54 protein-coding genes and 2 riboswitches (2 of these 56 running past the window's edge) are annotated in these 56,426 nt (G+C 67.5%); of the genes, 23 read left to right on the top strand and 31 right to left on the bottom strand.

Annotated features, from left to right (window positions below; genetic code table 11):
• Both H3H55_RS23715 and H3H55_RS23720 read right to left on the bottom strand, forming a co-directional pair.
• Positions 1–526 carry the beginning of a TonB-dependent receptor domain-containing protein gene (locus H3H55_RS23715; protein ID WP_193100443.1) on the bottom strand. 1,403 nt of this gene lie to the left of the window's left edge, so only the first 526 of its 1,929 coding nucleotides appear in the window; it begins with the start codon at positions 524–526; its stop codon lies off the left edge, out of view.
• Between the two features lie 345 nt (positions 527–871).
• A riboswitch (cobalamin riboswitch) is annotated at positions 872–1,065 on the bottom strand.
• 89 nt (positions 1,066–1,154) lie between these two features.
• The gene (locus tag H3H55_RS23720; protein WP_193100444.1) at positions 1,155–2,213 is read right to left on the bottom strand and encodes a helix-turn-helix domain-containing protein; all 1,059 of its coding nucleotides are present in this window, start codon (positions 2,211–2,213) and stop codon (positions 1,155–1,157) included.
• Positions 2,214–2,379: 166 nt separating this feature from the next.
• On the opposite strand from H3H55_RS23720, the gene H3H55_RS23725 reads away from it, so the two are divergent.
• The 5 genes from H3H55_RS23725 to H3H55_RS23745 are packed head-to-tail and all read left to right on the top strand — an operon-like array spanning position 2,380 to position 6,121.
• Entirely contained in the window at positions 2,380–2,724 is a 345-nt protein-coding gene (locus tag H3H55_RS23725; protein ID WP_193100445.1) for a hypothetical protein, read from the top strand.
• Positions 2,714–3,346 (top strand): Dabb family protein, encoded by a 633-nt coding sequence (locus tag H3H55_RS23730; protein ID WP_193100446.1) that lies wholly within the window; start codon positions 2,714–2,716, stop codon positions 3,344–3,346. The genes H3H55_RS23725 and H3H55_RS23730 overlap by 11 nt, the downstream gene beginning before the upstream one ends.
• A gap of 50 nt (positions 3,347–3,396) precedes the next feature.
• Positions 3,397–4,389 (top strand): NADP-dependent oxidoreductase, encoded by a 993-nt coding sequence (locus H3H55_RS23735; RefSeq protein ID WP_193100447.1) that lies wholly within the window; start codon positions 3,397–3,399, stop codon positions 4,387–4,389.
• Positions 4,390–4,419: 30 nt separating this feature from the next.
• Positions 4,420–5,295 carry an SDR family NAD(P)-dependent oxidoreductase gene (locus H3H55_RS23740; protein WP_193100448.1) on the top strand — a complete coding sequence of 292 codons (876 nt, stop codon included), beginning with the start codon at positions 4,420–4,422 and terminating at the stop codon, positions 5,293–5,295.
• 1 nt (position 5,296) lies between these two features.
• Entirely contained in the window at positions 5,297–6,121 is an 825-nt protein-coding gene (locus tag H3H55_RS23745) for an SDR family NAD(P)-dependent oxidoreductase (protein WP_193100449.1), read from the top strand.
• Positions 6,122–6,157: 36 nt separating this feature from the next.
• Here H3H55_RS23745 and H3H55_RS23750 read toward each other — a convergent pair whose 3' ends face one another.
• The 4 genes from H3H55_RS23750 to H3H55_RS23765 form a co-directional block, all read right to left on the bottom strand.
• Entirely contained in the window at positions 6,158–6,406 is a 249-nt protein-coding gene (locus tag H3H55_RS23750; protein WP_048251579.1) for a hypothetical protein, read from the bottom strand.
• Between the two features lie 117 nt (positions 6,407–6,523).
• Positions 6,524–7,498, bottom strand: a complete 975-nt coding sequence (locus tag H3H55_RS23755) for a threo-3-hydroxy-L-aspartate ammonia-lyase (RefSeq protein WP_193100450.1) — start codon at positions 7,496–7,498, stop codon at positions 6,524–6,526.
• Between the two features lie 60 nt (positions 7,499–7,558).
• A complete protein-coding gene (locus H3H55_RS23760) occupies positions 7,559–8,197 on the bottom strand; it encodes a transcriptional regulator (protein ID WP_129514974.1) in 639 nt (212 codons plus the stop codon).
• 61 nt (positions 8,198–8,258) lie between these two features.
• Positions 8,259–8,774 (bottom strand): YbaK/prolyl-tRNA synthetase associated domain-containing protein, encoded by a 516-nt coding sequence (locus H3H55_RS23765; RefSeq protein WP_193100451.1) that lies wholly within the window; start codon positions 8,772–8,774, stop codon positions 8,259–8,261.
• Between the two features lie 299 nt (positions 8,775–9,073).
• On the opposite strand from H3H55_RS23765, the gene H3H55_RS23770 reads away from it, so the two are divergent.
• The 4 genes from H3H55_RS23770 to H3H55_RS23785 all read left to right on the top strand — a co-directional run bounded on the left by H3H55_RS23770 (position 9,074) and on the right by H3H55_RS23785 (position 12,102).
• Positions 9,074–9,673, top strand: a complete 600-nt coding sequence (locus tag H3H55_RS23770; protein ID WP_193100452.1) for a DJ-1/PfpI family protein — start codon at positions 9,074–9,076, stop codon at positions 9,671–9,673.
• A gap of 135 nt (positions 9,674–9,808) precedes the next feature.
• On the top strand, positions 9,809–10,108 hold the full coding sequence (locus H3H55_RS23775; RefSeq protein WP_193100453.1) for a DUF6881 domain-containing protein: 300 nt from the start codon (positions 9,809–9,811) through the stop codon (positions 10,106–10,108).
• A gap of 113 nt (positions 10,109–10,221) precedes the next feature.
• On the top strand, positions 10,222–10,911 hold the full coding sequence (locus H3H55_RS23780) for an alpha/beta fold hydrolase (protein WP_193100454.1): 690 nt from the start codon (positions 10,222–10,224) through the stop codon (positions 10,909–10,911).
• 123 nt (positions 10,912–11,034) lie between these two features.
• Positions 11,035–12,102, top strand: coding sequence for a hypothetical protein (locus H3H55_RS23785; protein ID WP_413463989.1), 1,068 nt, complete (start codon positions 11,035–11,037; stop codon positions 12,100–12,102).
• Positions 12,103–12,296: 194 nt separating this feature from the next.
• On the opposite strand, the gene H3H55_RS23790 is transcribed toward H3H55_RS23785, so the two are convergent.
• Positions 12,297–13,013 (bottom strand): EthD domain-containing protein, encoded by a 717-nt coding sequence (locus H3H55_RS23790; RefSeq protein WP_193100455.1) that lies wholly within the window; start codon positions 13,011–13,013, stop codon positions 12,297–12,299.
• A 51-nt stretch (positions 13,014–13,064) separates the two neighbouring features.
• Positions 13,065–13,577, bottom strand: coding sequence for a nuclear transport factor 2 family protein (locus H3H55_RS23795; protein ID WP_193100456.1), 513 nt, complete (start codon positions 13,575–13,577; stop codon positions 13,065–13,067).
• Between the two features lie 212 nt (positions 13,578–13,789).
• Here H3H55_RS23795 and H3H55_RS23800 point away from each other — a divergent pair, with 212 nt between their 5' ends.
• From H3H55_RS23800 to H3H55_RS23820, 5 genes are all read left to right on the top strand, one after another.
• Entirely contained in the window at positions 13,790–14,290 is a 501-nt protein-coding gene (locus H3H55_RS23800; protein WP_193100457.1) for a nuclear transport factor 2 family protein, read from the top strand.
• Between the two features lie 50 nt (positions 14,291–14,340).
• Entirely contained in the window at positions 14,341–15,207 is an 867-nt protein-coding gene (locus H3H55_RS23805; protein ID WP_048251568.1) for an SDR family NAD(P)-dependent oxidoreductase, read from the top strand.
• Positions 15,208–15,216: 9 nt separating this feature from the next.
• Entirely contained in the window at positions 15,217–15,972 is a 756-nt protein-coding gene (locus H3H55_RS23810) for an SDR family NAD(P)-dependent oxidoreductase (RefSeq protein WP_193100458.1), read from the top strand.
• Between the two features lie 109 nt (positions 15,973–16,081).
• Complete coding sequence (locus H3H55_RS23815; protein WP_193100459.1) at positions 16,082–16,858, top strand: glucose 1-dehydrogenase; 777 nt, start codon at positions 16,082–16,084, stop codon at positions 16,856–16,858.
• A 527-nt stretch (positions 16,859–17,385) separates the two neighbouring features.
• Positions 17,386–19,254 carry a phosphoenolpyruvate carboxykinase (GTP) gene (locus tag H3H55_RS23820; protein ID WP_193100460.1) on the top strand — a complete coding sequence of 623 codons (1,869 nt, stop codon included), beginning with the start codon at positions 17,386–17,388 and terminating at the stop codon, positions 19,252–19,254.
• Between the two features lie 104 nt (positions 19,255–19,358).
• Here H3H55_RS23820 and H3H55_RS23825 read toward each other — a convergent pair whose 3' ends face one another.
• From H3H55_RS23825 to H3H55_RS23845, 5 genes are all read right to left on the bottom strand, one after another.
• Positions 19,359–20,267: an NAD-dependent epimerase/dehydratase family protein gene (locus H3H55_RS23825; RefSeq protein ID WP_193100461.1), complete on the bottom strand. Its 909-nt coding sequence runs from the start codon at positions 20,265–20,267 to the stop codon at positions 19,359–19,361.
• 73 nt (positions 20,268–20,340) lie between these two features.
• On the bottom strand, positions 20,341–21,177 hold the full coding sequence (locus tag H3H55_RS23830; protein WP_193100462.1) for an SDR family NAD(P)-dependent oxidoreductase: 837 nt from the start codon (positions 21,175–21,177) through the stop codon (positions 20,341–20,343).
• A gap of 37 nt (positions 21,178–21,214) precedes the next feature.
• Positions 21,215–21,973 carry an SDR family oxidoreductase gene (locus H3H55_RS23835; RefSeq protein ID WP_193100463.1) on the bottom strand — a complete coding sequence of 253 codons (759 nt, stop codon included), beginning with the start codon at positions 21,971–21,973 and terminating at the stop codon, positions 21,215–21,217.
• Positions 21,974–22,013: 40 nt separating this feature from the next.
• Positions 22,014–22,871, bottom strand: a complete 858-nt coding sequence (locus tag H3H55_RS23840) for an SDR family NAD(P)-dependent oxidoreductase (RefSeq protein ID WP_193100464.1) — start codon at positions 22,869–22,871, stop codon at positions 22,014–22,016.
• A 3-nt stretch (positions 22,872–22,874) separates the two neighbouring features.
• Positions 22,875–23,291, bottom strand: a complete 417-nt coding sequence (locus tag H3H55_RS23845) for a nuclear transport factor 2 family protein (RefSeq protein ID WP_193100465.1) — start codon at positions 23,289–23,291, stop codon at positions 22,875–22,877.
• 449 nt (positions 23,292–23,740) lie between these two features.
• On the opposite strand from H3H55_RS23845, the gene H3H55_RS23850 reads away from it, so the two are divergent.
• Together H3H55_RS23850 and H3H55_RS23855 are read left to right on the top strand one after the other, a co-directional pair.
• Positions 23,741–23,950 (top strand): hypothetical protein, encoded by a 210-nt coding sequence (locus H3H55_RS23850; protein WP_193100466.1) that lies wholly within the window; start codon positions 23,741–23,743, stop codon positions 23,948–23,950.
• Between the two features lie 293 nt (positions 23,951–24,243).
• Positions 24,244–25,740, top strand: coding sequence for an FAD-dependent oxidoreductase (locus H3H55_RS23855; protein ID WP_193100467.1), 1,497 nt, complete (start codon positions 24,244–24,246; stop codon positions 25,738–25,740).
• 102 nt (positions 25,741–25,842) lie between these two features.
• Here the strand turns inward: H3H55_RS23855 and H3H55_RS23860 are convergent, their stop codons facing one another.
• A complete protein-coding gene (locus H3H55_RS23860; RefSeq protein WP_193100468.1) occupies positions 25,843–27,507 on the bottom strand; it encodes an acid phosphatase in 1,665 nt (554 codons plus the stop codon).
• 472 nt (positions 27,508–27,979) lie between these two features.
• Here H3H55_RS23860 and ftsH point away from each other — a divergent pair, with 472 nt between their 5' ends.
• A complete protein-coding gene (gene ftsH / locus H3H55_RS23865; protein WP_193100469.1) occupies positions 27,980–29,956 on the top strand; it encodes an ATP-dependent zinc metalloprotease FtsH in 1,977 nt (658 codons plus the stop codon).
• A gap of 83 nt (positions 29,957–30,039) precedes the next feature.
• The gene (locus H3H55_RS23870) at positions 30,040–30,507 is read left to right on the top strand and encodes an OsmC family protein (RefSeq protein WP_129514951.1); all 468 of its coding nucleotides are present in this window, start codon (positions 30,040–30,042) and stop codon (positions 30,505–30,507) included.
• Positions 30,508–30,513: 6 nt separating this feature from the next.
• On the opposite strand, the gene otsA is transcribed toward H3H55_RS23870, so the two are convergent.
• On the bottom strand, positions 30,514–31,920 hold the full coding sequence (gene otsA, locus H3H55_RS23875; protein ID WP_193100470.1) for an alpha,alpha-trehalose-phosphate synthase (UDP-forming): 1,407 nt from the start codon (positions 31,918–31,920) through the stop codon (positions 30,514–30,516).
• Between the two features lie 435 nt (positions 31,921–32,355).
• Between otsA and H3H55_RS23880 the strand changes: the two genes are divergently transcribed.
• Positions 32,356–32,583: a hypothetical protein gene (locus H3H55_RS23880; protein WP_193100471.1), complete on the top strand. Its 228-nt coding sequence runs from the start codon at positions 32,356–32,358 to the stop codon at positions 32,581–32,583.
• Between the two features lie 3 nt (positions 32,584–32,586).
• Here the strand turns inward: H3H55_RS23880 and H3H55_RS23885 are convergent, their stop codons facing one another.
• The gene (locus H3H55_RS23885; protein WP_193100472.1) at positions 32,587–34,206 is read right to left on the bottom strand and encodes a methyl-accepting chemotaxis protein; all 1,620 of its coding nucleotides are present in this window, start codon (positions 34,204–34,206) and stop codon (positions 32,587–32,589) included.
• Positions 34,207–34,674: 468 nt separating this feature from the next.
• Complete coding sequence (locus tag H3H55_RS23890; protein ID WP_226800352.1) at positions 34,675–36,753, bottom strand: TonB-dependent receptor; 2,079 nt, start codon at positions 36,751–36,753, stop codon at positions 34,675–34,677.
• Between the two features lie 377 nt (positions 36,754–37,130).
• Positions 37,131–37,287: riboswitch (FMN riboswitch) on the top strand.
• A 66-nt stretch (positions 37,288–37,353) separates the two neighbouring features.
• On the opposite strand from H3H55_RS23890, the gene H3H55_RS23895 reads away from it, so the two are divergent.
• On the top strand, positions 37,354–37,863 hold the full coding sequence (locus tag H3H55_RS23895) for a 6,7-dimethyl-8-ribityllumazine synthase (protein WP_193100473.1): 510 nt from the start codon (positions 37,354–37,356) through the stop codon (positions 37,861–37,863).
• Positions 37,864–37,961: 98 nt separating this feature from the next.
• On the opposite strand, the gene H3H55_RS23900 is transcribed toward H3H55_RS23895, so the two are convergent.
• From H3H55_RS23900 to H3H55_RS23910, 3 genes are all read right to left on the bottom strand, one after another.
• The gene (locus H3H55_RS23900) at positions 37,962–39,404 is read right to left on the bottom strand and encodes a sialidase family protein (RefSeq protein ID WP_193100474.1); all 1,443 of its coding nucleotides are present in this window, start codon (positions 39,402–39,404) and stop codon (positions 37,962–37,964) included.
• A 463-nt stretch (positions 39,405–39,867) separates the two neighbouring features.
• On the bottom strand, positions 39,868–40,299 hold the full coding sequence (locus H3H55_RS23905) for a MarR family winged helix-turn-helix transcriptional regulator (RefSeq protein WP_193100475.1): 432 nt from the start codon (positions 40,297–40,299) through the stop codon (positions 39,868–39,870).
• Complete coding sequence (locus tag H3H55_RS23910; protein WP_193100476.1) at positions 40,296–41,213, bottom strand: serine aminopeptidase domain-containing protein; 918 nt, start codon at positions 41,211–41,213, stop codon at positions 40,296–40,298. Before H3H55_RS23910 ends, H3H55_RS23905 begins: the two co-directional genes overlap by 4 nt.
• A 301-nt stretch (positions 41,214–41,514) precedes the next feature.
• Here H3H55_RS23910 and H3H55_RS23915 point away from each other — a divergent pair, with 301 nt between their 5' ends.
• Positions 41,515–42,480, top strand: a complete 966-nt coding sequence (locus H3H55_RS23915) for an ABC transporter substrate-binding protein (protein WP_193100477.1) — start codon at positions 41,515–41,517, stop codon at positions 42,478–42,480.
• 52 nt (positions 42,481–42,532) lie between these two features.
• On the top strand, positions 42,533–43,627 hold the full coding sequence (locus tag H3H55_RS23920) for an LLM class flavin-dependent oxidoreductase (protein ID WP_193100478.1): 1,095 nt from the start codon (positions 42,533–42,535) through the stop codon (positions 43,625–43,627).
• 103 nt (positions 43,628–43,730) lie between these two features.
• Here H3H55_RS23920 and H3H55_RS23925 read toward each other — a convergent pair whose 3' ends face one another.
• The 11 genes from H3H55_RS23925 to H3H55_RS23975 form a co-directional block, all read right to left on the bottom strand.
• Positions 43,731–44,663 carry an ABC transporter substrate-binding protein gene (locus H3H55_RS23925; RefSeq protein WP_193100479.1) on the bottom strand — a complete coding sequence of 311 codons (933 nt, stop codon included), beginning with the start codon at positions 44,661–44,663 and terminating at the stop codon, positions 43,731–43,733.
• A 43-nt stretch (positions 44,664–44,706) separates the two neighbouring features.
• A complete protein-coding gene (locus H3H55_RS23930) occupies positions 44,707–46,488 on the bottom strand; it encodes an amino acid ABC transporter permease/ATP-binding protein (protein ID WP_193100480.1) in 1,782 nt (593 codons plus the stop codon).
• 56 nt (positions 46,489–46,544) lie between these two features.
• The gene (locus H3H55_RS23935) at positions 46,545–47,897 is read right to left on the bottom strand and encodes an LLM class flavin-dependent oxidoreductase (protein WP_193100481.1); all 1,353 of its coding nucleotides are present in this window, start codon (positions 47,895–47,897) and stop codon (positions 46,545–46,547) included.
• 7 nt (positions 47,898–47,904) lie between these two features.
• Positions 47,905–48,954: an LLM class flavin-dependent oxidoreductase gene (locus H3H55_RS23940; protein WP_193100482.1), complete on the bottom strand. Its 1,050-nt coding sequence runs from the start codon at positions 48,952–48,954 to the stop codon at positions 47,905–47,907.
• A 53-nt stretch (positions 48,955–49,007) separates the two neighbouring features.
• Positions 49,008–49,949, bottom strand: a complete 942-nt coding sequence (locus tag H3H55_RS23945) for an ABC transporter substrate-binding protein (RefSeq protein ID WP_048247689.1) — start codon at positions 49,947–49,949, stop codon at positions 49,008–49,010.
• 71 nt (positions 49,950–50,020) lie between these two features.
• Complete coding sequence (locus tag H3H55_RS23950) at positions 50,021–50,581, bottom strand: GNAT family N-acetyltransferase (RefSeq protein WP_193100483.1); 561 nt, start codon at positions 50,579–50,581, stop codon at positions 50,021–50,023.
• 315 nt (positions 50,582–50,896) lie between these two features.
• On the bottom strand, positions 50,897–51,298 hold the full coding sequence (locus H3H55_RS23955; RefSeq protein WP_193102115.1) for a type II toxin-antitoxin system MqsA family antitoxin: 402 nt from the start codon (positions 51,296–51,298) through the stop codon (positions 50,897–50,899).
• A gap of 2 nt (positions 51,299–51,300) precedes the next feature.
• Positions 51,301–51,597: a type II toxin-antitoxin system MqsR family toxin gene (locus H3H55_RS23960; RefSeq protein WP_048247685.1), complete on the bottom strand. Its 297-nt coding sequence runs from the start codon at positions 51,595–51,597 to the stop codon at positions 51,301–51,303.
• A 103-nt stretch (positions 51,598–51,700) separates the two neighbouring features.
• Positions 51,701–52,741 carry a succinylglutamate desuccinylase/aspartoacylase family protein gene (locus H3H55_RS23965; RefSeq protein ID WP_193100484.1) on the bottom strand — a complete coding sequence of 347 codons (1,041 nt, stop codon included), beginning with the start codon at positions 52,739–52,741 and terminating at the stop codon, positions 51,701–51,703.
• Between the two features lie 255 nt (positions 52,742–52,996).
• A complete protein-coding gene (locus H3H55_RS23970; RefSeq protein WP_193100485.1) occupies positions 52,997–53,272 on the bottom strand; it encodes a hypothetical protein in 276 nt (91 codons plus the stop codon).
• Positions 53,273–53,530: 258 nt separating this feature from the next.
• Positions 53,531–55,081 (bottom strand): sensor domain-containing diguanylate cyclase, encoded by a 1,551-nt coding sequence (locus H3H55_RS23975; RefSeq protein ID WP_193100486.1) that lies wholly within the window; start codon positions 55,079–55,081, stop codon positions 53,531–53,533.
• A gap of 490 nt (positions 55,082–55,571) precedes the next feature.
• On the opposite strand from H3H55_RS23975, the gene H3H55_RS23980 reads away from it, so the two are divergent.
• Positions 55,572–56,426, top strand: partial view of a xanthine dehydrogenase family protein molybdopterin-binding subunit gene (locus H3H55_RS23980; RefSeq protein ID WP_193100487.1) — the 5' end (the start) only. Its footprint extends 2,025 nt past the window's final position; the window shows 855 of its 2,880 coding nt (coding positions 1–855); the start codon lies at positions 55,572–55,574; its stop codon lies off the right edge, out of view.

Raw genomic sequence — 56,426 nt, forward strand, 5'->3', positions numbered from 1 at the left:
TCGGCTGGTTGGACGCACGGCGCGTGAAGAGCTGTACGACGCCGCCCATCGCATTGGCGCCGAACGACGCGGCGGCCGGGCCCGAAATCACTTCGACGCGTTCGAACGCTTCGGTCGGCAGGTCGGCCCACGGCGCGATGCCGGTGGTCGGCGAGCCGATCCGGATGCCGTCGATGAACACGGCGACCTGGCTGGCCGACGAGCCGCGAATGCTGACCGACGAGGACGAGCCGGGGCCGCCGCTCTGCGAAACGGTGACGCCGGGCAGCGTCGCGAGTGCCTGCGTGATGCTCGGGTCGCTCGGCGACAGCCGGTCGAGATCCTCGCGCGTGAGCACCTGCGTCGACGCATAACGCCGGTCGAACGATTCGGGCAGGTGCCGCGTGTCGGTCACGCTGATCGTCGGCAGGTCAGCGCCTTCCGCGGGCTGGGACGGCTGCGGGAGCGTTGCGTCGCCGGCGGCATGGGCGATCGGGGAGAGCAGCGCGGTGGCGGCGGACGTGGCAAGGAGGTAACGAATGTTCATGAGGCAGCGAGAGTGAGCGTGTTGCGCGTACGGCGATCGTGTGCGGGGGGCGGGCAGGGCCGGCCGGTTTTGTCCTGGGTCATGGCGTGGCCGGGCGGTGCGGCGGGCCGGCGCGGGTGCAGGCGCGGCACATGCCGGACGACGCGATCGATGGCGCAAGCCGCACGCGCGCAGGCAGGCCGCGCAGGGCACGCCTGCCGACGGCGTGCCGGTGCGACGCTTCCGGCGAGGAAGCGGATTCGGGAACGAAGGACATCTGAGGATCCTGAGGTCGGGCCGTCCATGCAACGGGCGACCGCCAATGGCGGTGCTTGGCGCATCGGGACACCCCGCCCGGTGCGGCTGCTTGGACCTCGGGTCGATGGCAGGTCTCCTGGCTCGCGGGTCGTCATCCGTGCCGGCCTTCCCGGTTTCCCAGTGGCACGCAGTGGCACGAATTCGCCGCTCACAGTTGCGGGGGCAGCCGCAGATTCGAGGCGCTGCCTCTCCTGCGTTCCCTTTTGATCCTGTCTCCAGGAACCATCAGCGCGCAAGCGTAATGGCGCGCACTCCGGCGCGTCAATTCTTCGGTCGCGCGGGGATGCGAAAAAACGTCATTGCCTAGCAAAAACTTTCGAAATCCTTTCTTTTATGCGCTGACGCCGCGTTTCATGTCTGACGAAACGAGTGGGTTCGAGGCTGCACGCTCGCGCCTGAACCGGCTCGGCGCGACGCCGGTCCAGCGCACGAACGCACGCCGGAACGCCTCTTCGCCGCCGAAGCCGAGAAACGCGGCCACGCGTGTCACCGGCCAGTCCGTCTCGTGCAGGCATCGTCGTGCCGCGTCGGCCAGGCATTGCTCGCGCAGCACGTGATATCCGCTGCCTTCGGTTGCGAGCCGGCGCCGCAGTGTCGCCTCGCTGACGCCGAGCCATGCGGCCAGTTCCGCGAGCGTCGGCAGCGCCTGTTCGCGCGCGAGCGCCGCATCGAGAAAACCGTGTACCTGCTGCGCCCAGGACACGACGGCCGGTGCCGCATCGATCAGACGAAACGGGAAATCGACGAGAAACGCGTCGAGCTCGCCCGGCTGCCGGATCACGCGGTGATCGAGCCGCGCCGCATCGAACGAGAAGCCGTAGGTTTTCCGGCCGACGTCGACCGGTGCGTTGAACAAGCCGAGCAGCGGCATCGCGTCGTCGCGGCGCGAATGGCCGAGCCAGACTTCGTCCGGCCGCAGCGGCTGCCCGGTCAGCCAGCCGAACAGTTGCAGATAGCAGAACAGCCCCGTCAGGTCGACGAGGCACGCGGCCGGGCTGCGCGTGCGCCGCAGCGAGTCCATCCGGAACGTCGCACGGGCGTCGCGCACCGAGAGCGACAGCGCACCGGCGCGCGGCGTCAGCATCTCGCAGAAGTCTTGCGCGCAGCGGATCGCGTCGGCGAGCGTCGCGCAGCTCAGCAGGCAGCGGCACATCAGGTCGACTTCCTGCTTGCGCATCGGCGGATGGCCGTTGCCGCGCGCGACCTGTGCCTCGAGCCGCTCGATCGCGTCGCGGTAGAGCGCGACGAAGCCGCGCGTCGTCGCCGCATCTTGCCGCGGCTGCGCATCGCGGTCGGCCGGCGGCGCGCCGCTGCGCGTGAGTTCGCTCAGCAGGCGCGCGTCGAGGCCCGGCAGGACTCGGCCACTGGACGGCATGGCGCGCTGTTTCATGTGTCTCCCGTTCTGATCGTTGCGACAGGGGCCGGTGAGCGGGCCGGTAGGGGTCCGTGAACCGTCGCCACGCAAGAATGCTAGTCACGCCGGCCGCCTTCGGCCTCGCCGGAACGGCGTAGGCCGGCCACGCCTCCCGCCATGAACGACCACGGACGACACGCGAATGATCCAGATCGTAGATGAAATCACGCTCGCGCCCGAGCGCATTCCCGACGTGCTTGCACTGCTGCGCGACCGCTACCTGCCGGGCCACGCGGCGCGCGGGCTGACGGCGGCCGGCCGCTGGGTGTCGCCGCCCGTCGCGGTACCGGGGCAGCCGAGCACGCTGTGGCTGACGTGGCAGGTCGACGACGCGCTGTCCTATTACCGGATGCGCGCGCTGACCGATGGCGACGTGGTCACGTTCTGGATGGCGGTCGACGGGCTGTGCGACGCACGCCGCCGCCACGTGATGACGGACGCCGATGCGCCGCTGCCCGCGCTGACGGAGGTCGACCATGCGGCATGACACGGCGCAGGTGTTCGTATCGTCGGATCGCGACGCCGGCGCAATCGAGCATGCATTGCGCGAGGCTGCGCAGGCGTTGCCCGGCGCAACCCGCGTGGCGCTCGCACGCAATCTGGAAGGCAGCTGGGGCGCGGGCGACTACACGCTCGACGTGCTGCGCGACGAACGGACGGCCGATTCCGCGGCGGATTTCGCCGCGCTGGCTCGACTGCCGGGTATCGCACGCGTCGACAGCGCGGCCTGCCGTGCGATCGGCGGCGGACTGCGCGAACCGGCATTGCGCGATGGCATCTGGCGCACGCTGATGCTGCGCGTTCGGCCGCAGGCGAGCGAAGCGCAGGTCGCGTCGCTGGAGCACGAATTGCTGCAGATGCCCGCGTTCATGCCCGGCATCCGCAACTGGCGCCTGAGCCGGATCGTGACGCCGGGCGCATGGACGTACGTATGGCAGCAGGAATTCGCGCAGGTCGGCGATCTGCTCGGCGAATACCTGATGCATCCGTATCACTGGGGCTGGGTCGACCGCCGGTTCGATGCCGAAAGCCCCGACTGGACGGTCGACGCGATCTCGCATGCGTTCTGTCCGCTCGCGTCGAGCCTGCTGGCCGACACGGCGGCGTGACGCGCATCGCACTGCGCAACCCGCCAAACCAAAACCCTGGAGACACGAAAATGCGAGCCCTTCTGATCGACCGAGTCGGTCATTCCGACGCTTTCCGGCTGGCCGACGTTCCCGCACCGAAACCGGGCCCCGGCGACGTGCTGATCCGCGTCGCGTATGCGGGCGTCAATCCCGCCGACTGGAAATGCCGCGAAGGTTATCTCGGCGCGTTCATTCAGTACACGTTTCCGTTCGTGATCGGTTTCGATGCGGCGGGTGTGGTCGAAGCGGTTGGCGACGGCGTCGACGGCTTCGCGCCCGGCATGCGCGTGTTTGCGCAGACCGACGTCGGCGCGGGGCGCTGGGGCGCGTATGCGGAGTACGTCGCGGTGCGCCACGATTCGGTCGTGCGCTTGCCCGACACGGTGAGCTTCGCGGAAGCGGCCGCGACGCCGACGCCTGCGCTGGCCGCATGGGCCGGCCTGTTCGACGACGGCGGGCTGCGCGCGGGGCAGACCGTGCTGGTGCACGGCGGCGCGGGCGCGGTCGGCACGTTCGCGATCCAGCTGGCAGTGCAGGCCGGTGCGCACGTCGCGGCGACGTGTTCCGCGCGCAACCGCGACACGGTCGAATCGCTGGGCGCGGCGGCGAGCATCGACTATCGCGCGCAGGACATCGCGGCAGCGGTGCGCGCATGGGCGCCCGGCGGCGTCGACCTCGTGCTCGATGCGGTCGGCGGCGACACGCTGCCCGACGCGCTCGACCTGCTCGCGCCCGGCGGCACGCTCGTGAACATCATGACGCTCGCGGCCGGCGACGCCGAGCGGCTGGCCGCGACGGGTGCCGAAGCCGCGCGGCGCGGGCTGCGCACCGCGATGACCTACAGCCGGATGCCGAGCGGCAACACGCTCGCGTCGATTGCCGAACGTCTCGGCCGGCGCGCGTTGCGCGTGCCGCGTTTCGACAGTTTCCCGCTCGATCAGGCGGCACGGGCGCTCGATCTCGTTCAAACGGGCGAGGCGAAAACCAAGCTCGTGCTGCACGTTGCGGATATCGCCGGCTGAATGGCCTGCACTCAAATCACAGGAGACAACATGACCGACACCCGAGCCCCGATCCTGGCCGGCAAGTCCGCGCTCGTGACGGGCGCGAGCCGCGGCATCGGCCGCGCGATCGCGCAGCGCCTTGCATCCGAAGGCGCGACCGTCGTCGTCACCGCGCGCAGCCTTACGCAATCGGCCGGCACCGCCGGCACGCTCGCCGAAACGGTCGCGCTGATCGAACAGGCCGGCGGCCGCGCGGTCGCGCTTGCGGCCGACCTGTCGAACGCGGCCAAGCGCGATGCACTCGTCGGGCGCGCGGCGCAGGCGGCCGGCGGCCTCGACATCCTCGTCAACAACGCGGGCGTGGCCGACTACGCATGCGTCGACGCGATGCCGATGTCGATGTTCGACACGACGATCGAACACTATCTGCGGATTCCGTTCGCACTGGCGCAGGCCGCAATCCCGCTGATGCGCGCCCGCGGCGCCGGCTGGATCGTGAACGTCGGCTCGGTGACGGCGCTGCCGCCGCTGCGGCCGTTCGACGATTTTTCGCGGGTGGGCGGCGCGACCGTCTATGCGGCAGTGAAGGCCGCGCTGTCGCGCTTCACGCAGGGGCTCGCGGCCGAACTCGAAGCCGACGGCATCGCGGTGAATCTCGTCGCGCCGAGCACGGCGATCCGCACGCCGGGCGCCGCGCGCTACATCCCCGAAGGTTATCCGACCGAGGACGTCGCGTATCTCGCCGAAACCGCGCTCGCACTGTGCAGCCTGCCGGCGCGCGAACGCACGGGCCTCGTCACGCACAGCCTGCATTTCCCGCTCGCGCAGCAGCTCGCGGTGCGTTCGCTCGACGGCCGCACGCAGTTGCCGCCGCCCGTGATTCCCGCGTACGCGCACCCCCACATCGACCCGACAGGATTCTGATATGACGAAATCGATTCGTTTCGACGGCGGCACCGCCGTGATTACCGGCGCGGCCAGCGGCATCGGCAGCGGGCTTGCGCGCCATGCGGCCGCACTCGGCATGCGCGTCGTGCTGGCCGATCTCGATCCGGCGAAGCTCGACGCGTTCGCCGCGACGCTCGACACCGACGTGCTGTGCGTGCCGACCGACGTCAGCCGGCCGGAAGCCGTCGACGCGCTGGCCGACGCCGCATGGCAGCGCTTCGGCGGCGTCGACCTGCTGTTCAACAACGCGGGCGTGATGGCGACGGGCTTCAGCTGGGAAATCACGCCGGAACGCTTCGAGCGCAGCTTCGCGATCAACGTGCACGGCGTGCTGAACGGGATCCGCAGCTTCGTGCCGCGGATGCTCGAACGCAACGTGCCGGCGCGCGTCGTGAATACCGCGTCGGTCGGCGGCTTCCTGCCGAGCCCGCTGATGTCGCCTTATTCGGCGACGAAATTCGCGGTGGTCGCGCTCACCGAATCGCTGTACGGCGAACTGAAGATGCTCGGCGCGCCGGTCGGCGTGTCGCTGCTCGCGCCGGGCCCCGTGCAATCGGACATCTTCAACGATCCGTTCGGCGCCGTGCACGACCGGCCCGAGGTGCGCGGTTTCGTCGACACGATGCGCTCGATGTTGAGCGCGCACGGGCTCACGCCCGACGCGTTCGCCGAGCGGGTGTTCGACGGCATCCGCGAAGGGCGCTACTGGCTGATTCCGCAGCCGGAGACGATCGACGGCGCGCTGCAGCGGCGCACCGACGACATCCTCGCCGCACGCGATCCGTCGCTGCCGGCGTTCTGAGGGCCGGGCGCGGCAGCGGCGACCGGCGCGTGGCGGTTACATACGGGTGCCGGCGTGCGCACGGCCGCTCGGGTCGCCGCCGCGATCGGGCGGCGTATTGTTCTGATCGATCTTCGCGAGCACGAAGCCGGCGGACGGCAGCGCGGCGGGCGAACGATGCGTCGCCTGCGCGACTGCATCGCGTGGCGATGCGGCGGGAAAACCGGAAGACGTAACGCCCGGTTGAGCGAACGCCGAAAGGGAGGCGGCCGCCAGGGCGGCGGCGACGATCGCGTGCGTGTTCATGTTGGCTCCTTCACGACTGACTGCGGGACAACGTAATCAGTCTAGGGCGCGAAACTTAACGCGACGTGAAGGAGCGGCGGCGCGCGGATTACCGGATGTTCCTGCGCGCCGCGACGTTCATGCCGATGCCGACACCAGCTTGCAGAAGTTCTCGAGATCGACGTTGCCGCCGCTGATCACCACGCCGACGCGCTTGCCCTGCAGCTGGTCCTTCATCCGTCGCACGGCGGCGAACGACAGGCAGCCGGTCGGCTCGACGACAATCTTCATACGAGTCGCGAAGAAGCGCATGCAGTCGATCAATTCCGCGTCCGTCGCGGTCAGGATGTCGTCGACGTCGCGGCGGAGGATCGGGAACGTCAGGTTGCCGAGATGCTGCGTCTGCGCGCCGTCGGCGATCGTGCGCGGCGTGTCGATATGCACGATCGCGCCGGACCGGAACGATTGCTGGCCGTCGTTGCCGGCTTCGGGTTCGACGCCGTACAACGTTGCGCGCGGCGACAGCGCGCGCGTGGCGAGCGCGGTGCCCGACAGCAGCCCGCCGCCGCCGAGCGGCGCGAATACCGCGTCGAGCGGGCCGACTTCGTCGAACAGTTCCTTGGCCGCCGTGCCCTGGCCGGCGATCACGTCCGCGTGGTCGTAGGGCGGGATCAGCGTGAGCCCGTGCTTCGCCGCGAGATCGCGCCCGATCTGCTCGCGGTCCTCGGTGTAGCGGTCGTAGGTCACGACGTTGCCGCCGTAGCCGCGCGTCGCGTCCATTTTCGCGACCGGCGCATCCTGCGGCATCACGATCGTTGCCGGAATGCCGAGGATGCGCGCCGACAGTGCGATCGCCTGAGCATGATTGCCGGACGAGAACGCGACGACGCCATGGCGGCGCTGCTCCGCATCGAAGCGCGACAGCGCGTTGAATGCGCCGCGAAACTTGAATGCGCCCATCCGCTGCAGGTTCTCGCACTTGAAGAACACCTGCGCGCCGAGCGCTTCGTCGATCGTCCGCGACGTCATCACGGGCGTGCGGTGGGCATGGCCTGCGAGCCGGGCCGCGGCGGCGGCAACGTCGTCGTACGTAGGCAGAGTCGGAGAGTTCATGGTGGTTCGAGGGTCGGAAAGATCAGTCAACAGGAAAGCAGCGCGCACGACGCGCACGCCTCATTTCGCATCGTTGTACACCGTCGCGCGCGATACGCCGAGATGCTGCGACACGATTTCCATCGCGCGGCGCACCTCGAGGAAACCGTCGGTCTTCAGCGCCTGCATCAGCTCGCGGCGCTGGTCGGTCTTCAGTTCGCGCGGTGTCGTCGCGAGGCGCGACGCGAACGCGTCGATGCGTTGCCGGATCGCGTCCGCGCCGGCCGGGTCGAGCGTTTCGGCGACGGTTTCGCCATCCGTGGCGCAGAACTGGTTCAGCATGCCCTGGAAGCCGCGGAACAGCGTGACGTCGGCATTCAGGCACAGCGCGGCCACGTAGCGCCCGGTCGAATCCTTGATACCGATCGACGTGCTTTTCGCGGTACGGCCGTCGGCGAAGCGGTTCGGGTAGTTCGCGAGTACTTGCGGGAAGTCGTCGTCGGCGATGCGGGCGAGGCCGAGTTCGGTCGCGGGATCGCCGACCGCGCGTCCGGACAGGTTGTTGTGGATCGCGAGGATCGCGTGCTGCGGCGTGCGCAGGTCGTGGACCACGACCTCGGTGAACGGCGCGAACATCTCGCCGAGCCCTTCGGCGATGCGCTGCACCTGTTCGATCAGCGACGCCTGCTCCGACAGCGCTTTGTTCCGGGTGGTGGTCATGGTGTATTGGCGTTCAGTGAGGCGGGTGGTTCTGCATCGATGCAATGGGCGCCGGAAACGGTCATCCGGCGAGTGCGTCGCCGTCCACCGCTTCCGGCCGCGTGATGTCGGCCAGCAACGGGCGGGCGATCCGCACGTAGTCGGCTGCGTCGAGCACGACCGAGCGGTCGAGGCGGCCTGCGTTGAACGCGATCTCGGCGTTGCGTTCGACCAGCGCGGGATCGACGACGAGCGTCACGTTGGCGTCGAACACGAACGGCGGCACGGCGCCCATCACGCAGCGCGTGACGGCGGCCGCGAGGTCGGGGGAGGCGAGTGTCGCCTTGCGGCGGCCGACGGCATCGGCAACCTTGCGGAAGTCGATCTTCAGGTGGCCGGGGATGACGGCGAGCGCGGTTGTGTCGCCGCCGTCCTTGAATGTGCAGAGCATTGCTTTCGCGCCCTGTTCGGGGCGCGTGCCGCGGATCGCGGCGATGACGTCGGATTTACCTTCCGCCGGGTGCTCCAGCACGCGGAAGCGTGCGCCGGAGGTCGTCAGCAGGTCGCAAAGCGTGTCGAAAACGGGGTAGGCGTTCATGTCGCTCCGGGGAGGCTGGGCCGGGGAATCGCGGTGTGCACGGGATGAGGCGTGTGCCGCGAGGTGGTCGATGGATTGTCCAATTATAGACGTTTTGTCATGATGCGTGGAAGTGTGGGTTGTCACGGGGTGGCGGCCGTGGTCATCGGGAAAAGGGGATCGAAGGAACGGATCTTTGCGCAATGGTGCGGAACGCGGAGCGAACGGCCGGCGTTCAGTCAGGCAGCGTCGTTCACCGACGCTTCCGGATTGGCGGCAATCTGGCAATATGCTCCGACAAACCTCAGATACGGCACCCCATGCACATCGCGATCCTGACCTTCCAGGGCTTCAACGAACTCGATTCCCTCATTGCACTTGGCGTGCTCAATCGAATCAAGAAGCCCGACTGGCGGGTAACGCTCTCATGCCCGGAGCATTCCGTCACCTCGATGAATGGTGTGACTGTCCACGCGCAGTCAACGTTGGCGGACGCCTGCACGGCGGATGCCGTCATCGTCGGGAGCGGCATTCAAACCCGGGAGATCGTCAACGACGCGGCACTGATGGCGCAGATCAAGCTCGATCCTGCCCGGCAACTTATTGGCGCGCAGTGTTCGGGCACGTTGGTTCTGGCAAAGCTGGGTCTCCTCGGCGGAGTCCCGGCCTGCACGGACCTTACGACCAAACCCTGGGTAGTCGAGGCGGGCGTCGACGTCCTCAATCAGCCGTTCTTCGCTCAAGGCAACGTTGCAACCGCGGGTGGCTGCTTTGCGTCGCAGTATCTGGCCGCATGGATCATTGCGCGAATGGAAGGTGAAGAGGCCGCGCGGAGCGCACTCCACTACGTTGCGCCAGTCGGAGAGAAGGAAGCGTATGTTTCTCGCGCGATGACGAACATCACGCCTTACTTGCCGTAACTCCGTAAAAAATGGCACTGCCTCCGTCGCGGAGAGCCGACGTTTGATCGGCGTCTTCCATGGAGGGAACCGTCCTCCGCATTCGGGACGTGCAGGCCAAAAGCTATCGTCGACAACATCGCAATGAGAAGAAAAATGATCGCCATCGACGTCGCGTGGAAGCACGCTTTTGAGTCAGAGCCGGTCCGTCTCGTCTCGGTGCTTGACCGTGATCGTTATGAGGTGCGCAAGCTCGAGTTCTTTCGCGATGGCCGAGTGGGGTTTGCCGACGAAACGAGGTCGTCGCAGGGGACGGCGCTAGGAACCGTTCCGGTGCCCTCGCTGGTCGAGATCAACGAGGATCCGGAATTCGACGCACGAGAGATCACGTTGGAATTGTTCGACACGTTATGGTCATGCCACATGGCACCTATCGACAACCTCGACCAGGATTGACCAGAAGCGGCCAGCTGATGACCTCGGCCAGATTACGATCAATTGGTTTGCCGCTGCACCGTGATGCAAGCGCAGCTCGTTAGCCCGTTCAACTGCCAGCCCGAACCATTCTGATGTCGCTACCGCTCATATTTCTACCGGCGATGCCGTGTGATGGCCGCATGTATGCCGACCAGATCGAAGCGCTCAAGGACCTCGCTTCACCGACAGTGAAGATATTGGCGCATGCAACCTTCGCCGAGAGTGCCGAGAAGCTCCTGACATCCACGAGCGGCGCGTTCGTTCTCGTTGGTACGGCATATGGCGGGTGCCTCGCGATGGAAGTGCTCGCGAGAGCGCCAGAGCGCGTCCGTGGACTCTGGCTGATGAACTGTCAGCCGGGCATTCATCCGAACCCGGATGCCGCTCGTGCGACTAGCCGGAGAATCCGCACCGGCGAGCACGAGCGCGTCATTGCGGAGTTTGCCGAGAATGCAATCCCGGCTGACGACAGCACATCACGGGCCGCGTTCATCCAGATGGCTCGCGATGCTGGGGCGGATTTGTTTGCTCGTCAATCCGACGCGACGCTGACACGTTCGGATCATTGGTCGACCCTGGCATCGAGCCAGGTCCCCACGTTGCTCATATGGGGCGCCGCGGACCGCTTCGTTCCCGTCGACGTTGGTCGCCGCATCGCCGGCTTGATGCCGCATGCCCGTTTCGAATCAATAGCTGGATGTGGCCATTTCCCGACCCTGGAGCGGCCGACACGATGCACGGCGATCGCGCGTGAGTGGCTGATGGAGTCGGTGCTCGGTTGAATCGTGCATTAGAGATGGCCGCATGCACGATCGCGCGGGGTGGTGCTCGGCCAAAAAGAGGCAGTCGACGGTAGTATCAGCATTGTCGACAATCATGACTATTCCAACGAGGGCAAAACAATGATGAACTCCAGCGACGGCCTGACCAGTCCCGCGCGGCTCCTGCGACTCGCGTCATGGGTGATTGCGATCATCTTCGCTGTCTTTCTGAACATGCTCGGCAGTCTCGTGATCCGCGACATGGCGTTCGCCCCGACGGGCGGGCCGCCCGTCATCGAGCAATTCGCGGATGCTCCGGCGAAAGCGCGGCTGGACGCGGCGCGGCGCGATCTGCAGGCGCGGCACGACACGCTCGCCGAGAAGGTCGACACGATGGAAGTGGCACGCGGACGTGCCGCGAAGGAGTACGCAGCCGAGAAAGAAAGCTTCCGCAACTGGCTGGCAACGCGCTCGGTGACGGGAGACAGTGCGAGGGACCCGGACATTCTGGCGAGAACGCGCAAGCTGGATACGCTCCAGACCGTGGTCGTCAACTGGCAGCATCAGATCGATGCAATCGGCGACCAGCAACGGGCACTGGCATCACAGCAGGCTCAAGTGGACACGCAAATCGCCGACGCGGACGCGGCAGCCGAACGGCGACTCGAAGCGGCGACCCGGCATTACGAGTTGCAGGTGTTCGGACTGCGGCTTGCGCTGACGTTACCGATCCTGCTGGTGGCAATCTGGGTGTTCATTCGCTACCGCAAGGTGCGCTACTGGCCGTTCGTATATGGTTTTGGCCTGTTTGCACTGAGCGCGTTTTTCATCGAACTGGTCCCGTACTTGCCGAATTTCGGCGGCTACGTCCGGGTCCTGGTCGGCATTGCGCTCACGGTGTTCGCCGGTCTTTACATGATGAAGGCTTTTCAGCGCTATGCCGAACGTAAGCGGCTCGAATTGCAGCAGGATCAGGGCGCACGCGCGCGCACGATCGGATACGAAAAGGCCGTTCGCTCACTCGAAAAGAAGCGCTGCCCGTCATGCGACAAACAATGGAATCTCGGCGGCGACGACTCCACGTTCTGCGTGCATTGCGGATTGAGGCTCTTCAATGTATGCGAATGTGGTGGCCGGAATTTCTTCTTCTTTCCGCATTGCCACCAATGCGGTGCCGCGCAGGGTAATGAGTTGCCAGCGGCATCGGACTGACAGTCGGCTTGTTGAAAACTGATGAGCCGATTCGGGTCAAGCAAATACATTGATAGAAGTTCGCGACAAAAAAATCAGGCCGACAGCGCGCAATGGACCGCGCACCATCGGCCTGCTGAGGAACACAAGACGAACCTTCGATAAAAGCAATCGACCCGCGCGACCACACCCGCGCGGCTCGCCACCGCCACAGCCTACCCGCGCACCGCCTTCACCACATACTGACTCGTCGGCACCACATCGATCTTGTCGAAGTCGATAAACCGCCCGCAGCTATCCATCATCTCGGCCACATTGCGCTGAAACTTCTCCTCGTCACCGACCGCATCGAAGAACGCATGCGGATCGGTCATCGCCGCAGCCGGAAAACACTCCTCGACGATCGCGTCATACCCGGGCGCCGCATGCGAGAGCGAGCGCACGACGACGTTCTGCACGTACAGAAAATTATCCTGCGTATCGATCGCAACACGCGTGTGATGTCCGTGCCACACATCGAGCCACGCTTCATGCGTAAGGCGCGGCGGCCGTTTCAGGAACGCGAGCTGCGAGAAGCCGGCCGTACGTTCGCCCGGCCGCGCCGGGAAGCGCGTGTTCGGAATCGGCTGCGACTCGGTGACGAGATACGCGGCCATGTGCGGGACGATCGCGCGCACTGCCTCGTCGAACGGCTGGCGGAACATCGCGTTCGCGCTGTCGACCCACACCGCGACGATCCCGTCGATGCCCGGGTGCGTGTTGGTCTGCTTCAGGCCGGCGGCCGGCGCGACATCGGCGTCGGCAACGTTCACCTGCACGCCGTGCGCGCCGAGCGACAGCAGCTTGTCGGCGAGCTGCGCGCGCACCGTGCGGCTCCATTGATCGGGCGCGGCCTGTGCGTCGCGCCACAACACGTAAATGACTTTCTCCATTGCTCCGGCTCCAGAAGGGAATGACGGGATCGGCGGCGCTGCCGCCGGGGTTCAGGACGCGGTTTCGGTCGACCCGGCCGCCTGGTGCGCGACCGGCGCGAACCGGTTCGCGGTCAGCGTGAACGACGGCGGGATCGGCGACGTGACGGTTTCGAACAGCCGCTCGTGACGCGTCGCGTGAATGCGCCACACGCCGTCGCGCTTCACGTACTGGTCGTCGTAGAACGCGGTGCCGTGCAGCAGGTAGTTGTCCTCGAGATTGATCGCGTGATCCTCGAGAAACCACACGCCGCACGCGTGATCGGCGGACACCAGCGTGAGTTCCGGGTGATGCCCGTGATGCATCGTCAGGAAGGTCGGCTTGCCGATCAGCTCGCGCAGGCTCGACACGAACGTTTCGCGGCCGTCGTACGCGTAACGGCCGCCGTACAGCCGCGCCTCGCAGTCCTCGGTCAGGCAATCCGCGAGCAGCGACCAGTCGTGCGTGTCGACCGCGCGGAAATACCGGTATTTCAGCTGTCGGATCTGCTCGTATTCATGGAGCGTGCGGGTCGTGTCGTCCATCGCCGTGTCTCGTGGTGGTGTCGTTCGATGGTAGGAACGAAGCCGCCTGCATCACATCGTCTGTTCGGACGAAAGCCGCTGGCGCATGCAGCCGGCGTTTCGACGATACATCGCCCGTTTAATCCGAACGGGTGATGGCCGGCGATTCGTGCGGCTGTAACGTGGCATCGACGCGGCCTTCGAACCGCGCCGGCACCGAACAAGGAGACGGGATGACCCTCATCGAATCGCTGGAAACGCGCGTGCGCAGGCTGGAGGATGCCGATGCGATCCGCCGGCTGAAGGCGCGCTACTTCACGTGCTGCGACCGCAAGGACCCGCAAGGGATGCGCGACTGCTTCGTGCCGGGCCGCGTGCATATCGACTATGGCCGGATCGGCACGTTCGACACGCGCGACGCGCTCGTCGAAGTGTTCGAACAACTCGGCTGCCATCCGCACATCGTCGAGATGCACCACGGCGTGAATCCCGACATTGCCGTGCTCGACGACACGCATGCGCGCGGCATGTGGGGCCTGCACTACCAGATGATCGATACGAACGCGCGCACGCTCACGCAGCTCGGCGCGTATTACGACGACGAATACCGGAAGGTCGACGGCGAATGGAAGATCGCGGCCACGCGCTGCGTCGTCACGTCGACGCTGTCGGCCCGCTACGAAGGCGACACACCGGGCGTGCTGTTCGCCGGCGCGCAGCCGCCGGCCGCCTGACGCACGCCATCGCCACGCGCGTGGCGGACATTCCACTGGAGACATCGAACATGACACAGAACCACGAGACGCCGGTCGCCGTCGTGACGGGCGCATCGCGCGGCGCGGGCAAAGGCATCGCGCGCGCGCTCGGCGCGGCCGGTATGACCGTCTACGTGACGGGCCGCTCGCAGAACGAAGGCGATGCGCCGCTGCCCGGCACGATTCACGAGACCGCGCGCGAGATCGACGCGCTCGGCGGCCGCGGGATCGCGGTGGCCTGCGACCACGCGGACGACGCGCAGGTGAAGGCGCTGTTCGAGCGCGTCGAACGCGAAAGCGGGCGGCTCGACATTCTCGTCAACAACGCGACCTACCTGCACGACCAGTTGATCCTGCCGGGCCCGTTCTGGGAGAAGTCGCTCGATCTCGTGAACATCCTCGACGTCGGGCTGCGTTCGGCCTATGTCGCGAGCTGGCATGCGGCGGCGCTGATGGCGAAGCGCCGCAGCGGGCTGATCGCGTTCACGTCGTCGTTCGGCGCGAGCTGCTACATGCACGGCGCCGCGTACGGCGCGCAGAAATCCGGCGTCGACAAATTCGCGAAGGACATGGCCGTCGACCTGAAGCCGTTCGACGTCGCGGCCGTGTCGATCTGGATGGGCCCGCTGCGCACGGAGCGCACGACGCGCGTGTGGGACGAGCATCCGGACCTCTACAAGGAATTCTCGCTCGTCGCCGAAAGCCCGGAATTCACGGGCCGCGTGATTCACGCGATCCACGGCGATCCGCAGCGCATGGCGCTGTCGGGGCAGGTGCTCGTCGGCGCGGAAGCCGCGCTGCAGTACGGCATCGCCGATCTCGACGGCAAGCAGCCGCCGTCCTATCGCGAGCTGCTCGGCGGGCCCGTGCAGGCGCATCCGGCAATCGTCGCTTAAGGGGCGAGCATGGGCATCCTGAAGGGCAAGGTCGCGCTCGTGACGGGCGCGGGGCAGGGCGTCGGCCAGGGTGTCGCGCACGCGCTCGCGGCCGAGGGCGCACACGTCGCGGTGGTCGGTCGCACGCGCGACAAGCTGCTCGCGACCTGCGACGCGATCCGCGCACGCGGCGGCGAAGCGGCGCCATTCGTGTGCGACGTGATGGACGCCGCGCAGATCGCGCATTGCGTCGACGCGGTCGTCGAGCGGTTCGGCGGCGTGCAGATCCTGATCAACAACGCGCAGGTCGTGCCGCTCGGCCGCCTGCTCGACGTGACCGACGAGGATTTTCTGGCGGGGCTCGAATCGGGGCCGATGGCGACGCTGCGGATGATGCGCGCGTGTCATCCGCATCTGAAGGGCGACGGCATGATCGTCAATTTCGCCTCGTCGGCCGCGGTGCGCTGGGATGCGTCAGGGTACGGCGCGTACGCGGCGACCAAGGAGGCGATTCGTGCGCTGACGCGCGCAGCCGCGTGCGAATGGGGCGCGGACGGCATTCGCGTCAACGCGGTCGCGCCGCATGCGTTGTCGCCGGGCCTGAAAGGCTGGGTCGATGCGAATCCGCACGAAGCCGCCGCGTTTTTCCGCACGATTCCGCTTGGACGCGTAGGCGACTGCGAGCAGGACATCGGGCGCGCGATCGTGTTTCTCGCGAGCCGCGATGCCGCGTACCTGACGGGCGCGACGCTGCCGCTCGACGGTGGGCAGGCTTACTGGGGCTGACGGCGGGGCTGACGGCGCGCGGCGTGTGCCGCGTGCCAATCACGAATTCGGCACGCACGCGCATGCCTGCGCGTGGCGGCCGGCAAACCGGAATCGAAGAGAGGACGACATGGGTCGACTGGAAGGAAAAGTAGCGATCGTCACGGGCGGCGCGCGTGGCATGGGCGCGGCAACGTGCAGGCTGTTCGTTGAAGAAGGCGCGCGCGTCGTGATCGGCGACGTGCTCGACGCGGAAGGCGAAGCGCTCGCGCGCGAGCTCGGCGATGCGGCGCGTTTCATGCGCCTCGATGTGGCCGACGAAGCGAACTGGGTGCGCGTTGCCGAAGCGACGGTCGAACAGTTCGGCCGCATCGACGTGCTCGTCAACAATGCGGCCGTGCTGACGTTCGGCGGCATCACCGAGCTGTCGAAACGCGATTTCGAACGTGCGGTGTCGATCAACCTCGTCGGCACGTTCGTCGGTATCCGCACGATCGCGCCGCGCATGATCGAGCGGAAGAGCGGGTCGATCGTCAACATCTCGTCGGTGGACGGCCTGCGCGGCGTGAATGCGCTTGCCGCGTACGTGTCGAGCAAGTGGGGCGTGCGCGGGCTGACGAAGGTCGCCGCACTCGAACTCGGTCACCAGGGCGTGCGCGTGAATTCGATCCATCCGGGCGGCGTGAACACCGTGATGTCGAACCCGACGGGCGCACCGCTCGAGGAGGTCAACAAGCACTATGCGAACGTGCCGCTGCAGCGCGTCGGCCTGCCCGACGAGATCGCACGCGCAACGCTGTTCCTCGCGAGCGACGAAGCGTCGTATTGCAACGGCGCCGAACTGGCCGTCGACGGCGGGATGGCGGCGGGCGCGTATTACCCCGGATTGCCGGGCGCGCCGTTTTGAGCAGTGGCGTTCATCAAGCTTTCGGGCCGGATGTTTGTGTACGCAACCTAATTCAGGGTTTGCCTGAGTAGCGAAAACACGAATTCGCCGGGCGCGCATGCGCGATCGTCATGCGTGCGTCCGGCGAGCCGAATTTATCGCTTCCCCGAAACCATTGCCGGATGGACGTTCCGGCCGTTTCGTCCCCGAAAGCGGACGCGTCGACGCCGTCGACATGACTTGCCGGCAACGCATGTGCCGGCACGACGTCACAGTTGTTTCTTGTTGCAACGCAACGCCCGAGCAATATCGGCGATGGTATGCTGGCCGGCATGGAAGTTGTAAGGCAGGTTGCATGCATGGCGAAACTCGCGTTCGCATCTTCTAACGAGACATCACATTCTCTCGCCCGCATCGCGGCATCGACACGCGCACAGCTCGCGTGTACCGCGCTGCGCGTTGCTGCGTCCTGCGCTCCAATCGCATTCCCCATCTGGCGGGTTCACCCCGCATTCCCCATCCCCGCCCAATAATCTGGAGACATCCTCATGTCGCAAAACAATCTGGCCGAAGCGACAACACACGGCCCGCTGATCGCTCCTCCGGCTTTCGTCAAACATCGCAAGCTGATCGACTGGGTGTCGCGCATCGCGGCGCTCACGGAGCCCGCGCGCATCGTGTGGTGCGACGGTTCGCAGGAAGAAAACGATGCGCTGTGCCAGGCGATGGTCGACCAGGGCACGCTCACGCGCCTGAACCCGGCGAAGCGCCCGAACTCGTATCTCGCGCAATCCGATCCGTCCGACGTTGCACGCGTCGAGGATCGCACGTTCATCTGCTCGGCATCGCGCGATGACGTCGGCCCGACCAACAACTGGATCGAGCCCGCCGAAATGCGCGAGACGCTCAACGGCCTGTTCCGCGGCTCGATGCGCGGCCGCACGCTGTATGTCGTGCCGTTCTCGATGGGCCCGCTCGGCTCGCCGATCGCGCACGTCGGCGTCGAACTGTCCGACAGCCCGTACGTTGCGGTGAACATGCGGATCATGACGCGCATGGGCCGCGACGTGTACGACGTGCTCGGCGAGGACGGCGAATTCGTGCCGTGCGTGCACAGCGTCGGCCATCCGCTCGAAGCGGGCCAGCAGGACGTGCCGTGGCCGTGCAACCCGGTCAAGTACATCGTGCATTTCCCCGAAACGCGCGAGATCTGGAGCTTCGGCTCGGGCTACGGCGGCAACGCGCTGCTCGGCAAGAAGTGCTTCGCGCTGCGCATCGCATCGACGATGGGCCGCGACCAGGGCTGGCTCGCCGAGCACATGCTGATCCTCGGCGTGACGTCGCCGGCCGGCAAGAAATATCACGTCGCGGCTGCGTTCCCGTCCGCATGCGGCAAGACCAACTTCGCGATGCTGATTCCGCCGCAGGGCTTCAACGGCTGGAAGGTCACGACGATCGGCGACGATATCGCGTGGCTGAAGCCGGGCCGCGACGGCCGCCTGTATGCGATCAACCCGGAAGCCGGCTTCTTCGGCGTCGCGCCGGGCACCGGCGTGAAGACGAACCCGAACGCGATCTCGACGCTGACGGAAAACGTGATCTTCACGAACGTCGCGCTGACGGAAGACGGCGACGTGTGGTGGGAAGGGCTGACCGACACGCCGCCCGCGAAGCTGACCGACTGGCAAGGCAACCCGTGGACGCCGGAGATCGGCAAGGAAACGGGCCGCAAGGCCGCGCATCCGAACTCGCGCTTTACCGCACCGGCCGCGCAGTGTCCGTCGATCGACGGACACTGGGAGAACCCGGCCGGCGTGCCGATCGATGCGTTCATCTTCGGCGGCCGTCGCTCGACGACGGTGCCGCTCGTGACCGAGGCGCGCGACTGGGTCGAAGGCGTGTACATGGCCGCGACGATGGGCTCGGAGACGACCGCCGCGGCGGTCGGCCAGCAAGGCATCGTGCGTCGCGACCCGTTCGCGATGCTGCCGTTCTGCGGCTATAACGTCAGCGATTATTTCGCTCACTGGCTGAAACTCGGCAAGCAGCTCGAAGGCGCGGGCGCCGCGTTGCCGAAGATCTACTGCGTGAACTGGTTCCGCAAGGACGCGAACGGCAAGTTCGTGTGGCCGGGCTTCGGCGAGAACATGCGCGTGCTGAAGTGGATGCTCGATCGTCTCGAAGGCACCGGCGGTGGCGGCGAGCATGCGTTCGGCGTATCGCCCGCGTATGAAGATCTGCACTGGGACGGGCTCGATTTCACGCGCGAGCAGTTCGACGCGGTGACGTCGATGAACGCTGACGAATGGCGCGAGGAGCTGAAACTGCATGCGGCGCTGTTCGACACGCTGAAGCTGCGCCTGCCGGCCGAAATGACCGACACGATGAAGAAGATCGAACAGCGCCTCGGCGCCTGACGATCCGCAGCGACGCATCGCCGCGTCAACCTGACGTCCCGCCGCCGGCATGCATCGCCGGCGGCGGGACGTTTTCGCATCCGCGCCGCGTGTGCGCGGCTCGCTTACTGCGCGCTGCAATGCGCGACGACCTCGTCGACCGCACGCTGCACGTCGCCGCGCCGGTAGCGCAGCAGCGCGCTATCGGCCGGATCGGGCTCGTACGACACGACATTGCCGCGCCCCGTGTAGATCGCCATGTCGGGCAACAGCGGATGCTCCTGGTCGAGCGACGGCACGGGTTGCGGGTTGCCGGCCGCGCGGAAGAATGCGGCGAAGTAGTCGGCGAAGCTCAGGTTCTCGTCGCCGACGAGGTAGGCCTTGCCCGCTTCGCCACGCTGAAGCGCACCCCAGATCGCTTCCGACAGCGATTGCGTCGAGATGAAGTTGCTGCCGCCGGCCGGCCCGTACACGGGCAGCCCCGCGAACTGGCCCCGCGCATAACCCGTGTACGCGGCGAACATCTCGTTGCGCAGCCCCGGTACCGACCCGACGACGAAAGGCGCATTGACGCTGCACACCGTGAATGACGGTGTCGCGAGTGCACGTACGCGTTCGTCGGCGAGATGGCGCGAGCGCACGTACGGCACCGTATCGACGAGTGCCGGTGCGACCTGCGGATAGAAGCTGCCGACGAGCACGGCGCGCTTCACGCCCGCGTCGCGCGCGAGCGCGAAGAAACGCGGCACCGCGTCGACGTTCGCGCGTTCCCAGTGCGCGGCTTCGTCGGTGCCGGGCGGCAGATGGCGGATGTCGTTGCCGGCCGCGAACACGATCGCGTCGAACGGCGCGAGATCGTCGCGCGTGAAGTTGCCGGCGACATAGTCGCGCAGCAGCACGTCGAACTGCGCGAGCGCGCTGCCGGCCGCGGGCGGCTTGCGCGCGGCGAGCGTGACGTGGTTGCCCTGCGCATGCAGGTGCAGCGCGGCATGGCCGCCGATGAGGCCGGTGCCGCCGACGATCAGGATCTTCATGGTGTCTCCGGTGGCGGCGCACGCGCGCCGCGAGAAATGAACGGATGAAGCCGCGCTGGTGCGCGGCCGTCGCTCAGAAATTGAAGCCGTTACCCGTGACGACGGGCATGTTGGTCCAGAAGCCTTTCGGGTCGCGATACCAGCCGGCCGCCGCGAGGGCGCCGCCGTCGACGTGCAGCGTCGTGCCGGTGACCCACGCGGCGAGCGGGCTCGCGAGGTACAGCGCGGCGCCCGCGATGTCGCCGGCCGCGCCGAAGCGCCCGAGCGGAATCCAGCGCGGGATGTGGTCATGGTGCTCGGCCGCGACCATCGCGCTGACGGGCACCTGCGGCGTCTCGGTGGTTTCGGGCGCGATCTGGTTCACGCGGATGCCGGCCGGCCCGAGTTCGAGCGCGAGGCTTTTCGTGAAGCCGGTGAGCGCGGCCTTGAACGATGCGTACACCGAACAGTTCGGAATCGCGCGGAAGCCTTCGATCGACGATACGCCGACGATGCTGCTGCCCGCGCCGCGCTTGCGCAGCAACGGCAGCATCGCGCGCGTGACGACGAATACCTGGCGCAGGTTCACGTCGAACAGCCGCGCGATGTCGTCGTCGGTGTAGTCGTCGAACGGTTTCGCGATCTGCAGGAAATCGCCGACATTGTTGACGAGCACGTCGAGGCCGCCGAAGCGCGCGTCGACCGTCCGCGCGAACGCATCGACCTCGTCGCGGCGCGTGACGTCCACGGTACCGACGAGCGCGTCGACGCCCGCCGCTTCGAGCGCCTGCCGCACGTCCTGCGCGCGGGCCGCGTCGATCTCGGCCACGGCGACGCGCGCGCCCGCCGCGCCGAATGCTTCCGCGCACGCACGGCCGATGCCCGCGCCGCCGCCCGTGACCAGCACGGTCTTGCCGGTGAATGAAATCATCGATGCACTCCTTCGAATGGAAAAGCGTTGCGTCGCGTCACAGCGACGACACCAGTTGCGCGTTGTCGATCCGCAGTTCCGCGCCGTTCACGAAGCGCGATTCGTCGGAGGCGAGGAACAGCACGAGATTCGCGACGTCCTGCGGGTCGCACATGCGCGCCATCGGGTCGCTGCCGATGCCGAGAGCGGCCGGGTCGAGGTCAGGCATCAGCGCCTGCGTCATCGGCGTCCAGATCCCGTCCGGGTGGATCGAGTTGCAGCGGATCCGGTAGCCGCTGCGCTTGCAGTGCACGGCGACGCTGCGCGCGAGCGCCGTCACCGCGCCTTTCGAGCCGGTGTACGCGCACATCATCGGCAGCCCGCCGAGCGCGGCGACCGACGACATCATCACGATCGAGCCCGGCGTGTCGTTGCCCTTCATCGCGCCGATCGCGTACTTGCAGCCGAGGAAATAACCGTCCGCATTGGTGCGCATCACGCGCCGCCACGTGTCGAGGCTCGTCTCCTCGATCGAGCCGACCGGGCAGATCGCCGCGTTGTTGACGAGCACGTCGAGCCGGCCGAAGCGGTCGAGCGTCGCGGCGAGCGCATGCCGCCAGCCGTCTTCGTCGGCGATGTCGTGGCGCACGAACAGCGCCGCGTCGCCGATCTCGCGTGCGAGCGTACGGCCCGCGTCCTCGTCGATGTCGGTCAGCACGACGCGCGCGCCTTCGGCGGCGAGCAGCAGCGCATCCGCGCGGCCGACGCCGCTTGCCGCGCCGGTGATCAGCGCGACCTTGTTTGCGACTCGATTCATGGTCGGTCGATGTCCTGTGAAGTTGAAAGAAGGCGGGCGCTCATGCGGCGCCCGGTGCACGGCCGGCCTTGACTGCGTCGAGCGCGGCCGCGCCGTAGATCTGCGCGATCGTGTCGTCGACGCGCGGGTTCGTGCGCAGCTCGTGGCCGCCGTCGACCGCGAAGCTCTGGCCGGTCACCCAGCCCGACTCGGGGCCCGCGAGATAACGCACCGCGTGCGCGATCGCTTCGGGTTCGCCGAGCGTGCCGAGCGGGATCTGTTCGAGAAAGCTGTCGACCAGTGCGCGGTTGTCGAACATCGGCGCGGTCGCTTCGGAGCGCGTGAGGCCCGGGCGCACCGCGTTCACGCGGATCTTCGCGCCGGCCAGCTCCTCGGCCGCGCCGCGCACGAGCGCTTCGAGCGCGGCCTTCGCGGTGCAGTACGCGGTCAGCCAGCGGAAGTTGATCTGCGCGGCGGTCGACGAGATGCAGACGATCGCGCCGCCGCCGCTCGCGGCCAGCCGCGGCGCCGCATGGCGGATCGCGGCGAACGCGCTGTGCAGGTTCAGGTCGATCTCCGCGCGGAACGTGTCGGCGTCGTGCATCAGCAGCGGCCGGAACCCGGCGCCGCCGACCGTCGGCACGACGATGTCGAGGCGGCCGTCGAGTGCCCACGCACAGTCGAGCGCGGCCTGCAGGTCGGTTTCGTCGCACGCATCGCCCGCGTGGATCGCGACGCGGCTGCCGGGCACCGCGTCGGTCAGGTGCCGTTGCGTGCGTTCGAGCGCGTCACGGCGACGGCCCATCAGCACGATGGCCGCGCCGTCGGCGACGAGCGCGTGCGCGCAGGCCGCGCCGATGCCGCCGGCGCCGCCCGTCACGAGCGCGGTGCGGCCGTCGAGGGGAAGGGAGGTGCGCATCGTTCAGCCCTCCAGCGGCAGGTCTTGCGCCCAGTCGACGTGCAGCGTGCGCGCGGCGAAGCGCCACGTGCCGCCGTCGAACACGCAGCGGTCGCGATAGCGCAGCCCCCAGTCGAGCTTGCGCTTCACGCCGTCGCGTACATACACGTGGCACGCGATGCCGTAGGTCTCGACGTCGGCCTCGCCGCCGTCGAGCGTGACGAGCTGGTTGTGCACGTGATGCTGGGTGGCCTCGTAGCGCTCGATCACGCGCATGCCGGCGACGATCGCGTCGCGGTCGTCGAAGCGGAAGCCGGGACCGGCAAGGGTTGCATCGGCGGTGAAGAGGCTGGTGAGCCGCGGCCAGTCGCGCCGGTCGACGGCTTGCGCGTAGCGGCACGCAAGTTCGTACAGCGCGTGGCGGGGATTCGAATCGGTCATGCGGTGCTCCCGTGGAAGAACGGAAAGAGTCGGCCGCGTCGCGAATGCGGACGCGGCGGCATTACGACGTCGACGCGCAGGTTCGCATCGGACCGGTCGCGATCCATCATCCATACGGAGCAGGGCGAGGCTCGGGGAAAACACCGGGGCCGGCGGCCGCGCGTTACGCGATGGTGCGGCGCAGCGGCCGACGTGCGGCATGGGTCTGATGATTGACTTGGCCTGTCGCGAAAGGCGCACGACGTGAAGTGTTCCCTCCGCGCATGCGAATCCGTTGCCCGCGATGTTGCGACGCCGCATGCCGTATGACCTCCGCTCAGCGTTTGCCCCTAGTCGAAATGGACGATGGCTGGCGGCCGGGCGCTGGCTACCGTGCAGTCATCCGGTGCGGCAACAGAGGCGCACCGGACACGAACCGCACGAGCGGCCAACCGGAGGGGACGACGATCATGAGACTGACGACTCGCAAGCTGTGCGTATTGGCAATGGGCACGTTCGCTGCCATGGCGATGGCGCGATACGGAGCCGATCAGCTCCCGTCGCCGCCGTATGCGGCCGGCATCCTGCAATGCCGCTCGGTCGACCCGAATGGCCTGCCGACCGGTTGCGTGCCGATCGATCCGTCGCACTTCGGTTTCGCCGCGCTGCGCGGCATGTAACGCCAGCGCGGCCGCGCGCCGCGCTGGCCGGCAGCCGTCGCGTTGCGGCGGCACACGGACGGTTTTTGCCGGCGCCACGGCGCAAGCGTCACGCGTCGGCGCGGCCGATCTGCCGGGCCGGCACAACGTTGTTCGACTTCAACCGCGCATCAGACGGCGCACGGTTTGCGTTCGCACCGCCGCGCGCTCGCAGCGGCAACGACGCGGCAACGACGCGGCGACGCCAGCATCAGGCCGCGTGTCCGCAGGCCCACGCCACGTCCGCCGATTTCCTTCACGCTGACCCATTCTCCATGTCATCCGACCATTCCCTGACCCGCCCCCTGAACACCTGCGACGTGCATCGCTGGGACGCCGAACACGACGTCGTGATCGTCGGCTTCGGCGCGGCCGGCGCATGCGCGGCGATCGAAGCCGCGAGCGCCGGCGCCGACACGCTGATCGTCGAGCGCGCATCGAGCTACGGCGGCACGAGCGCGCTGTCGGGCGGCGAGATCTACCTCGGCGGCAGCGGCGGCACGCCTGCCCAGCGGCAGGCCGGCTTCACCGACGACACCGAGGACCTGTACCGCTACCTGATGCTCGCGGGCGGCCGCGATGCCGACGAAGCGAAGGTGCGCCTCTACGCGAACGAAAGCCTTGCGCATCACGACTGGCTGGTCGCGCAGGGCCTCACGTACAAGAACACGTTCATCGCCGAGCGGATCGTCGAGCCGGAAACCGACGACTGCCTGATCTGGTCGGGCAGCGAGGAGGCCTGGCCGTTCAACGAGGCCGCGAAACCGTGTCCGCGCGGCCACACGCCGCAATGGCCGGGCTGGGGCGGCGGGCAGATGCTGATGCGTGTGCTGGCGGAACGCGTGGCGGCGCTCGGCGTCGCGACGCGCTATGACACGCGTGCGCTCGCGCTGATCGTCGACGACGGCGGCGCGGTGCGCGGCGTCGTGCTGCGCGCGTATGGCGAGACGGCGTTCGTGCGTGCGCGCCGCGCGGTGATCCTGTGCGCGGGCGGCTTTGCGATGAACCGCGACATGGTGCGCAGGCATGCGCCGCAGTTCCTGCGCTCGGACGAACCGATCGGCAGCCCCGGCGACGACGGCTCGGGCATCCTGCTCGGCCAGAGCGCGGGCGGCGCGGCGATCCACATGGACCAGGGTTTCGTCAGCCTGCCGTTCTATGCGCCCGAATCGCTGATCAAGGGCATTTTCGTGAACGCGCGCGGGCAGCGCTTCATCAACGAGGACGGCTACCACGGCCGCACGGGCCATCATGCGTTCCACCAGGCCGACGACCGCATCTACCTGCTCGTCGACCACGCGACGTACCAGGAGCCGCCCGCGATCGCGCGGATCGGCATCGCGGCGGCCGGCGAAACCTGGGACGAAGTCGAACGCGACCTGCAGATGCCGGCCGGTACGCTGACGGCGACCGTCGACGTCTACAACCGTCATGCGGCCGAAGGCGCCGATCCGCTGTTTCACAAGGCGAAGAAGTGGCTGCAGCCGCTGATCGAACCGCCGTTCGTCGCGCTCGATTGCCGGATCGACTACGCGTTTTATCCGCATTTCACGCTCGGCGGGCTCGACACGCTGCCGACCGGGCAGGTGCTCGATGCAACGCGCGCGCCGGTGCCTGGCCTCTATGCGGCCGGGCGCACGACGTGCGGGTTGCCGCGCTGGGGCGCCGGGTACAGCTCGGGGCTGTCGCTGGCCGACGCGACGTTCTTCGGCCGGCAGGCCGGCCTGCACGCCGCGCAGGCGGTGCGCGACGCATTGCGCAGCGCCGCGTAGCGGTGCCGTAAACGAAAGACGCCCCGGGCAATCCATCGCATTGCCCGGGGCGTCGTCGTTTCAAGCGGTCACGCGATCACCGATCACGCGACCACCCGGCCGTCAGCCGAGGTCGAGCGCGTTCGTGAGATCGCCCGGCGGCGTCTCGCCGCGCGCGGCGAATGCCTTGTTGCGCGCGGCCACGCCGTCGAGCGGCGCGAGCCCGTGCACGCGGCTGATGAAGCGCAGGATCGAGTTGGTGTCGTACAGCGTGTGATCGACGAAGCCCTTTTTCGCGAACGGCGAGATCACGAGCGCCGGAATCCGCGAGCCCGGGCCCCAGCGGTCGCCGACCGGCGGCGCGACGTGATCCCACCAGCCGCCGTTCTCGTCGTGCGTCATCACGATCACGGTGTTCGCCCATTGCGGCCCGCGCCGGATATGGTCGATCACGGTTGCAATGTGGCGGTCGCCCGATTCGATGTCCGCGTAGCCCGCATGCATGTTTAGGTTGCCCTGCGGCTTGTAGAACGTGACGGCCGGCAGGCGGCCCGCGTCGATGTCGGCGATGAAGCGGTTCGTCGACGGATCGTCGCCGAGCCCCGCGTCGCGCAGGTGCTGGCGGCGGGCTTCGGTGCCCGGCGCATAGTTCACGAAGTAGTTGAACGGCTGGTGGTGGTACTGGAAATCCGGCACGGTGCCCGTGTCGCGATGCTCGAGCGCGTACTGCCACGCGCCGCTGTACCACGCCCAGTCGATGTTCTTCTCCGACAGGCGATCGCCGATCGTCGCATAGCCCTGCGGCGGCATCACGCGATGGTCGGCCGGGTCCGCATACGCGGCGTTGCCCGGGTCGGGCGGTGGCACGTAGCTCGGCTGGTACGGCGGTGCCATCGTGTTCACACCGTAGCCGTCGGGCGTCAGCGGGCCGTCGACCGCGAACTTCGGCGGGCCGTCGAGCGCGGACGCGGGCGAATCGTCGGCGAGCTTCAGGCGCGTGCCGGCAGGATCGTCGCCTTCTACCTTCGACAGCAGCTTGGCCGCGTGCGGATGCTTGTGCGCGTCCGGATACATCGGCGGCTGCGCGGAGATCAGGAACATGTGGTTCATCCACGAACCGCCGAAGGCCGCCATGAAGAAGTTGTCGCACAGCGTGTATTGCCGCGCGAGATTCCACAGCCGCAGCGTGTCGGCCGAATTGCGGTAATGGCCCATCACGAGGCCGCCCGAATCGGCCCACGCGGCGAACTGGTTGTTGCGGCCGGCCGCGATCTGCATCTGGTTCTGGTAGAAGCGGTGCCACAGGTCGCGCGTGATCACGCCGTTCGGCAGCGGCTTGCCCTGCGCATCGGCGACCCGGAACGGCGCGTTCGGCAGCTTGTCGATGTCGCGCTCGGCGATCGCGTAGCGTTTGCCGTCCACTTCCTGCGCCTGCGGCACGAGCCCGCCCCAGATCTTCGGCAGCACGGGCAGCGGCGTCTTGCCGTCGCGATCGAGCTGCTGCGCCTGCTCGGGCCGCACTTCGCTCAGCGGATGGCGCACACCCGGGAAATCGCCGTACAGGTTCGCGAAGCTGCGGTTTTCCGCATAGATCACGACGATGTGGCGCACGCGTTCGCGCAACGCTTCGTCGACGCGCAGGTCGGCGGCGGAACGCGGTGCGCTGCCCGGCGTGGTTTCACAGCCGCTGAGCGCGACACCCGCACCGAGCGCGGCGAGGCCGCCGAGCATGCGGCGGCGGTCGGGATCGGCGGGAAGGTCGTCGGGGCGATCGGGGGTGTCGTTCACGTCGTGTGCTCCTCGAATGGGCGGGTTGGCGGTGTGGTTCGATGCGCGGCGGCGTCGCACAGGCTGCCGCGACGCGCGACGGAAAGCAACGGCCCGCGTTGCGTGCAAGCGGGCGCGATGTAACTGTCATAAAAATGTCACGAACGCGACTATAACGCGGCTGGGGCTGCCGATGAAAGGCGTTTGTCGGACGATTCGGTTCGCGCGGCGGGCGATGCGCGACGCGCGTGCGCGAACTAGACTGGATTCAGGGGCGGCACGTCGCGGCGTGCCGCCCGGGCGAGGATCGCCCGGCGGCGCCGGCCGACGGCGTCGCCGCGGCGTCATCGATGCGACGAAACGAGGCGATCAAGCGAGGCGACGATGGCGCGGATGAATGGCGCTTTCGCATGGCGGCCGATGCCGCGCGCCGACTGCGCGTGCGTGCCTGCGTGAGCGTGTGCCGCGCAGCGTGGATGGCCGGCCCGATGCCATGGACAAGAAATTCGACTACCCGGGATTGCTGATCGCGGCGGGCTTCTTCGTGCTGTTCGCGGCGCAACTGCTGATGTTGCACCAGACGTCGGCGTCGATCGCCTACAGCGATTTCCACCGGCTCGTCGCCTCGCGGCTCGTCGACGATCTCGAGGTCGGCCCCACGCAGATCACGGGCACGCTGAAGATGCCGCAGGCCGCGACGTTGCTGCCGGCATCCGAGGCCGCGGTCGTGCAGCAGGCCGGCACGCCGTGGCGCTTCACGACCAACCGCGTGACCGACGAGCATCTCACCGACACGCTGACCGCCGCCGGCATTCGCTATCACGGCACGCCCGACACCGGCTGGATCGCGTCGCTGGCTTCGTGGCTGCTGCCGCTCGTGCTGTTCGTGTTCATATGGAACATGATGCTGCGCAGACGCGGCGGGCTGCAGGATTTCACCGGGATGGGCAAGAGCCGGGCGCGCGTGTACGTGCAGCAGGAAACCGGCATCACGTTCGACGATATCGCGGGCATCGACGAGGCGAAGGCCGAGCTGCAGCAGCTCGTCGCGTTCCTGCGCAACCCCGATCGCTACCAGCGGCTCGGCGGCAAGATTCCGAAGGGCGTGCTCGTCGTCGGCGCGCCGGGCACGGGCAAGACGCTGCTGGCGCGCGCGGTGGCCGGCGAGGCGGCCGTGCCGTTCTTCTCGATCAGCGGCTCGGCGTTCGTCGAGATGTTCGTCGGCGTGGGCGCGGCGCGGGTGCGCGACCTGTTCGAACAGGCGCAGCAGAAGGCGCCGTGCATCGTGTTCGTCGACGAGCTCGATGCACTCGGCAAGGTGCGCGGCGTCGGCCCGATGTCGGGCAACGACGAGCGTGAACAGACGCTCAACCAGTTGCTTGTCGAGATGGACGGCTTCCAGGCCGGTTCCGGCGTGATCATCATGGCCGCGACGAACCGGCCGGAGATTCTCGATCCCGCGTTGCTGCGGCCCGGCCGCTTCGATCGTCATATCGCGATCGACCGGCCCGACGTGAACGGCCGCCGGCAGATCCTCGGCGTGCACGTGAAGCGCGTGAAGCTCGCGCCCGACGTGGACCTCGGCGAACTCGCGTCGCGCACGCCGGGCTTCGTCGGCGCCGATCTCGCGAACGTCGTCAACGAAGCGGCGCTGCATGCGGCCGAACTCGGCAAGCCGGCGATCGGCATGGCCGACTTCGACGAGGCGATCGACCGCGCGCTGACGGGCCTCGAGCGCAAGAGCCGCGTGATGAACGCACAGGAGAAGCTGACCATCGCGTATCACGAGGCCGGCCATGCGCTCGTCGCGGAAAGCCGCGCGCATTGCGATCCGGTGAAGAAGGTGTCGATCATTCCGCGCGGCGTCGCCGCGCTCGGCTATACGCAGCAGGTGCCGACCGAGGATCGCTACGTGCTGCGCAGGAGCGAGCTGCTCGACCGGATCGATGCGCTGCTCGGCGGGCGGGTCGCGGAAGAACTCGTGTTCGGCGACGTGTCGACGGGCGCACAGAACGATCTCGAACGCGCGACCGCGATGGCGCGTCACATGGTCATGCAGTACGGGATGAGCGAGAAGATCGGGCTTGCGACGTTCGACGACGGCGATTCGCATCAGGGCATCCCCGGCGCTTGGCGGGCGGCCGACGGACGCTGCAGCGAGCATACCGCGCGGATGATCGACGACGAGGTGCGCACGCTGCTGGCCGACGCGCATACGCGTGTCGCGGCGACGCTCGGCGAACGCCGTGATGCGCTCGAACGCATCGCGCAACGGCTGTTGCAATGCGAGGTGCTCGAACGCGACGCGCTGCAGGCGCTGATCGACGGGCGCATCGAATCGTCGTCTGCCGCGGCAGCGGCACCCGATGACGACACCAGCCCGCGCGGTGACGCGATCGCGCCGGAGCAGGCTTCCGCGGTCGAGCGCGATTTCGTCGCGTACGGGCCGCCGCGCGAGCCCGAGCGCTGAACGCGCTACCGACCTGCGACCGGCGCGCGCCGATGCGGTACCGCGCCGCGATTCAATTCCCTCTTTTCCGCCACGGAGTCGCCATGAGCGAGCCGCACGTATCGGTCAAGGTCGCGCAGCAAGCGCGCTTTTGCTTCGAAGTCACGTTTGCCGGCACGACGCTGTCGCCGGTGCTGATCGACGAGCCGCCGCCGCTCGGCGCCGGAAACGGGCCGAACCCCGTCCGGCTGCTTGCCGCGGCCGTCGCGAGCTGTCTCGCGGCAAGCCTGCTGTTCGCGCTGGAAAAGCATCATGTCGATCCGCAGCCGGTCGCCGCGCACATCGACGTCGACATGGTGCGGAACGAAACGGGCAGGGTGCGCGTGGGCGCGATGTCCGTGCGGCTGTCGATCGGGAAAACGTGGTCGGATCTCGCGGCGGCGACGCGCGTGCTCGACCGCTTCGATGCGTATTGCGTCGTCACCGAGAGCATGCGTGCGGGCATCCCGATCGCGGTCGACCTGTGCGACGCGAACGGCACGGTGATGGAATACGCGGCGACGGACGGGTGAGTGCGGTCAGTGCTCGGTGGCCGCGGCGACTTCGGCCGCTTCGGCGAGCGCTTCGAGAAAGCGCGTGCGCCACCAGTGCACGTCGGTCTTGCGCACGATCGCCATCAGCGCCGCATGACGCTGGCGGCGTTCCTCGAGCGGCATCGCGAGCGCGCGCTGGATGGCCTGCGCGGTGCCTTGCGTGTCGTACGGATTGACGAGCAGCGCCGACTTCAATTGCTCGGCCGCGCCCGCGAAACGCGACAGCACGAGCACGCCCGGGTCGGTCGCGTCCTGCGCGGCGAGGAACTCCTTCGCGACGAGGTTCATCCCGTCGCGCAGCGGCGTGACGAGCGCGACGCGGCTTGCGCGGTAGAGACCCGGCAAGCGCTTGCGCGCAACGGTGCGGTGAATGTAGCGCATCGGCATCCATTCGAGTTCGCCGTAATCGCCGTTGATCGCGCCGCACAGGCTGTCCATCTCGCGCCGCAGGTCGTCGTAGGCGCCGAGATCCTCGCGGCTCGGCGCGGCGATCTGGATCAGCGTCGCGCGGTTGCGGTTCTCCGGATACTGTTCGAGCAACTGGCGGAACGCATGCACGCGCTGCGGCAGCCCCTTCGTGTAGTCGAGCCGGTCGACGCCGACGAGCAACTGGCGGCGCGAATATTCATCGCGCATCCGATCGAACATGTCGATGCCGTCGCGATCGCGGGCGAGCGACTCGAACTCGTCGACGTTGATGCCGATCGGGAATGCACCGGCCGACAGCGTGCGGCCGAATGCGCGCAGGCGGCCGTCCGGCAGCCGCGCGGCACCCGCTTCCGCTTCGACGTAATGCTCGAAGTGCAGCAGGTCCGATTCGGTCTGGAAGCCGACGAGGTCGTACGCGAACAGCGAACGCATCAGCCATTCGTGTTCCGGGATCGCGGCCATGATCGGCGGCGGCGGCATCGGGATATGCAGGAAGAAGCCGATCGGATTCGGGCAACCCATCGCGCGCAGTTCGGCGGCGAGCGGAATCAGCTGGTAGTCGTGTACCCAGATGGTGTCGTCGGGCCGCAGCAGCGTGCGCAGCTTGCGTGCGAACAGCTGGTTCACGCGCCGGTAGCCGTCGGCGAAGCGGCGGTCGAATTGCGCGAGATCGAGCCGGTAGTGAAACACCGGCCACAGCACGTTGTTCGAATAACCGAGGTAGTACGCGTCGTAATCCTGCGGGTCGAGGTCGATCGTCGCGAGCTGGATGCCGCCGACATTCTGGATCTGCACCTCGTCGCCATGCGTGGGCTGATCGTCGCCGCCGCGTAGCCTGCCGCTCCAGCCGAACCATACGCCGCCGGTTTCCTGCAGGCTGTCCTTCACGGCAACGGCGAGGCCGCCGGCCGCGGCTTTACGGGGATCTGCAATGCGATTGGATACGACGACGAGTCGGCTCACCAGCTCTCCTGACGATTGTTGGGGGAAAGGGTCGTGCGGCCGGCGGCGCGAAGCGGACGCCGCCATCGCCGCGCTGTGCGCGATGCGATGAGGCCGCAATGCAATCGGACGGGAGTCAGGGCACGCGATTCGCCGTCCGAACGGGGAGTGCTCTTTTTAGGATACTCGTCATTCGCCAGTTTTAAAAGGCTGCATCCGAGAGCGGCGCGGGCGCGCATGCGGCGTGATGGGCATGACGTTGGCGTGACGTCGGTGTGGCAGTACGCGATGCGAGGGCGAGGTCGACACTTGTGCGGCGCTGCAAACGTGGCCTGCGCCGCTGCATAGCGGAGGAAGGCGAATGCCGTGCGGGGATTGATCTCGGTGTGCGTGCGGGCATGCATGCGGACACGCGCACGCGCACGATGCCGCGACGATCGACGGCGATGGCTTGCGATGCGGCTACGCCGATGCGCGACCTACATGCATGCGTGCCGTGAGCGCGCGACGCGGATCGGCGACGCGCGACGTCGTGCATGGGTGCAAAGCACGCCGGACCCCGACGCTGCGCTGCCGCACCGCGTGCCGCGCGCGGCCGCGCATCGCGCGGTGCGCGCAAACCGCGCAAACGAGACGCAGGCGGACCACCGGCGCAGCATGCGCATCATCGCCTCCTTTCCGTAGCCGTCATGCGACAGCCGGTTGCCAGTGATGCGTGTCGGCTGCTTGCGCATGCATGCCCGGCGACGCGACATGCTCGCCGGACGGCATCCGGAACGCGGAGACCGTTTCGGACAGTTCGCGGCCCTGCGCCTCGAGCGACTTCGATGCGGCCGCGGCCTGTTCGACGAGCGCCGCGTTCTGCTGCGTCGTCTCGTCCATCTGCGTGATCGTCAGGTTCACCTGGTCGATGCCGCGGCTCTGCTCGGCCGACGCGGCCGCGATCTCGCCCATGATGTCCGTCACGCGCGCAACGGCCTGCGTGACATCGGACATCGTCTTGCCGGCTTCGCCCGCGAGCGCCGAGCCGCTCTGGATCGTCTGCACCGACGCGGAGATCAGTTCCTTGATTTCCTTCGCCGCCGTCGACGAGCGCTGCGCGAGACTGCGTACCTCGCTCGCGACGACCGCGAAGCCACGGCCCTGTTCGCCGGCGCGCGCCGCTTCGACCGCCGCGTTCAGCGCGAGAATGTTGGTCTGGAACGCGATGCCTTCGATGATGCCGGTGATGTCGGCGATCTTCGACGAACTGTTGCCGATCTCCGTCATCGTGTCGACCACGCGGCCGACCACCGAGCTGCCGCGTTGCGCGACATCGGACGCGTTCGCGGCGAGCGTGCTCGCCTGTTGCGCGTTTTCCGCGTTGAGCCGTACCGTCGACGTGAATTCCTCCATCGTCGCGGCGGTTTCCTGCAGCGACGCGGCCTGTTCCTCGGTGCGCTGGCTCAGGTCGAGGTTGCCCGATGCGATCTCGCCCACCGCATGCGCGATGCTGTTCGACGAATCGCGCACGCGGCCGACGATGCCGATCAGCCGTTCGTTCATGGTCCGCAGCGCGTCGAGCAGGTCGCGCGTCTCGTCGTTGCCGCTCACCTGGATGCGGCTGCCGAGATCGCCGTTCGCCACCGTGCGCGCGACGTCCACCGCCGAGCCGATCGGCGCGGTGATCTTGCGCGTCAGCCACAGGCCGCCGCACGCGGCGATCACGACGGCGATCAGGCAGATGCCGGCCAACAGGTTGCGCTCCATCGCATAGCGATCCGCGAATTCCTGCGCGATCGCGAGTTCGCGGTCATGCGTATAGGTTGCGTACGCGTCGGTCGCGCGCACCAGCTGTGCGAGCAGCGGGCGGCAATTGTCGTCGATGTCGGCCGTCGCCTCGTCCTTCTTGCCGGCCTGCGCGAGCCCGACGATGCGCAGCGCAACGGGGCCGTAACTGGTTTCGATGCGCACGATGTCGGCCACCAGTTCGCGCGCGCGATCGGAGGTGTCGGTCGCGCTCGCCATCATGTCCTTGAGCTTCGCGAGATGTTCCTGCACGTCCTTGTGCGCCTGGTTCACTTCGGCCAGTTCGAGCTCGACGTCGGACGGTTTGGTCACGAGCACGAGATTGCGCGCGGCGATCGCACGCCGGTCGACCGCGGTGCGGATTTGCGCGGACAGGGTTGCCCGTGCATTGATGCCGTTCATGTAACGGGAAAACTCGGCGTTGGTATCGGATAGCGCCTTGAGAGCCATGCCCGACACGATCACGACGACCGCGGCGAGCAGGCCGAAGCCGCCCAGGAGTTTTGTTTTGATGCTCATTCTGGCGATTTTCACGTTGTGCCTCTGCGCGTGTGGTTGGCAAATGGAATTTATTTTTCGACCAGATACGGGCTCGTGCCGGCATTAACGGGTATCCCGGATGATTCTTTACCCTTCGAAAACCCTGATATTAGTTTTTTTAGCGATGAAAGCCTTGTGGGGCAGGGCGGTATTGATTCTTGTCAAAAAACGGCGGATCACCCGTGATTCGAAAATTTATACGCAGAATTTGAAACCGGTTTTATTGGTAAAACAAAAATCATCTTTTTGTTAATAATCGTCTGATGATTTTGTTTCAATTTATGGGTGAATAGCGGAATTTCCTTGCGGATGAATCGGGAGACGGGAACCGGTACGCGTCATTGGCGTGCGCTGCACCATGCGGGGGTAATGGCGGATAAACGGAAATCGGCGGCGAATCTTTGTCGCGCCACGGGCCTGCGGCGTCAACCGCAGGCCCTGAGAGGGTCAGAACGTGGTGCGCAATCCGGCCATCGCGCTGCGGCCGCCTTGCGGCGCGAAGCCGCGCACGACCGAGGTCGAGTAGCGGATTTCCTGGTTCGTCAGGTTGTCGCCGCGCAGGTAGGCGAGCCAGTGCGTCGGGCCGACGCGGAACTTGTAGGTCAGCATCACGCCGAGCGACGTGTAACCGTCCGTCGAGAAGTCGTTGTCCGGCACGCGGTGCTGCGACCATGCATGCGTGACCTGCGCGCGTGCGCCGAACGGGCCGTAGCCGTAATCGGCCGCGAGCGTCGCGCGCAGCGGTGCGATGCGCGGCAGCGGCTGGCCCGTGTCGACGTTGCGCGCGTGCGTGTAGTCGGCCGTCAGTTCCAGGTCGACCGTATGGCCGCGCCGCGAGAAGGCGCGCCACTTGCCGTCGAGCTCGATACCGTAGAACTCGGCGCGCACGCCGCGATAGATCGCCTCGTTGAGCGAGCCGTCGGTGCCGGGTGCGACGGGCTCGCCGTCGTCGTTCACGACGCGGCCCGTGTTGTATTCGGTCAGGTAGTTCGAGAAGCGGTTGTAGAACACGCCGACGCTGCCGCGGTTCGGGCCGCTCGCATAGCGCAGCGACAGGTCGGTCGATACGGCCTTTTCCTTTGACGCGTTCGGGTTGCCGATCAGGAACTGGCCGGTCGCATCGTGCGGACCGTTCGAATACAGCTCGTAGAACGTCGGTGCGCGTTCGGTGTACGCGACGTTCGCCGCCACCGACCACACGGGCGTCAGCGAGAACAGCGCGCCGGCCGACAGGCTGCCCGCATTGAAGTCGCGCGGCTGCGCGCCCGCGAATTTCTCGACACCGGCCGGATCGGGATCGACCTTCACATGCTCGAAGCGGCCGCCGAGGCTCAGCTTCAGCGCCGGGACGACCTGCCATTCCTCGAGGCCGAACAGCGCGACGCTGTTCGTGCGCGTGGACGGCACGAGCATCTCGTCGCCGAGTGCGGAGAACGTGTTCTGGCCGAACTGCACACCGATCGCGCCTTCGAACGGGCCGATCTTGCGGTGCTGCGCCTCGATGCGCGCCTCGTAGCCGCGGTTGCGGAAGGTGGTTGCGGTCTGGCCGTTGTCGACTTCCTTGTGGCGGTAGTCGGTGTACGCGAAATCGAATTTCAGCTTCGTGAACGGCCCGTTCAGGTTGCGCACCTCGGACGCAAGCGCGAGGCGTTCCTGGCGCATCCGCAGCCGCACGTCGCTCTCCGCGACGGAGCCGTAGTTCGACTCGTAGCCGCTGTACGACAGGCCCGCGAAACCGTCCGCCCACGTGTACGACGCGCCCACCGCGCCGCCGTGCACGCGGCCGTCGCTGTTCGGCACGCTGCCGACCGGCTGCGGCGTGTCGGGGCCGTCGATCGCGCGCTGCTCGCTGCTGCGCGCGTAGCCGGGAATTCGCAGCTTGCTCGTTTCGCGGTCGAACGCGTCGACGTGGAACGCAAAGCGGCCGTTGCCGCCTTCGACCTGCGCGGCGCCCGCGCGCACCGAATTCGCGCCGCCGTAGCGTGCGTCGACCGCACCGGTCACGCCCTGGATCGCTTCGCGCGGAATCCGGTTGTCGATCGTGTTGACGACGCCGCCCACCGCGTTGCCGCCGTACAGCAGCGCGGCCGGGCCGCGCACGATCTCGACGCGCTCGATCGACAGCGGATCCTGCGGCACCGCATGGTCGTACGACAGCGACGACGCGTCGTAGGCCGCGACGCCGTTCTGCAGCAGCCGGATCCGGTCACCGTCCATCCCGCGGATGATCGGGCGGCCGACCATCGGCCCGTAGGTGGTGGTCGACACGCCGGGCAGCCCGTTGAGCGTTTCGCCGAGCGAATCGGCCTGGCGGCGCGTCAGCGCATCGCCGGACAGCTGCGCGGTCGGCGCGATCAGTTCGGTGTCGCCGAGCGGGTTCGCGGTCACGAAGATCGGCGCGAGCGGGGCGGCGGACGGCGTGCCCGATGCGGCGGGCGCATCGGCTTGCGCGTGCGCGGCGGCGGCGAACAGCATCAGCGAAAGGGGCGAGAGCGGGCGAAGCGGTAGACGAGGGAGGTCGCGCATGGTCGATGAATCGGTTGGAATCGGATCGGATAACGAGCGATGCGGGTCACGACTGGATACGATATATTGTTGCGTCTGTGACGCGGAGTGACCCGTTGGGACATGGCTCGGCGAGGCTCGGCCACCCACAGTGGAACGGCGTCAGGCGGACGAGCACGCGAAATGATATGTTATATCGTTTCGAATTCCAAGCCGAATGGCAGGATCTCGTCGGGTTTCTGTCGGATCGGTGAAATGGGGGGCGAGAGCAGAAAACCGGCGATGGAAAGTGTCGGCCGGCATGCGTCGGGGCGTCGACTGCATGAAACGGTTCAGCCGGCTTCGGAAAATATGCGCGATGAGACTGTGATAGATTTCCGTCGCGGCTAATTTGCCGCGAACGTTCTCAGGGCGGGGTGAAATTCCCCACCGGCGGTAATCGCGCGATTGCGCGTAGCCCGCGAGCGCTTGCCGGGGATGGTTGTCACGGCAAGGTCAGCAGACCCGGTGTGATTCCGGGGCCGACGGTTAAAGTCCGGATGAGAGAGAGCGGGGTTCGTTGCGTACGCAAGGTACGCGGCTTGTCCCTGTGCGCCCATTCAACTCACACAGGATCAGCCGATGACCCAGATTTCTCACGTTTCCCCAACTACCGCTCCCCGTATCGCTTTTGTGCAGTCGTGCTGGCACAAGGAGATCGTCGACCAGTGCCGAATCGCGTTTGTCGATGCACTGGGCAACGCGAACATGGGCGAATCGGATTGCGATTTCTTCGACGTGGCCGGCGCCTTCGAGATTCCGCTGCATGCCAAATTGCTCGCGAAAACCGGCAAATATGCGGCCATCGCCTGCGCAGGGCTGGTTGTCGATGGCGGCATCTATCGCCATGACTTCGTCGCGCAAACGGTGATTTCGGGCCTCATGCAGGTGCAGCTTGAAACCGAGGTGGTGGTGCTGTCGGCGGTGCTGACGCCGCATCATTTCCATGGATCGGACGAGCACGTCAAGTTCTTCCACGAACACTTCCTCGTGAAAGGTGCGGAGCTCGCGCACGCATGCGTCGATACGATCGGCAAGGTTGCGGCGCTCAAGGCGGAATCCGCGGCCACTGCGATGAAGCAGGCCGCCTGACGCGTGTGCCGCGTGATTTGACGCGCGACACACGCTGTTCAGGGCGGGCCGCCGCGCGACGGATGACGTCGCGTGGCGGCGTTGCGGTCAGGTTCGCGTCATGGCGCGAAGAACACGTCCGTGCGGTTCGTCAGATTGCCGGAGTTGGTCTGGACGAAGAACGGATGGAACGACGATGACGGGCCGACGTCGAGGCCCTGATAGTCGCCGATGAAGAAACCTTCCGCGTTCGGCGCGAGCTTCATGTCGAACGGGCCGCCGACGCGCCGTTCGGCGACGAACGTGGTGCCGCCGTCGAGCGAGATCTTGCGCCAGAAGCCCGTCGGCAGCGTCGTCGTGTTCCCGGCCAGCAGGTCGCGGAAGTCGTAGTGGGTGACCATCACGGCGCCTGCGTTGTCGACACGCACCGACGGATTGAAGGCCGGCCGGCCGGTCGGCGTGTTGACGTGCAGCGGCGCGCTCCAGGACGCACCGCCGTCCTTGGACGTCGATAGCGCGATCTCGTCGTACTTGCCGCCGTTGAAACGGCTGTCCTGCCACACGACGTAAAGCTGGCCCGACGCGGGATCGATCGTGGGCTCGGGAATGATGTCGCCGGTGCGCACGGGTTCGCCGGTGTTCGGGTCCGTCACGCCGACCGTCTGCAGCCCCGCGATCACCTGCGGCTGCGTCCACGTCGCGCCGTCGTTGGTCGACTTGATGAACGCGACCTTGCCGGCGGCCTTGCTGAACGGCGGCTGGATCAGGTTGAAGAAATCGTAGAGCGTGCCGCTCTTCGGATCGACGACGATCTGGTTGCCGATCGTCTGCTGGCGCGACCGCACGTGGACGATGACCTTCGCCTTGCTCCACGTCTTGCCGCCGTCGGTCGTCTTCGAGAACAGCGTCGGCCCACGGAACGCCTGCGTGTGCAGGTTCGCATACGGGTTGCCGTTCGGCAGTTCGAGGCGGTCCCATACCGCGTACGCGGTGCCGGCCTTCACCGGGTTCGCCGTCACCGATTCCTTGTCGTTGAAGAACTGCGTCGTCGGTTCGTTGTTCGCGACCAGCAACGCGGGACTGCTCCACGTCTGCCCGCCGTCGGTCGATACCGAGCCGGCGACCGCGTTGCTGTTGTTCGACTGGTTGAACGTGATCGCGACCGAGTACGCAGTGCCGTCCGGTCCGATCGATACCCACGGGTCCGACGCGCGTTCGTACGACAGCCCGCCCGGCGCGCATGCACTGAACGGCTGCGTCGTCCGTGCCCAGGTGGCGCCGCCGTCGAACGTGTAGCCCGCGACATGGCCGTGCGCGCCACCGTTCGACCAGCGGTCCTGCTGCCACACGCCGATCATGTTTTGCGGGTTGGCCGGATTGACCGCGAGCCACGGTTCGACCTCGGCATTCACGTAGACGGTGCCGGGCCCGCCGATGGTGCAGGCGGCGTATGGACTGGGGCCGGACACGAGCACGGGATCGGCATGCGCGGCGGCACAGGCCAGTGCCATCGCGGCGGGCAGGCAGGTGAAAAGCGGGTGGGACACGATAGTGCGTCGCATGGACTGCTCCTCGTTGACGTGCGGCCGCGATGGTGCGGTGGAACGAGGCCGTGCGAACCGATCCGCAGCGGCACGGGCCGCCCGGGTCGGGGTGTCGCGGCGACGCGCACGATGCATGCCGCCGGGACGTGTCGTTCAGGATGCCGCTTCAGCCATCGCGATCCGCGTGCGCTGGATACCGCCAGCACTTCGGTCAAGACTCCTATTCGTTTTTATTGCTTGTGACGGATGTGTCGTTGATGCCGCCCTGCGGGGAGGCCGGTTCGGGCAGGCGAAGAATGCGTAGAAGTGGATTGCAATGTAGTTGATCCGGATGCGGCGAGGCAGGCAATTTTTTGTAACAGCACGTAGCCGGAAAGCGTTGCCGAACGAGAGCAAACGCGCGGGCAAAATTTGCCGTGGCGAGCACGCGAAATCGAAACGGAAAGATGAATTGCTATTGTTTCCGCTCGACGTACGTTGCTCAGCGTTCCGCCGGAAAGCGGTCCTGCAACGTGTGCAGCCAGCGCGCGACGACATCGAGTTCCGCGTCGGAAAACCCGTCGCCCAGCTTGCCGTTCAGTTCGCGCAGCAGCACCCGCGCACGCTTGAGCGCGGCGTGGCCATCGTCGGTCAGGTACAGGCGTGTCGCGCGGCCGTCATCCGAATCGGCGTGGCGTGCGAGCAGGCCGGCTTTCGCCATCCGGTCGGCGAGCCCGGTCATCGCGGACGGCGCGAGCTGCAGCGTGGCACCGACTTCGCCGATCAGCGCGCCGTCCTGCTTCGCGAGACAGAACAGCACGCCGGCCTGCGCGGCACTCGCGCGCGTATCGGTCTCGGCCTTGCGGTCGATCCAGCGCTGCACGCGCCGCTGGCCGATGTTCAACAGGAAAAACAGTCGTCGGTCTTCGCTCAAGCTGGGTTCCCGGCTGCAATGGAGAGGGAGGGTCGGCTCGCGCCGCGTGGCGTGTCGAGCGCCTGCGCGAGCCAGTCGGCCACGTCGGGCCACAGCACGGCGCCGGGCCGGCTGCGGAAGAAGCCCATGTGCCCGACCGGGCCGCTGCCCGCCGCGCGCGGATCGATCTGGCGGCGTTCGACTGCCGCGCGGGTCAGATAGCTTACCAGCAGGTCGATCGCGGTCGGGTTCGCCCACGGATCGTCGTCGAAGCCGAGCGCGAGGATCGGCAGCTGCTGTTTCGCGAAGCGCTCGGCCGCACCGAGCGTCGGATCGTCGAAGAAATAGCGCGGCAGCGTGGTCCAGCGGCTCCATTCGCGGAACACGCCGGCCGGCAAATCCTCGCCGAGCCCGAGCCGCTTGCCGGGCACGTAGCCGAGCAGCGCGGACATCAGCGGGCCGAGCACACGCAGGATCAGCCGCACTTTCAGGCGCTCGGTCGCTTGCTTGATCAGGCGCGTGCTGCCCGCATGCGCGGCGACGAGCACGGCCGCGCGCAGGTGCGTCGTGCCGGCGGACAGCCCGATCGCGTGCCCGCCGACGCTGTGGCCGACCGCCAGCAGCGGCAGCCCGGCGTGCGTCTGCCGCGCCCACGCGGTTGCGGCGCCTACGTCGAGTTCGATCCAGTCGCGCATGCTCGCCTGCAGCGCGTTCAGGCGCGCGGGCCGCGACGTGTCGATGCCGCGGTAGTTGTAGGTCAGCGCAGCGAAGCCGCGCTCGGTTAGAAAGCGTGCGAATCCGGCGTACAGGCGTTCCGGCACGGCCGTCGCCGGATGGATCAGCACCAGCGCGCGCGGTTCGGCGTCGGGCGTCCACAGCGTGCCGCGCAGCAGGTAACCGTCGATGGCGGAAAACTCGATGGGTTGGGAGGTCATGGCCGTCCTCGTTCCGGGTAGTTATTTCGTATGCGAAATATAGTCCGGGATTTATTTCGCGCACGAAATATCTGTCGAGGAATCATTCGAACGACGGGGGCCGGAGGTTGGCACCCGGCATCGGGCGATCGCACTTTCTTCATAAAATATTTGCATCTTTCGATAGCAGAATATTGCGTTTGTCTCATGGAGCGGACCGACGTATCTTCACCGGTTCCATCCGCTGCGCCGGCCGCTGCGCAACGCGGACAACGAGGCGCCGCCGCCGTGCGGCAGCCTGCCAACCCTCCGGGAGATCACGTTGCTGAGCCGAATCGTCACGGCGCTCGTGCTGGCGCTTGCCGCGCAGCCGGGCATCGCGAAAGACACCGTCACGCTGCGCGTCGGTGAACAGAATTACTTCAACATCCAGGCGTCGATGGAGGCGTCCGGCGTGCTGAAGGACCTGCCTTACACGATCGAATGGAAGCACTTCCAGGCCGCCGCGCCCGTCGCCGAGAGCCTGAACGGCAACGCGATCGACGTCGGCTTCCTCGGCGATTCGGCGCTGCTCACGCTCGCCGCGCGCGGCGCGCCGGTCAAGGTCGTCGCGGTGTCGCGGCAGAGCCTCGACGGCGTCGCGATCCTCGTGCCGAAAAATTCGCCGGTGCGTACCGTGGCCGACCTGCAGGGCAAGACCATTGCCGTGTGGCGCGGCGCATGGAGCCAGCAGCTCGTGCTGCGCGCGCTCGAACATGCGGGCCTGCGCGCGGATTCCGTCAAGTACGCATACCTGATGCCGATCGACGCGACCAATGCGCTCGCGAACGGCTCGGTCGATGCCGTGTCGCTGTGGGAGCCGTTCGTCAGCACGCTCGCGTTGCGCCAGGGCGCACGGCCCGTGACGACCGCGCAAGGGCTGATGCCCGCGCTGAGCTTCGTCGCCGCGAACGAGCAGGCCGCGTCGGGCAAGCGCGCGGAGATCGCCGATCTCCTGCGGCGCGTCGTCGCCGCGCGCCAGTGGGTCGACAACCATCCGCGCGAGTACGCGGACCTGTGGGCGAAACGCGCGAAGCTCGAGCCCGACGTCGCCTACCGCTGGCTCAATAACGCGAAGCAGCGCGTGGGCCCCGTCGACGACGCGGCCGCGAAGGACGCGCAGAACACGGCCGACTTTTTGCACAAGGCCGGCGTGATTCCGGCCGCGTACGACACGTCGAAGCTGCTCGACCGCTCGTATGCGGGCGCATTCGCGGCACCCGCGCAAAAGACGGCTGCCGCGCAGTGATCGTGCCGCCCCCTCCACGATTTCCGATCGAGAACCAGAAGGACATTCCGACATGCCAGTCGACATCATCGGCATGATCACCGCGACGCCCGGCGCGGAGGTCGACGTACCGGGCGGCGCGGCCGTCCAGCCCGACTACGTGCGCCGTTTCGCGCAAGCGCACGAGGCCGCGGGCTTCGACCAGATCCTGGTCGGCCATTTCAGCAACGCGGCGGACGGCTTCATCGTCGCGTCGTTCGCGGCCGCCGCGACCGAACGCATTCGCATCCTGCTCGCGCACCGGCCCGGCGTGATCGTGCCGCCGGCCGCCGCACGGCAGATCTCGACGCTCGACGTGTTCAGCGGCGGCCGCCTCGCACTGAACGTCGTGTCGGGCGGCGACGACACGGATCTGCAGCGCGACGGCGATTTCGTGGCGTACGATGCGCGCTACCGCCGCACCGGCGAATATCTCGACGTGCTGAAACGGATCTGGCTGGCCGACGCGCCGGTTGACCACGACGGCGAGTTCTACCGGCTGCGCGGCGCGTCGCCGCTCGTGAAGGGCGCACAGCGGCCGCACGTGCCGATCTATTTCGGTGGCTCGTCGCCGGCTGCGCTCGCGGTCGCGGGCCAGCATGCGGACGTCTACATGACGTGGGGCGAGCCGCTTGCATCGGTGCGCGAACAGATCGCGCGCGTGCAGGCTGCCGCCGCACCGTTCGGGCGCGCGCCGCGCATCAGCGTGTCGTTCCGGCCGATCGTCGCGGACACCGAGGCCGCTGCCTGGGAGAAGGCCGAGGCGATCCGCGAGCGCGTGCGCGCGGCACGGCTCGCGAACGGCCAGCCGATTGCCGGTCACGCGCCGCAGAACGCGGGCTCGCAGCGGCTGATGGCAGCCGCCGCGCAGGGCGACGTGCTGGACGAGCGGCTGTGGATGGGTGTCGCGAACCTGACCGGCGCGCGCTGGAATTCGACCGCGCTCGTCGGCACGGCCAAACAGGTCGCGCGTGCGCTCGGCGCGTATTACCGGCTCGGCGTGTCGACGTTCCTGATTCGCGGGTTCGATCCGCTCGACGACGCGGTGGCCTACGGGCGCGACCTGATTCCGGCGATTCATGCGCATGTCGCGGATCTCGACCGCTATCGCGCGGCGGTGACGGCGTAGGCCAGATCAGGCGGCACACCGTACGTCGATTCGCCCCGGCATTTCCATGGCGGAATGCCGGGGCGATTTCATTGCGTGCGTCGTTGTCGTTCCGGCATTCCGTTCAGAACGACGGTAACCCCGGCGGATTGGTCTCCGCGCGCGCGATCGCTTCGCTCTGCAGGCCCCAGCGCGCGAGCGCCTGCCCGTAGCGGCCGCTGTCGATCAGCGCATTCGTCGCAAGCGTCAACGCGGGCGCGAGCCCGCTGCCGCGGCGCGTCGCGATCGCGACATCGGCATTGTTCGGCCAGCCCGCATTGACGACGCCGACGCGGCGAATCTTGCCGCTACGCGCGGCCTCGTACGCGAGCGACGCGTTCGGGTTCAGCTCCGCATCGGCGCGGCCCGACAGCAGCGCGACACGCGCGGTCGCATCGTCGTCGAAATAGAGCAGCTCGGTCGGCTTCAGCCCCTGCGCGACGTTGCGCCGGCTCCATTCGAGCAGGATCCGCTCCTGGCTCGTCCCGGCACCGGTGATGATCCGCAAGCCCGCGATGTCCTTCGGTTCGGCGATCTTCGCGATCGGGCTGGCGGTGCGGACATAGAAGCCATGAAGCCCGAGCCGGTAGGTCGTGAAATCGTATTTCTCCTTGCGCTTCTCGGTCACGCCGACGTTCGAGATCACCGCGTCGTACTTGCCGGACGTCAGCCCGAGCGGCCAGTCGGCCCACGCGATCGGCACCAGCGCGAGCGTGCGGCCGAGCGCATCGGCGACGAGTTGCGCATAGTCGGGATCGGCACCGACCACGGTGCGCGCGTCGGTCGCGTAGGTCGACACGGGCGGCGCGTGCGGCGAAATCGCGACCGTGAACGCGCCGTCGCGCACCCAGCGGTAGCCGGTCGCCGCGCGGATCGCGGCGTCGTCGCGTTCCGCTCGGAGGCGGCCGGCCTGGCGCGGGTCGAGGTCCGCCGTTGCGGCGGCCGCCTGCGCCGCGCGCCACGGCAAGCCGGATGCCGCCACCAGCGCGGCGGTCATGAACTGGCGTCGGTCGATCATCGTGGCGCGCCTCGCAGGTCTCGCAAGTCGGGGGCGGCGCGCATCACAGCACCCGCGACAGGAATGCGCGCGTGCGCGGATGCGCCGGCGCGTCGAGCACGACGGCCGGCGGCCCGGCCTCGACGATGCGCCCGCGCTCCATGAACAGCACGTTGTCCGCGACTTCGCGCGCGAAGCCGATCTCGTGCGTGACGATCACGAGCGTCGTGCCCGAGCGCGCGAGTTCCTTGATCACGTCGAGCACCTCGTTGACGAGTTCGGGATCGAGCGCCGACGTCGGCTCGTCGAACAGCAACACCTTCGGACGCAGCGCGAGCGCCCGCGCGATCGCGACGCGCTGCTGCTGGCCACCGGACAGCTGGCGCGGGTACGCATCGGCCTTGTCCGCGAGCCCGACGCGCGCGAGCAGCGTGCGGGCGGTGCGCTCGGCGGCGTCGCGCGTCACGCCGGCAACGGCGATCGGCGCCTCGATCAGGTTCTCGAGCACCGTCAGGTGCGGGAACAGGTTGAAGTTCTGGAACACCATCCCGACGGCCGTGCGCCGCGTCAGCACGTCGCGCTCCTTCAGCTCGTAGAGCACGTCGCCGTCGCGCCGGTAGCCGATCAGTTCGCCGTCGATGTCGATGAAACCGTCGTCGACGCGTTCGAGATGGTTGATCGTGCGCAGCAGCGTCGACTTGCCCGATCCGGACGGCCCGACGATCACGGTCACGCTGCCGCGCGGCGCGACGAACGACACGTTGTCGAGCACGCGCTGCATGCCGAACTGCTTCGATACGCCGTGCACGGCCACTTCGCCGCCCGTTCGGAGTGCGGCGGTGGCGAGTTCGCTGTCGGCCTGCACATTCGACGCCGCGTTGCGCGCGGTTGCACGCCGCCACAGCACGCCGATGCGAGTAAGCGCGAACGTGAGCACGGACGGCGGCGGATTGCGCAGCGCGCCGCGTGCATAGTGCCGCTCGACCTGCACCTGGATCGCCGACAGCACGGTCAGGATGATCAGGTACCAGACGGTCGCGACCATCAGCAGCGGAATCACTTCGAGATTGCGGCGATAGATCACCTGCACCGTGTAGAACAGTTCCGGCATCGCGAGCACGTACACCATCGACGTGCCTTTCGCGAGCGTGATCAGATCGTTGAACGCGGTCGGCAGGATCGCGCGCATCGCCTGCGGCAGCACGATCCGCGCGGTCTGGCGGCCGCGCGGCAGCCCGAGCGCGGCGGCCGCTTCGAGTTGTCCCTGGTCGACCGCGAGAATGCCGCCGCGGATCACCTCCGCGGAAAACGCCGCGTGGTTCAGCGTGAGGCCGAGCACGGCCGCGAGGAACGGGCTGATCAGGTCGGTCGTCGGCGCCTCGAACCACACGATGTCGGTGAACGGCACGCCTAGCCGCACGTGCTCGTACAGGTAGCCGAGGTTGTTGAGGATCAGCAGCAGCACGATCAGCGGAATCGAGCGGAACAGCCAGACGAAGGTCCACGCGCTCGCGGACAGCAGGCGCGAACGCGACAGCCGGGCCAGCGCGACGAACGCGCCGAGCACGAAGCCGAACACCGCGCCGAGCAGCGTCAGCACCAGCGTGCGCGCGAGTCCCGACAGCACCGGTGGCGACAGGAACCATTCGGCGAACACCGGCCAGCCCCATTGCGGGTTGCCGAGGATCGAATGCAGCGTGATCGCGATCAGCACGACGGCGAGCACGGTGCCGGCCGTGCGCGCCCGGTGGCGCGCGGGCACGATCCGGAAACGTGTGCCGGCGTCGCGCGTGGCGGGGGAAGAGAGCGGCGGCAGCGCGCCGCCGAGGTGGGTCGTGTCGCTCATGTCGTGGGAAGTCCTCGAGTCGGTCGGGCGCGCCGCGCACGGGCGGCGCGGTGGCGTCAGGCGTGCGCTTCGGCCGCCGGTTCCTGCGAGGCGCCGGGCGCCGCGTGGCGGCTCGCCTTGCGCGGCAGGCCGAGGTGGTCGCGCAGCGTGGCGCCGGGCAGGTCGCGGCTGTAGCGGCCGCGCGCCTCGAGCACCGGAATCACGAGCTCGACGAAATCGTCGACGCCCTGCGCCTGCACCGGAAAGCCGAGGATGAAGCCGTCGCCGGCGCCCGCGTCGTGCCAGCGGATCAACTCGTCGGCCACATGCTCGGCCGTGCCGATGAAGTTCGGGCGCGGCGTCGCGACCGCGAGCGCCGTCTCGCGCAGCGAGAGGCCTTTCTGTTTCGCGTCGGCCTTGATCCGGTCGGTGGTCGAGCGGAAGCTGTTGCGGCCGAGCTCGCCGAGTTCGGGGAACGGTGCGTCGAGCGCGTATTGCGTGAAATCGTGGTGATCGAAATAGCGGCCGAGATACGCGAGCGCTTCGTCGATCGTGAGCAGGTTGCGGATCGCCTGGTATTTGTCTTCCGCCTCGGCGGCCGTGCGGCCGACGATTGGCCCGACGCCGGGGAAGATCTTCACGTCGCCGGCTTGCCGCCCGTGCTCGATCGCGCTCTGCTTCACGCGCCGCGTGAACGCGGCCGTTTCGTCGAGCGACGGCGAGTGCGTGAACACCGCATCGGCATACTTGCCCGCGAGCCCGATGCCGGTGTCGGACGAGCCGGCCTGGAAGATCACCGGCTGCCCCTGCGGCGAGCGCTGGATGTTGAGCGGGCCCGCGACCTGGAAGAAGCGGCCGTGATGATCGAGCGTGTGCAGCTTGTCGCGATCGAAGAAGCGGCCGGTCGCACGGTCGCGCACGAATGCGTCGTCGTCCCAGCTGTCCCACAGTCCCTGCACGACGTCGAGGTATTCGTCGGCGATCTCGTAGCGCAGTTCGTGATCGGGATGCGCCTTGCCGAAATTCTTCGCGGTGCCTTCGAGCGGCGTCGTCACGACGTTCCAGCCCGCGCGCCCGCCGCTGATCGCGTCGAGCGACGCGAGCTGGCGCGCGACCGTGAACGGCTCGCTGTACGACGTCGAGATCGTGCCCGCGAGCCCGATCTTCTTCGTCGCGACCGCGAGCGCCGACAGCACGGTCAACGGCTCGAAACGGTTCAGGAAGTGCGGAATCGACTTCTCGTTGATGTAGAGGCCGTCCGCGACGAACGCGAACGTGATGCCGGCGGCTTCCGCCTTGCGCGCGATGCCGATCGCGAAGTCGAGGTTGATGCTGGCGTCCGGCGGGTTGCTCGGGTGCCGCCATGCGTTCATGTGGCTGCCTGCGCCTTGCAGCATCAGGCCGAAGGGGATCGATCGTCGGGTCGTCATGGGAGCGTCACGCGTTCTGGTCAGGGGAAAGGGAGCGGTCGTCCGCGAGGGCCGCATGCAACGGCGTGGCCGACAGCGCGCCGCCGAGCCATTCGACCGACGCGAGCCGCGCCGCGTAGTCGGTCACCGGCGAATCGATCACGAACGCGTCGACGTCGAGCCGCCGGCTCAGCGCATCGAGCGCACGGTGGATGCGCTCGGGCGTATCGGCCAGCACCGTCGGGCGCAGTTCGTCGATCCGGTAGTCGGACGCACCGCTTTGCCGTGCGAATTCGGCGGCCGCCTGCGCGCTGCCGAGATTGAAGCTCTGGCCGCCCGCGAACTGCAGCTTGAAGATCTTCAGCGGCCCGATCAGTTGCTCGGCTTCGTCGCGCGTCGGCGCGGCGACCGCGTACAGCGCGACGAGCGGTCGTGTGCCGCCCGCGCTGCGATACGCATCGAGCGAGCGTTCGAGATTCGCGTCGTCGCCGTTGAAATGCCCCGCGTAGCAGAAGCGCCAGCCGTTGCGCGCGGCGAGCGTGCCGCTGTCCGGCGAACCGCCGAGCAGGATGCGTTCGGGCGGCTGCGGCGGCACCGGCATCGCGACCGCGCCGGCAAGCGGATGGTCTTCGGCGACGCCCCAGCCGAGAAACGCGTCGAGCTCCGCGAGCTGGCCCGCGAAGTCGGGCTTGCGCGCCTTGTCGTGGAACCACTGCAGCGCGCGCGTGGTCAGCGGCAGCCCGCCGGGCGCCTTGCCGATACCGAGATCGACGCGGCCCGGCGCGAGCGCGGCCAGCAGCTTGAACGACTCGGCGACCTTGAACGGGCTGTAGTGCTGCAGCATCACGCCGCCCGAGCCGACGCGGATGCGCGACGTGTGCGCGAGCAGGTGCGCGACGACGATCTCCGGCGCCGAGCTCGCGAAGCCGGGCGTGCCGTGATGTTCGGCGACCCAGAAGCGCTCGTAGCCGAGCTGTTCGGCACGTTGCGCGAGCGTCGTGGTGAAGCGCAGCGCGTCGGCGGCGCTCGCGCCGTCGGCGATCGGACTCTTGTCCAGCAACGAAAGCGAATAAGACATGATGAGCGGCGTTCCTGCGTGTGGCGTGAATGGACGGTGGGCGCGCGCGGCGCTCAGCTCTTCGGCAGCCCCGGCGGATTCGTGCGCGACTGGTCGAGCGCTTCGGACGCGAGGTTCCAGCGGTCGAGCACCTGCTGGTAGCGGCCGTTCCTGATCAGCCCGTTCAGCGCGACGGTCAGCGGATCGGCGAGCCCGCTGCCGCGGCGCGTCGCGATCGCGATATCGGCGGTGCGCGGCCAGCCGCCGCTGATCGCACCGACGAGCCGCGTCTTGCCTTGCTGCGCGCTTTGATACGCGAGTACCGAGTTCACGCTGAACACGGCATCGGCGCGGCCCGACTGCACGGCGACGATGCGCATCGCCTGGTCGTCGTAGTACTGGATCTGCACGGGCTTCAGCCCGTGCGCGACGTTCTCGCGGTCCCATGCGAGCAGGATCTTTTCCTGGTTGGTGCCGGCGTCGGTCACGATGCGCAGCCCCGCGACATCCTTCGGCTCGCGGATCGCCTGGATCTTGCTGTCGTTGCGCACGTAGAAGCCGACCTGATCCTTGCGGTAGGTCGAGAAATCGAACTTCTGCTTGCGCTCCTCGGTGACGGTGACGTTCGAGATCACCGCGTCGACTTTCCCCGATTCGAGCGCGAGCGGCCAGTCGGCCCACGCGAGCGCGACAATCTTCAGCTTGCGGCCGAGGCTGTCGGACACGAGCTGGCCGACGTCCGCGTCGAAGCCGATCACCGTGCGCGCGTCGGTCGCATACGAGCTGATCGGCGGCAGGCTCGGCGCGATACCGATCGTCAGCGTGCCGGGCTCGGCGAACTTGAATGACGCGGGCACCGCGCGTTCGACCGCCGCATCGGCCGTGCCGCGCGGGCGGCCGCGCTGCTCGGGGCTCAGGTCGAACGTCGCGGCGGCCGCGGCGAATGCGGTCAGGCCGATCAGCGCGGCGGCCAGCGTGCGCACGGCACGGGAAGAAAGCGGTACGGCTCGTTGCATGAAAACGTCCTGTCGTGGAAAGCGGAAGCGGAGATCGGAGTCGGAGGAAAACGGAGCCGTTGGTTGCGCCGTCAGCGCTGCAATACCGGTTCGGGCACGGGCGCCCACAGGTCGGCGAGCGTCGACGTGCGCGACGGATCGGCGAGATCCTTGCCGAACCGCAGGTGGAAACACGCTTCGGGGTCGATCGACGAATCGAACAGCCGCGTATAGCCGGTGCGGTCGTACAGCGCCCACGCTTCGGGCTGGCGGAAACCGGTGGTCAGGTAGAGGCGCCGGTAGCCTTGCTGCACGGCGCGCAGTTCGAGCGCATCGACGATGCGTCGCGCGAGGCCCTGACGGCGCAGGTCCGTGCGGGTCCAGATGCGTTTGAGTTCGGCGGTCTGCGCGTCGAAGCGCTTGAACGCGCCGCCGCCGATGGTTTCGCCGCCGCGCAGCAGCAGCACGAACGCGCCTTCGGGCGGCGCGAACAGTTCGGCCGGGTAGCGCGCGAGTTCGTCGCGCGCGGATGCGCGGCTGTCGGGGCGATACGCGTCGTAACGGGTCGAATATTCGTCGATCAGCGCGTCGATCAGCGGTTGCGCGCGGACGTCGAGCGGCGTCGTATCGATGATGCGGTCGGTCGTGGCCATGGGCATCGCGAAGGGCGCGCGATGCGGACGTTCCTGGCGGGGTTCGGGCACGCGGCCCGTCCGGTCTGTTCCGTTATCGCGACGCGGTTGTCGTGATGGCGGCAGCCGGTGCGCATCCTGCGATGCACGGGGCGGGCCGCCGCCGTTTCGAACACGTTAGCGGCGCGGCCGGCAAAGGCGAACGAAGCAATTTCGATAAGGATTTCGCGGGAAGCGTCAGAAGGCTTGCAGCGGGAGTGGGGTGGGGATGACGGGCCGCGTTCGCATGCGTCGGAGCCGGTGCTCGACGCATGCGCGATGCCGACATGCGAGCGCCTATGCTGCTCGAACTTCGGCGAGTAGATCGGGGTGACGATCCAGGATCTTCAGCAATTTCACGAGGGCAAGCGGCGGATTCGTCTTGCCTGTCTCGTAACGGGAGAACGCGTTGACGCCACCGCCGAAGAGCTCGGCCGCCTCGCGCTGATCCAGCCTCAGCTTCTTGCGCACCTTCGCGATGTACTTTGGGTCGACGATGGTTGCGTTCACCTGCTTGTTGAACTCGGCGATCGCCTCGCCGAGACGGGTCGCCTCGTCGAGATCCAGTATCGATTCCCCGCAGGCCGGGCAAAAATCGCCGGTGATATCGTGGACGACAGTCGACCGGCCTTTGTAGGTATAGGGGATGTCTCGCGTGTCGCGGACCAGCCTGGCGGCACCGCATGCGGGGCACTTCATCATCATCTCTCCTTGAAAGACACGATCAGCACATCGTCGATCACCGTCAGTTTCAGGTACACGTCGCCACGCACCGTCAACGGCCGGTAGACGTCCTGCCAGATCGTGTGGTCGGCGTACGTCGTCATGCTCTTGTGGAAGTCGAGGTCGGTCAGCGACATCACGACATCGAGCGCCTCCCTTTCCGTGAAACCCAGTTGCCGGGCGCCGAATACCGCACTCGTGGTCAACCGGACCTTGCCGGATTCGACCAGCGCCTTGACGAGGGGCAGCTTGCAATGAGGCCTTCTCTTTTCCATTTGCGATCATAACCAAGTAAGTTAATTTGTCAAGTTGGTTAATGGCGAGCGCATGCTGTCCGCCATGGCTGGCAGACAGCGTCGAAAAGAGATGGATCCGGATTTAGGCCGTCTGGCCGATGCTCGGCGCTGCCGACGGCTCCGCGAGCTGGAACAGGCAATCGCCGCGCCGCACCTGCGCGGGCACGCGCTTGCACACCACTTCGCCGTCGCCCTTGAACCGGTGCAGCACCGGTTCGCGCAACGGCGTATCGGGGAAATGCACCCATGCGGCCGGCTGCCCGGCCTTCACCTGGTCGCCGAGTTCGACAAGCGGCTCATACAGCCCGCGCTCGTACGCATAGACGAAATGGCGGTCGCCGTCGACGCGCATGAAGCGCGTGACGGTCGGCGGCGCGTCGGGCACGAGCGTGCCGCGCAGCAGGCCGATATAGCCGAGGTAGTGCAGCAGCCCGTGGCGGCCGAGCCGGATCAGCGACGGATCGGCCATGCCCGCGCCGCCGAGTTCGGTCACGATCGAGATCGCGCTCTGCCGGCGCGCGGCCGATGCCGAATGCACGGGGTTAGGCGCGTGCAGCAGCGCATTCTGCAACCCGAATGCGACCAGCAGCCCGTTGAGCTTCGCGGCTTCGTCCGCGTCGAGCGGATCGATCGCGAGCATGTTGCCGCCGTGGTAGAGCAGCGAGCTGCCGCCCGAGTGCAGGTCGACCAGATACTGCGCGCGCGACAGCAGCGCATGCTCGATGTAGTGGGCGATCATCTGCGTCGGCGTGCCGGTCGGGTCGCCGGGGAAGCTGCGGTTCAGGTTGCCCTCGTCGAGCGGCGACACGCGCAGCCCTGCATCCGCCGCCGGGAAATTCGCCATCGGCAGCAGGATCAACTGCCCGCTGACCATCTCGGGCTCGATCTCGCGCATCAGCTGCGACACGATGATCTGGCCTTCGTATTCGTCGCCGTGGTTGCCGGCCATCACGAGCGCGACCGGACCGTCGCCGTTGCGGATCGACGCGATCGGGATCGGCAGCCAGCCGTACGCCGAGCGGTGCACGGAATGCGGCAGCCGCAGGTAGCCCGCGTGCTTGCCTTGCGCGTCGAGATCGATTTCGCAGTGGATGGGGTTTCGCTGTGAGGAAGAGGCGGTCATGGCGGCATCGTGCGATGAACGGAATCTGCCATCTTATCGGGAAACGACCGCCGCGCGGCGCACCGGGGGCGGGTAACGCCGAACGCCGTCAACCGGCATGCGCGCGGATGCGCATGGGTGAGCCGTTGTTTCGATACGCGCGACCGTGCGCGATGTTGCATCGGTGAACGCATGCCGGCGCGTCGGCCGGCTGCATTCTTGTGTACGGTTTCGCGCCGATCCCTTGCCGCGACAGGGCCGGCGCGTGCGGCCGGCTTAGCGGCCCGATGTTTCAGCTTCGAGACGTCCTTCTTCCCACAGTGCCCAGAAACGGCTGCCGGCGCGATACGGATTCGCACGACGCGTGCCGTAATCGGCGACGCCCTGGCGAAACGCGCCGTACAGCGTCAGCGGCGGATTGTCGACGCACGCGGCTTCGCGGGCAGCCGGTATGCGGCGCTCGGAGACGAGCCGCCGGATCAGCGATGCGCCGTCGATCACATCCAGTTCGTCGATGGTTTCGCTGCGGCTGAGGACTTCGACGGTATTCATGTTGGGTCTCCCTGACAACCTGTTTCCCTGACAGGGAGCAATAAGAGTGCCAGCCATGAAAAGCCTTGCCCTGCATCGATCGTGCCGGCTTCTGCGGCCAACGTGACGCGTCGAAACCGACGATGTTACGGAACACGTCACGTGACACGCGAGCGCGCCGCGTGACGTGCGAACACGCAAAGGGTTTCGGATTTGAATCGTCGGGAGGAGGTGTCCGGTAACGGACACGGGGGCGAACGGGCCGCGTGCGTCGCCGGGTCAGTTCGCGGTGACGGGTTCCACGCGGCGACTGCCGTTCGAATAGAAGCAGTAGATGCCCTTGCCGCCCGACTTCGCGTCGTACAGCGCGCTGTCGGCCTGACGGATCAGCTCGTCGGGGGTGCCGTGCCCGTCGTCGAGCGCGATGCCGATGCTGATCCCGAGGCTGACCGTCTTGTCGATCGACAGCGTATAGGGTGCCGAGATCTCCCGGATGATCCGCGCGGCGAGGAGCGAACACGCGTGCATCGTCGTGTCGTCGATCGCGACGACGAATTCGTCGCCGCCGATGCGTGCCGCCAGCTCGCCGGGCGGCAGCGTCTTGCCGAGCCGCTCGGCGACCTGCGTCAGCACTTCGTCGCCGGCCTGATGCCCGAAGCAGTCGTTGATCGCCTTGAAGCCGTCGAGGTCGAGATACATGACGGCGAGCGCGGGGCCGGGCATGCGCGGGCGGTGCGCGAGCATCCGTTTGAGCCGGGTATGCAGTTCGTGGCGGTTCGGCAGACCCGTCAGCGCGTCGTGCCGCGCGAGATGCCGGATGTGCTGCTCGGTCTGGCGGCGCGTGGTGACGTCTTCGACGATGATCACTGCGTTGCCGTCCGGCACACGATGGCGCGTCAGTTCGAGTTGGCGGCCGTCGGTGAGCACGATGTCGAACGGCTCGGGTTCGTCGCGGGTCAGCCAGACGTCGCACTGCGCGGCGAGACCGGTGCCGCCGGGATCGGATCTGGCGTTCGCGCCGAGCGCGGCGATGACGTCGGGCAGCGGCGTATCGAGCATGATCTCGCGCGGCGAGCCGAACAGCTGCGCGGTGCGCCGGTTCGCGACGATCACGCGGCTGTCGCCGTCGATCATGCACAGGCCGTGCGGCATATAGGTGAGGGCGGCGTCGAAGCGCGCGACGAGTTCGGCGTTGCGCTGGCGCGCGGCGATCAGCGCGACGAGCACGCGGTAGTGGCGCTGGACGACCGTGCGCATGGCCGCGAGATAGATTGCAAGCGGCGGCAGCAACAGCCACGCGCCCGGCCGGTGGGCCAGCAGCGCGCCGACGCCGATCGGCAGCACGCCGAGCGTGACCTGCGTCATCGCGAGCCGCGGTAACGCCGAATTGCGCGACGCGATGCCGCCGAATACGCCGCCCGCGACCAATACCGACAGCGTGCCGAGTTCGATGTCGGTCGCTTGCAGGCAGCCCATCACGCCGAGGCCGAGTACGAAGCACGCCGCGAGCGACACGGGCGCATAGTGCATCGCCCAGTATTCGGCGCGATCATCGCCGGCGTCGCGGCGCACCGTGTAGGCATGCGCGATCGCGATCCGGGCGACGAGCAGGCCGACGTCGAGGATCAGCCACGCGAGGCACCAGAGCTGCTGCAGCCGGATCAGCGCGACGGTCGCGACGAAGCCGCTTGCGAGCCCGGACATCGCCATCGGGCGAATATCCTCGAACAGCGTGATCAGCATCGACGGGCGCAGCGCGGCCGTGACACGGTGGTTGCCGGAGGCGGGAGTGGCGAGAACGGAGTTCAGGATGGATGCCCTGACTGCCATGGTTTTTGACCTCGACACGATGTAGCGATGGCTGGCGATGTCCGCACGGCACGTGGCGGAAGCGCCGGCCAAGCCGGATACGCGCGACATTACCATGAAACATGCACGTCGCGGCGCGTCCGGGCACCGGCACCGGACGCGCCGGCGGGCCCCGGCCGCTAGTCGTAAACCACGCCTGCGAAGGTCTTGCGCATTCGACGGCACGGAGGCAGCATCGTTGCGAGCGAGACGATGTGCGGCGGCCGACCGGAGACTGGCCGCCATGGGCGGCGTGCGTGCGCGTTGGTACGCAAACGTGCACAAATCGTCGACGCGTTGCGCGCCGCGACCGGCCGCCGCAGCCCGGCTGAATCCCGTTATAAGAAATTCAATAAGTATTTCATGCGAGAAATACTATAGGCGATATATCAAAAACAATGCCAGAATGCGCGCCGCTCCGAACGCCGCGACACCCTATCGCCGTCCGAGCCGCATCAGGAGGTTCCCCCACATGAAAAACCACGGCCTGTCACGGCGGGGTTTTCTGAAAGCCAGCGTGCTGGCGGGCGTCGCAGTGTATGTCGCGCCCCTGGGCAGCCGCGCATTCGCGGCGCTCTTCGAAGAAAAACTCCTCACCCCGGTCAAATGGGATAGCGTCACCGGCATCCCCCAATTCCGTATCGACGGCATCGCGAAAGTCACGGGCTCGAAAGTGTTCGCCCGCGACGTGCGCGCGGCCGACATGCCGCACTGGCCGCAGCAGCAGTCGCATGCGCTGATCCTGCGCGCCACGCAGGCCGACCGCACGTACGAAGGCTTCGACCTGTCGCTGCTCGGCGACGACCTGAAACCGGACCGCGTGGTCACGGCCGACGATCTCGCGCGCGACGGCGTCGCGTTCCCGGCGTTCTACGGCGACGACATGCTGTTGCCGACCGGCAAGACGCCCGCGTATCTCGGCCATGCGGTCGCGATCCTCATCTATCACGACTTCGCACGCTTCCGCTTCGCGAAGAACACGCTCAAGTTCCGCGACGACGTGATCCGCTACGGCGCGGTCACGGGCCCGCTCGAGCGCGATCCGTGGGGCACGTTCCGCTACGTGCGGGTGGGCGGCAAGACGGCCTACGACGACGACGTCTATTCGAGCCTGAAGGACGCGCCGATCTTCCCGAGCATGATGCGCAAGCACCTGCCGGTGTGGCCGGACGGCAAGGAGCACGGCAAGCTCGACGAGCAGGGCATGTTCCTCGCGGGGCAGATCGCCAGCGAGCTCGATCATCCGTCGGCCGACTGGCTCGTGTTCGATCGCGAGTACAACACGCAGTCGATCGATACGGCCGCGCTCGAACCCGACAACGCGAAC

The organism is Burkholderia sp. Z1 (assembly GCF_014893795.1).
GTDB lineage: Bacteria > Pseudomonadota > Gammaproteobacteria > Burkholderiales > Burkholderiaceae > Burkholderia > Burkholderia theae.

Coding starts and splice junctions, on each gene's coding strand:
- H3H55_RS23835 (WP_193100463.1), bottom strand. CDS start 21,973: ATGAATCGAGTCGCAAACAAGGTCGCGCTGATCACCGGCGCGGCAAGC.
- H3H55_RS23900 (WP_193100474.1), bottom strand. CDS start 39,404: ATGCGACGCACTATCGTGTCCCACCCGCTTTTCACCTGCCTGCCCGCC.
- H3H55_RS23755 (WP_193100450.1), bottom strand. CDS start 7,498: ATGAACTCTCCGACTCTGCCTACGTACGACGACGTTGCCGCCGCCGCG.
- H3H55_RS23910 (WP_193100476.1), bottom strand. CDS start 41,213: ATGACCTCCCAACCCATCGAGTTTTCCGCCATCGACGGTTACCTGCTG.
- H3H55_RS23845 (WP_193100465.1), bottom strand. CDS start 23,291: ATGACCGATTCGAATCCCCGCCACGCGCTGTACGAACTTGCGTGCCGC.
- H3H55_RS23745 (WP_193100449.1), top strand. CDS start 5,297: ATGACGAAATCGATTCGTTTCGACGGCGGCACCGCCGTGATTACCGGC.
- H3H55_RS23920 (WP_193100478.1), top strand. CDS start 42,533: ATGCCAGTCGACATCATCGGCATGATCACCGCGACGCCCGGCGCGGAG.
- H3H55_RS23885 (WP_193100472.1), bottom strand. CDS start 34,206: ATGAGCATCAAAACAAAACTCCTGGGCGGCTTCGGCCTGCTCGCCGCG.
- H3H55_RS23730 (WP_193100446.1), top strand. CDS start 2,714: ATGCGGCATGACACGGCGCAGGTGTTCGTATCGTCGGATCGCGACGCC.
- H3H55_RS23940 (WP_193100482.1), bottom strand. CDS start 48,954: ATGTCTTATTCGCTTTCGTTGCTGGACAAGAGTCCGATCGCCGACGGC.
- H3H55_RS23800 (WP_193100457.1), top strand. CDS start 13,790: ATGACCCTCATCGAATCGCTGGAAACGCGCGTGCGCAGGCTGGAGGAT.
- H3H55_RS23890 (WP_226800352.1), bottom strand. CDS start 36,753: ATGCGCGACCTCCCTCGTCTACCGCTTCGCCCGCTCTCGCCCCTTTCG.
- H3H55_RS23955 (WP_193102115.1), bottom strand. CDS start 51,298: ATGAAGTGCCCCGCATGCGGTGCCGCCAGGCTGGTCCGCGACACGCGA.
- H3H55_RS23750 (WP_048251579.1), bottom strand. CDS start 6,406: ATGAACACGCACGCGATCGTCGCCGCCGCCCTGGCGGCCGCCTCCCTT.
- ftsH (WP_193100469.1), top strand. CDS start 27,980: ATGGACAAGAAATTCGACTACCCGGGATTGCTGATCGCGGCGGGCTTC.
- H3H55_RS23895 (WP_193100473.1), top strand. CDS start 37,354: ATGACCCAGATTTCTCACGTTTCCCCAACTACCGCTCCCCGTATCGCT.
- H3H55_RS23870 (WP_129514951.1), top strand. CDS start 30,040: ATGAGCGAGCCGCACGTATCGGTCAAGGTCGCGCAGCAAGCGCGCTTT.
- H3H55_RS23780 (WP_193100454.1), top strand. CDS start 10,222: ATGTCGCTACCGCTCATATTTCTACCGGCGATGCCGTGTGATGGCCGC.
- H3H55_RS23975 (WP_193100486.1), bottom strand. CDS start 55,081: ATGGCAGTCAGGGCATCCATCCTGAACTCCGTTCTCGCCACTCCCGCC.
- H3H55_RS23760 (WP_129514974.1), bottom strand. CDS start 8,197: ATGACCACCACCCGGAACAAAGCGCTGTCGGAGCAGGCGTCGCTGATC.
- H3H55_RS23790 (WP_193100455.1), bottom strand. CDS start 13,013: ATGGAGAAAGTCATTTACGTGTTGTGGCGCGACGCACAGGCCGCGCCC.
- H3H55_RS23735 (WP_193100447.1), top strand. CDS start 3,397: ATGCGAGCCCTTCTGATCGACCGAGTCGGTCATTCCGACGCTTTCCGG.
- H3H55_RS23765 (WP_193100451.1), bottom strand. CDS start 8,774: ATGAACGCCTACCCCGTTTTCGACACGCTTTGCGACCTGCTGACGACC.
- H3H55_RS23775 (WP_193100453.1), top strand. CDS start 9,809: ATGATCGCCATCGACGTCGCGTGGAAGCACGCTTTTGAGTCAGAGCCG.
- H3H55_RS23855 (WP_193100467.1), top strand. CDS start 24,244: ATGTCATCCGACCATTCCCTGACCCGCCCCCTGAACACCTGCGACGTG.
- H3H55_RS23850 (WP_193100466.1), top strand. CDS start 23,741: ATGAGACTGACGACTCGCAAGCTGTGCGTATTGGCAATGGGCACGTTC.
- H3H55_RS23930 (WP_193100480.1), bottom strand. CDS start 46,488: ATGAGCGACACGACCCACCTCGGCGGCGCGCTGCCGCCGCTCTCTTCC.
- H3H55_RS23810 (WP_193100458.1), top strand. CDS start 15,217: ATGGGCATCCTGAAGGGCAAGGTCGCGCTCGTGACGGGCGCGGGGCAG.
- H3H55_RS23970 (WP_193100485.1), bottom strand. CDS start 53,272: ATGAATACCGTCGAAGTCCTCAGCCGCAGCGAAACCATCGACGAACTG.
- H3H55_RS23945 (WP_048247689.1), bottom strand. CDS start 49,949: ATGCAACGAGCCGTACCGCTTTCTTCCCGTGCCGTGCGCACGCTGGCC.
- H3H55_RS23820 (WP_193100460.1), top strand. CDS start 17,386: ATGTCGCAAAACAATCTGGCCGAAGCGACAACACACGGCCCGCTGATC.
- H3H55_RS23925 (WP_193100479.1), bottom strand. CDS start 44,663: ATGATCGACCGACGCCAGTTCATGACCGCCGCGCTGGTGGCGGCATCC.
- H3H55_RS23815 (WP_193100459.1), top strand. CDS start 16,082: ATGGGTCGACTGGAAGGAAAAGTAGCGATCGTCACGGGCGGCGCGCGT.
- H3H55_RS23720 (WP_193100444.1), bottom strand. CDS start 2,213: ATGAAACAGCGCGCCATGCCGTCCAGTGGCCGAGTCCTGCCGGGCCTC.
- H3H55_RS23840 (WP_193100464.1), bottom strand. CDS start 22,871: ATGCGCACCTCCCTTCCCCTCGACGGCCGCACCGCGCTCGTGACGGGC.
- H3H55_RS23880 (WP_193100471.1), top strand. CDS start 32,356: ATGCGGCTACGCCGATGCGCGACCTACATGCATGCGTGCCGTGAGCGC.
- H3H55_RS23935 (WP_193100481.1), bottom strand. CDS start 47,897: ATGACGACCCGACGATCGATCCCCTTCGGCCTGATGCTGCAAGGCGCA.
- H3H55_RS23740 (WP_193100448.1), top strand. CDS start 4,420: ATGACCGACACCCGAGCCCCGATCCTGGCCGGCAAGTCCGCGCTCGTG.
- H3H55_RS23825 (WP_193100461.1), bottom strand. CDS start 20,267: ATGAAGATCCTGATCGTCGGCGGCACCGGCCTCATCGGCGGCCATGCC.
- H3H55_RS23725 (WP_193100445.1), top strand. CDS start 2,380: ATGATCCAGATCGTAGATGAAATCACGCTCGCGCCCGAGCGCATTCCC.
- H3H55_RS23965 (WP_193100484.1), bottom strand. CDS start 52,741: ATGACCGCCTCTTCCTCACAGCGAAACCCCATCCACTGCGAAATCGAT.
- H3H55_RS23950 (WP_193100483.1), bottom strand. CDS start 50,581: ATGGCCACGACCGACCGCATCATCGATACGACGCCGCTCGACGTCCGC.
- H3H55_RS23795 (WP_193100456.1), bottom strand. CDS start 13,577: ATGGACGACACGACCCGCACGCTCCATGAATACGAGCAGATCCGACAG.
- H3H55_RS23960 (WP_048247685.1), bottom strand. CDS start 51,597: ATGGAAAAGAGAAGGCCTCATTGCAAGCTGCCCCTCGTCAAGGCGCTG.
- H3H55_RS23785 (WP_413463989.1), top strand. CDS start 11,035: ATGAACTCCAGCGACGGCCTGACCAGTCCCGCGCGGCTCCTGCGACTC.
- H3H55_RS23830 (WP_193100462.1), bottom strand. CDS start 21,177: ATGATTTCATTCACCGGCAAGACCGTGCTGGTCACGGGCGGCGGCGCG.
- H3H55_RS23805 (WP_048251568.1), top strand. CDS start 14,341: ATGACACAGAACCACGAGACGCCGGTCGCCGTCGTGACGGGCGCATCG.
- H3H55_RS23770 (WP_193100452.1), top strand. CDS start 9,074: ATGCACATCGCGATCCTGACCTTCCAGGGCTTCAACGAACTCGATTCC.